This is a genomic window from bacterium (assembly GCA_022763185.1).
Classification (GTDB): Bacteria; Bdellovibrionota_G; JALEGL01; order JALEGL01; family JALEGL01; genus JALEGL01.
The window spans coordinates 115,343-173,013 of record JALEGL010000005.1; the positions used below are offsets into that span (position 1 = coordinate 115,343).

Sequence of the window (57,671 nt, forward strand, 5' to 3'; positions counted from 1 at the left end):
CTGTTCAAGTTTATAGTAGTCCATAAAATCTAAGTCAATCGATCTTAATTGATTTTGTAACCTTCCTGTTCTTGACCATGATCTTTGAATAAATGGATTTAATGTTGCTTCATTTGGCCAAGCTAAATTAAAGCGTCTTAGAATCATTGTGTTAGAATTTGTAATAGTATCACCATATGCTCTTTGAAACACTTTAAAGTCAAAAGAGGTTCTTAACGTTAAGTGTTCTTGTTCCATTTTAACAATAATTTTATCTAAATTATATGTTGGCACATAACGTTCAACCCACTCTAAAAATTTTTCTTTATCACTACTTTGAGAAGCTGTATTATCAAGAATTCTTTTAAAACGACTTAACTGTTGTTTTCTTACCGGATCAATTTTTAAAACGTTGTCTCTAAATACAATCTTATAGTCAAATGCGTTTCGTCTTTCATACTCAATAATTTTTCTATGCAAACTTTGTATATTTATCCTTCCTTGCCGATAGAGCTGATTAATAAAATTAAGCATCTTTTCCAATTCAACAGCGTCATCAGAAAAATAAATTAGTTTCTCTATAAACCAGCCATTCCTTGAATTCACAGGAAGGGTTAAGACATAATCAAGCAACTTATTTCTTACTCTATGCGAAAAATATCTAATATCATGTGAAAAAAATTGATTTACTCTTAAATCGGCTTCACCAACTATCCTTCTTAAAGGATCTCTTCTAATACTATTAATATCAATGCCACTGTGTTTTTGGATGATTTGTCTTGCTCTAGCTTCAAATTGATCTTCAGGTATATCCTTAAGCTCGTGATACATTTTTCTAAAACGAAAAAAATCACCATCATATAGCTTTGGGTCAGAAAGTATTGTAATTGTATTTATATCCAATACAGCTTCAACATTTTGATTTCTTTTAATTAAAGCTTGCAAGGTTACAAATGCATTTCTTTTAAAATCTCTATAGGCTGGATTAAATATTAACTCATGTATATGTTGAGCATAGGGCTTAAGGTCTTGAATCACTCTCAATAAAGCAGCTCCATCAAACATCAATGCCAAAGCCAAAGAAATTTTTGCATCTAAAAACATGCCTTTATATTCGGCATAAACAGCATGACTATCAACTGCATTTTTGTGATTGGCAATAAAACTTTTTCTACTATTTTGTACTGCTTGATGATAACGATCTTTTGCATTAATAAAAAGCATCGTTTCTAAAGAACCTACTACAAAAAGAGCTGAAATTTTAGTGAACAAAGCATGAGATCCAACTCCTCGAGTAAAAATTGCAACTAAAACGCCTGAACCAACCAAAGCAATGTTTTGAGCCGTTCTATAAAAAACGTCTCTTTTATACTGTTTATCTAGAAGTATCTCACTGACATAATATCCCATTTCCGCTGACGCAATAACTGAATCATCATCAAATAAATTCTCACCAATTAATGCGTCTACTAAAGCAAGAGGGTAAATTAAAACATAATCATCGAGCCTTTCAGAAAGCTCATAATATCTTCCGCCATTAATAATTTCAAAGTCACTCTTTAAATCATCAAACATTTGAATAAGTGTTGAAAAATAAGTGTTCTCGATTTCATTAAGAGAAAAGACTTTTCTTTCTTCAAGAAGTTTCATTGCCCAATGAACTTTAGGTACATCCGATGATTTTAAGTACATTTTTAACGGGTGTGAAAAATTTTCTGACCAAAGAGTATCTTGAGGCTTGGCAAAAATATAGCCCATATTTACACATCTATTTTTTAGTTCTTCACTGTTGTTACTATAATATATACTGGATAAAAACTGATCTTGACCAAAAAGAAAGTACCATTTTCGTTGTTTAAAAAAAGCAAAAAATGGGTCAAGTACTTCATAATGAAAGTTACTAGAATTTCTATATTTACTATTGCTACCCCTGTTCATCCAGCATTTTTGATTAAGGGATGAAATAAACTGTTCAATAGCGTAAACATCTTGTTCAGTATATGCCCATTCTTTTTCATCTGTAGCGTTGTCTAAAATTAGCGTACATTTTTTTTCTTCTTCAGTATAGCTTTGCGCTTCATATTCTGTTAAACTATTATCAAGATCACATTGTTCCAGATCCTCAAAAGCATAAACAATACCAATTTCTAAACTAACTTGCATGTGATCCTGTTCACAAATTGACTGTGCTTTTTCACCACTCTGGTAGCAAACAACTTGTCTCGCCCAACGATTAAATCTATCCCAACTATTTTTAATCTGGATAAGTTTGTTTCTGGGCATTCTCCTTAAGTCGTATGCTAATCGCTCTTTTATAACTCTTTTGAGTTGATTTTTGGCTGCACTTTGAAAAAGACTAGTCGCATAAAGCTCAATATTTTGATTTACATTATCAATTATTATTTCCTGTTGGTTATTTTCATTTGTATTTATAACTTTATGATAGTTAGAGTTTGGATTTAACACTAAACGATCTTTATATTCATTAAAATACATAGTATTTATATCATTTGCTTTTTCAAAAAAATCATCTTGTGAATGTTGATAGTCTGAGAACCTATAACTGCGATAACCTGGGCTTAAATACATACGAGCAAACATTTGTTTTTTTCTTAATGCATCAAAATGATGATGATTTGCAAACTCTTCCTCTATTTTAGCTAGCATAAAGCCAACATTTTTTTTCAGCTTTGCATTGCTCAATTTCTCAGTTTCATTAAAAAACATTTGCTTTAAATCTTGAGAATAACCTTTCATCTCAGATTGCGTATCGTTGGATAAGTTTTCCGAACTGTATAGAGGTGCTAAAAAAGCACAATACCAATAAAGAGACTTTTCTTGTGTTGGTCTTAAAAAATCATGACATTTGACGCCATTTTCACAGTTATCTAAATAGTTCTTATACTCACCACTTTGAATTGTAGCCGTTAAGTTTTGAATTGCTACTTGAGCAAAGTCTAAAAAATCTTGCTTACATCCACCCTCAACAATTGAATAACCTAGTAAATCACTATTATAAACAGATGTACCTAACTTTTCCTTGAAAATATTGGCACACATATTAGGGACGTTGACACTTACACTCGAAAAAACGCTAAAAGAAAAACAAAAAGTTACTCCTAAAAAACACCATTTTAACTTTTGAAATGATTTATAGTGTAACTTATCTAAAATCATTTTTAATCCTTTCACAGAGTATTTTATATGCTTGAAAGGATTGTTGTTTCTGGTTTTTATCACTAATTTTTTCTATCCCACTCAACACATTCAAAGTTTTAAAAATGGTATATGGAATATCTATTTCCATAAGATAGAGACTATTGTTTTCCTGAGCAAGCGAAACATTCATATGTGATTGACTCTGTTCATTCTGTTTATTAAAAATTAATATTGGCTCATGAATCGGCAACAATTCTATGAGTTCTTTTTTACTAGGATAGTATGTTAGGCTTGTCCTGACATAGCGATAAGGAATCCACTTTTTATACTGTTTAACTGAATAATATTGTACTCTTTGATGTAGCTCACCTATCAAAGCATATTGCATTTTTCTTGAATAACCTTCTTCTTGAATAGAATTATTAACTAGATAATCTTCACTCAAGTAACTTAAAGACAGATCTTCTAATTCATTAACGCTCAGAGCATCTTTAAAACGAAAAAATTCAATTGAATTGGAAAAATGATTATTGAGAAAAAAATCACACTGATTTGTTAACCATTTATATTCATCGTTATCAAAGCTAATGCTAGCAGGAATTCCATACTTTTGTACAACCGACAACGCAGCTTCTAAAGTTTTTGATTCTTGATTGTTGACTATTAAAAAATACAATAGTTTTTCTAAGCTTTTATATTTTCTATATCCGTAACTATTTTCAACTGAATATCCGGGATAAGCTATTAATCCAAAAGCAGAAGGAGATGATAATTTTATTCTAGGAACTGTATGCATTAATTCAAATGCTCTTGAAAGCAAAACTGAAGATTTGTAAGTTGGATCATCACTAATAAGTGATTGTTCAGAATATTTAGAGTTAAAAACCCAAATCATTCTGCCTTCTTGAGAAAAAGCAACTGAAAGACAAATAAATAACGTAACGCAATAAAAAAACCTTAGTTTATACTGATATTTCAAAATAACCCCCAAAAAAAATTCAACTACTGGTTATAGTAGTCAAAAAAATTATCTCTAAAAGATGTCTGATTAGACCCAGCAACACCTGTAATATTGAAATTAATATCATGGTGCAACGCAAAATACTGCAACAAGCTATTATATTTTTGCATTAATTCTTGTCTTGACTGAAGGCTCTTTGCCTTAAAAGTTACACTTTCACAGCTTTTAATTTCTTTAGAACAATTTTGAGCATAATCACTTAAATTGAATAAAATTTGTAATGGACATAATCGATTACGATTTTCAGTTCTTGTAGGTCCAAAATGTCTTAATTGTGTGCTTTGGTTTTCATGATTCAACTCATTTATATCAAGATCACTAAAGTAATTTACAGCACGATCAACAATTTCAAAAAAATCCTCTAAACTAAATTGAGCTATATGAAGCTCAACTTGATTGTTGACCATAATTGATTGATTTTGATGTTCTTGTGGCCATTCAAGTTGAACAAATAATTTTGTTGCATAAGAAATACAGCCGTATTTTACCAGTAATCTTTTATTTTGATTGAGCTGAAAAAACTTATGCTCATACTCGCTATCAAACTGGGCTTTCAATACTCCAACCCACATAAAACTTATAATAATTACTTTGCTTAACGTATATTTATATCCCCGCATTATGGTTAGAGTTTATAACCAATGAAAATTAAGAAATAATTAATTTTTTATATTTTTGTTGGCTTATTGCTATTTTTTACAATTTCAAAACTGGCTCAATAGCTTTACATACGATATAAGTAACCAGTGCGTGGAAATAAAACTACAAAACTGCAAACTCAGAAAATCTTGGTAGCCAATAGGGGTGAGATAGCCCTGCGGGTGATACGAACCTGTAAAGCTATGGGGCTAAAAACAGTGGCGGTTTACTCTGAGCCTGACATTGAAAGCCTGCATGTTCGCCATGCCGATGAAGCCTATTGTCTAGGTCCAGCTGCCAGCAGCGAAAGCTACCTTAATATAGATAAAATTTTAGCATGTGCAAAAGATGCCAAGGCAACCATGATTCATCCTGGCTATGGCTTTTTATCTGAAAACGCCACTTTTGCCGATGCTTGTAGCCAGAACAATCTCATTTTTGTAGGTCCTTCCAGCGCCGTGATGAATCAAATGGGAGATAAAATTCAAGCCAGAATTGCTGCCAAGAAAGCTCAACTTCCTCTTATTGAAGGCAGCGAAGACTTAAAAGATGGTTCACATGCCTTTGAGATTGCTCAGAGTGTCGGTTTTCCTGTTTTGCTTAAAGCCAAAGCTGGCGGTGGCGGCAAAGGCATGCGCTTGGTTGAAACTGAACAAGACTTAAATTCTGCCTTTGATATGGCTCAATCTGAAGCGCAAAAAGCGTTTGGCAATGGAACCATGTACATAGAAAAGTACTTGGACAAACCCAGACACATCGAAGTTCAGGTTTTTGGCTTGTCCAACGGTGAAACCCTGATTTTTGGTTTGCGTGACTGCTCAGTGCAACGCCGGCACCAAAAAATTGTTGAAGAGGCTGGAGACCTTGGTCTTCAAACAAAAACTCAAGAAAATCTACACACAATGGCCAAAGAACTGTGCCAATCTCTTGATTATCAGGGAGCGGGCACCTTAGAGTTCTTGGTGGATGCTCAAGAAAACATTTATTTTTTGGAAATGAATACCCGCTTGCAAGTTGAACACCCGGTTACAGAGTGGGTTTATGGGGTAGACTTGGTCCGCATGCAGATTTTAAATGCTTTAAAAATGGATCAAGACTTTAAAGTTCCACCAGCTCGTGGCCATGCCATTGAAGTGAGAATTTATGCTGAAAAGCCCACACAAAACTTTTTACCCAGCCCTGGAAACATTGATTTTATCCAGTGGCCCAGTGGTGCCAATGTCAGAATTGACAGTGCAATTGAAAGCGGCCACAGCATCACATCTTATTATGATCCGATGATTGCTAAAATATCCTGTTATGGCCAAGATCGAGTTCAAGCCATCCAACAAAGTTTACTGGCCCTCAATGAGTTGAAAATAGCTGGTATCGATAGCAATACACAGTTTTTAAAACAAATTTTAGCGCACCCTGATTTTATAAGTAACCAAGTACACACTCAGTTTATCAACGATGCATTGTTACAAAACTTTAACCAAAACAATCAAACCGCCAGCTCAGTTGAACTGGCTTTGAGTGCTGCATTGAATTGTCAAACACAAACAGAAATACTAAATCCAACAACACCGGATCATACGCCAATATCCAACTGGTGGCAGAGCGGATTGGAAAGCAACTAATGCAACGAATACTCAACTATCAAAATCAACAATGGTCCATTCAACTTCATTTTGATGACGCTCAAAAAACCTGCAATATTGACATTGATGGGACTGAACTTAACAATATTCAAGTTCAAAAACTTCAACATGGCTGTATGTTTATTCATCAAAACAACGTTTATACGCTGTATTTAATCAAACAATCCCAACAAAACTTTGAACTGGATATCAACGGCAACACTGTTCACTGCACGCTTTACAATCCCAAACAACAAATAAACCAACACCAAGCCAACGGCCATGATCATGATACCAAACTCATGGCAGACATGCCCGGAAGAGTCGTAAAAATTCTGGTAGAAGAAGGACAAGAGGTAGATCTTGGTGATCCTTTGCTGGTGTTGGAAGCCATGAAAATGGAGAACGAACTTAAAAGTTCTACAAAAGTCACCATCCTTAAAATTCATGTTCAGGAGGGAGACTCTATTGATAGTGGGCAAACCCTCATTGAATTTGAGAAAGCATCCTAATATGAGCATCAGCAGCAAACGATCCGATCATAGTCAAAGAGATGCCCTGTATACCCAAGAGCATGTGAATATTGATCCTGGTTTTCCAGGCCAATTCCCTTTTACCCGTGGTGTGCAACCCAATATGTACCGCGGTAGGCTGTGGACCATGCGCCAATATGCAGGCTTTGGTTCTGCAGAGCAAACCAATCAACGCTTTTTAGATCTACTTGATGCTGGCCAAACCGGTTTATCCATGGCCTTTGATTTGCCCACGCAAATGGGCTATGACCCAGACGATGCCATGAGCCAAGGAGAAGTGGGACGTGTGGGCGTTTCCATAGCAAGCATTGACGATATGGCGACTGTTCTCAAGAACATCCCTTTGGATCAGGTATCTTCTTCCATGACCATCAATGCTACCGCCCCTATTTTGCTTTGCTTTTACATTGCTGTTGCGCAAAACAATGGCATTGACCCCAAACTGCTTAAAGGCACCGTGCAAAATGATATTCTAAAAGAATACATTGCGCGCGGGACTTATATTTTTCCTCCAAAAGCCTCTATGCGTTTGTGTGCAGACCTTATTGAATATTGCTCCAACCATGTGCCTTTATGGAATCCTATTTCCATTTCTGGTTATCACATCCGTGAAGCGGGTTCAGATGCTGTTCAAGAGCTTGCCTTTACTTTATCCAATGCGGTGGCGTATGCTCAAACCGTGGTTGACCGTAACATAGACTTTGATCACTTTGCTGCCCGCTTGTCTTTTTTCTTTGCTTCCCACAATGACCTTATTGAAGAAATCGCCAAGTTCCGGGCTGCCCGAACCTTATGGGCCCTCATCACCAAAGAGGTCTTCAAGGCTAAAAAAACCAAATCCATGCTCTTACGCTTTCATGCGCAAACAGGTGGCAGCACTTTAACCGCACAACAAGTCGATAACAATATTGTCAGAACCACACTACAAGCTCTAGCAGCGATTTTGGGCGGTTGCCAAAGCTTACATACCAATTCCAAAGATGAAGCGCTGGCCCTTCCCACCAAAGAATCTGCCATGCTGGCCTTACGTACGCAGCAACTCTTGGCCTATGAATCTGGAGTTGCCCATACTGTCGATCCTCTTGCTGGAAGTTTTGCTATTGAACATGAAACGCAACGGATGATTGAAAAAGTTCAGGCTGAGATGGAAAAAATTGAGAGCATGGGCGGCAGTCAAAAAGCCATTGAGAATAATTACTATCAAAAAGCCATTGCCGAACGCGCCTATCAATTTCAAAAAGACCTCGACCAAGGACAACAAAAAATTGTGGGTGTTAATTGCTATCAATCTGAAGAAGCGCCGGTCAGTAACTTATTAAAGCTTGATGTTGATCTTGAAAAAAACCTCAAACAAAACATCACGCAATTTAAAAACACTCGAGATCAAACTAAAACTCATGAAGCTTTAACGCAACTTCAAGCCAAAGCCAAAAGCCAGGATAATTTATTGCCTTACATATTAAAGGCTGTGCAAGCAAAAGCAACTTTAGGTGAAATCACTCAAACCCTCAAAGATATTTTTGGCCGTTATCAAGCACAATAGGCCTTACCTAATATCCTTATGCTTTTTGAAAAAGTGACAACATCTTAAAATCATTATACACTCAGTAAAATCATGTTTATTTTGAAGCGATTTTTGCTGGTTTTAATGTTGTTTATGGCTCATCTTCCTGCATTTGCACTTGATGTTCAACGATTTACACCTAAAACCGATCAATATGAAGGTTTTACCAACTTTGGCACGAGCACACTTAAGGCTGGAGCATTTCATATTGCTTTGTTTGCCAATCGTGTTGATGACCCTTTGGAGTTTAATCGTATTGGTTCCAATACACAAGTTGCACCCATTGTTGCACAGTTTTACACGTTAAATTTTACACCACAAATTGGTATCTTAGATTGGCTTAGTCTTGGCGCCAGTATCCCGTTTAATTTAACGACATCCGTTCGTAGTGACATTCCCAACTTTAGTCAGCAAGATGATTATTCTCTGGGAGATGCTCAGCTGTATTTAAAGTTTCGTATACTGGATAACAAAACCAGCCCCGTTGGCTTGGCTTTTATACCCAGAGCCAGCGTGCCTCTGGATAACAATGTACAAGATCATTTTAATAACCTTGATTACCGACTAGGCGGAAGTTTGGCTACAGACATGTGGCTTAACTCTAGGAACTACATTGCCTTAAATGTTGGTGGTTTTTATCGCCAGCAAGATGAAGATGTGCTGAGTATTCTTCAGGTTAGCCATGACCTTGATTTTGGCTTGAGTTATGTCCATCATTTTTCTGAAGAAAAAACAATGGATGTGTTTGCTGAAGTAACCGGTAGAACCGAGCTCACTGATCCTTTTACTTCTGGGCAAAAATCTCCAGTAGAAGCTCTGTTGGGTCTTAGATATAGAATGTTTAACAACAAACTAACAACTTTTTTAGGAGGGGGCCGCGGTATCACCAACGGCTTTTCTTCTCCAGACTATCGCATTTTTGCCGGCATTCAATTCTCACACAGAAAAGATCAAGAAAAACCCGAGCCTGAGCCTGTTGTAGAAGAAAAGCCCAAAGAAATCCCAAATATTGCGCAAATCTACATTAGAGTTTTTGATGAAAACAAAGACCCACTTCCTGCAACCATTCTTGTGCGTGATGCTAATGGAGATCTGGTGGCCAGAGCCGATGACCAAGAGCTGCGTAAAAATTTAAAGCCGGCAGACTATGATGTCTACGTTGAAAAAACCGGCTATACCTACTCTCAAAAAACAGTCACTTTAAATAAGGGCAAACGTGCCAATCAAAGCATTATCCTAGGCAAGGTTAAGAAAAAAGGACAAAAAATAGAGTATTTGGGCAAGATCTTATTTGATTTTAACAAAGCCAGCCTACAACAACAGTCTTACGATATTTTGGATAATGTGGTTGATGTTTTACAAAGACATGAAGAAGTCAATAAAGTTAGAGTAGAAGCGCATACCGACAGTAAGGGCAGTGAAGTCTATAACTTAAATTTATCCAAAGCCCGTGCGAAGTCCGTAATGGACTATTTGGTTTCTGCCGGTATTGATCCAGAACGTTTAATTTCAGTTGGATTGGGTGAAAGCCAACCCATAGATACCAATGACACTGAAGAAGGCCGCGCCAACAATAGACGTGTAGAGTTTACGATACTCGAATCTAAAAACAATGTTGTGCGTGTGAAACGCTAGTAAACCGTTTAAGCCCGTAACTTTAAAACCGGTCCATCTTTGCATATGAGTTTACGTTCCCCTATTGGCAAAGCACTGGTTTCAGTGACACAGCTTAGGCACACACCCATACCACAGGCCATTTTGGCTTCAGCCGATGCATAAACCTCTATACCTTGATCTTTGACTTGATCATAAATGGCTTTCATCATGATGTTGGGTCCACAGGTGTATACTTTTTGTGGAGCATAGCCCTGCTTTAAATCCTCAAAAAAAGCATGCACAATTAAGCCTTGGGGGTAACGGTCATTTTTTTCATCTGTCCAAATCACAAGGTCAACGCCCAAATCATCAAACATTTTTTGTAAAGGTTTTGCCTCAGCATCATTTCTAAAACCAAAATACACTCTAATCTTGGCTAAAAACTCTGGTTTTTGTCTTTTTAGCCATAGCAAAAAGGGTGCGGCACCAATACCACCTGCTACAATGGCAATATTTTCTCCTGTAGCTTGCTCAAATTGGTTACCCAAAGCTCCCAGCAAGGATATTTCTTGCGCTAGATCTTGTTGACTTAACCACGCTGTTCCTTGCCCAACTACTTGGTATAAAACACTGATATGGTGGAGATCTTTTTGATCAAACACTGCCATGGGACGGCGCAAAACATGACCCTGCTCATAGCCGGTACTGAGCATCAGAAATTCACCTCCCAAACATTGATCAAATGGCTGCTCTAACTTTAAATCCAGCTGATAATAGCGGCCACCCAAATGCTTATTGCCAACAATCTGTGCTACATGTTCTTTCATTATATTTTCAAATACTACCAAACAACCCCAACAGTCAAACCATGGGTATTTTTACGGTCAATCTCAGTCAAGTCAGACTTCTAAGCAGTTGAGTTTAAGTTTTCTTGTATTTCTGTCACTGATTTATTCTAGGGAGCGCTGCATGACGATGGCATCTTCACCATCTGAATAATAGTTTTTTCTACAGCTTAGATCAGCAAAACCCTGTTTTTGATAAAGTCTATACGCCTTTTTATTGCTTTGTCTGAGTTCTAAAAAAATTTTTTTTACCTCTTTAAACTGACAAAAATTTATGACCTCTATTAAAATAGCTTGTGCATAACCCTTTCGCCTAAATTGATCTAAAACATATACCTGCAAAATTTCTGCTTCTTCAAATAAAACACTTAACAGCGCATATGCTATAGGTTTGTTTTTTTGATTGACTGAAAAACAATGCATATGTTCTTGCTCTATAAGTTGTTGATCCTGATTATTTTTTAAAAAACCACTCTTTATCAACAGATTTAAAATATCTTTTTTGATTGGATCAAGCTCATTTTCTTTAAATTGAACATGAAGAACAGAATTTTTCATCACAACTTATTCCAATGAAAACAAGTATATTTTCTTACGTGCCAATTGCCGGCTCAACCATTCTTTATATTCTGCAGCGAGTTCAGATTTTTTTAAAGCTTGTTCAATTTTTATCAAAGCATCTTCTTTATTTTGCTCTACAAAATCTTGTTGATGCTCTTGATAGTATTTTTCAGCTTCTTCTCGACCCACCTTTACTTTAAAGGCAATGTTATCTTTAATAAATTTTTCTTTATCATATTCCTGAAAAAATACTTTTTTCAATATTTCCTGACTTTGCCCTTGTTTGGTTAGCAATTGTTCAACTTTTTCAGTCACCATTGTTTGAAACTTTTTTTCCAGCTTTAGATTTCTTCTTGAATTTTGAGTATCAACCTTATTAAGATAATCTTGAACAATAAAATTTTGAACCATACCATCAATCGCTTTCTGATAGGCTTGTTGGTCAAAAACTATATCTTCTTTTTTATCCAAAAGTTGTTGCACAATCAAATACGGCTTAACATCATACAAAGTGTACAAAGTATTCTCATAAATAAACGCACTTTGATCAACGCGAGTATTTGCATTTATAGGTAAATAGCCACCACATAAAAATAAGGCAAAGAGCATTACCTTACTGCTGATATTCAAAACTTTTTCCATCGTAATAAATTCTGGTTTCTTTTTCACTGACTACCGTTAACAAAGATATAGGCTTCTCCCAACAGAAAAATATATTTTTTAAGGTTTCTTTGGCCCAATCTTGCTTTAAATCTATACCTTCATGTTGATGCTCTAACACAAGTTCTTTACTTTTATCATTTTGATCAACAATATAAATCGGTGGTCCGTGCATGCTGCTTAACTGAACAACAAATTGTTTTTTAAATTTATCAAAAGCTTCTTTAAGTTCAGCATAACTTTTATCTTCATGCACTTCTGCAAACATAAATAATTTGTGCTGCTTGCAAAATTCCATGGTCATAAAATTTTCTATAAAATTAACATCGTTGTGAACTCTTCGTACTTCAAAAATTTTGTCTCTACCCTGACCTAAATTCTTATTCCAATTATTTTTTTCCTGCAAGGAATCACATTCTTCATAATCCTTACCAAACTTGCCTTTATTCCATCTATCTTCAATATCTCTAAACAGCTCAATTCCTAATTTATAAGGGTTCATTTGTCCTTTTGCTGCGGCCATGGTCCCAGCATGGTGATCTGCATACTCTATCACTTCTGCATCTTTTAAAATATGCTGAGTCATCATTTTTGAATGCCAGTAGCTGGCCCAGCCTTCATTCATGATTTTGGTTTGTGCTTGTGGTGCAAAATAATAAGCTTCTTCCCTTAACATCATCATGATTTCACTTTGCCAGTCTTTAAGACTACCATTTAAAGCAAGATAGCCCATGATGTCTCTTTGCTTATAGACTCCATCATCTTTTTTGTTTCTTTTGAGATGCTCTCTTGGCAATTTAAAGTTTGCACTGCCCTGATTTTTAAAAGGCAAATGAATATCAATAAGATTATCCAATGATTTACATACATCAATAAATTGCTCTACCTCATCAAAGCCATATTTATCAATGTAACGTCTGATTCTAGTGGCATGATTGGCCATTTCATCAACCATTTTTCTATTGGTTTTACTGAACCATTGGTTGTTTTTAAAAAAATCTGCATGACCATATACGTGTGCCATCACCAATTTTTGATCAAGCAATGAATTGGATTTCATCAAATATGCAATGCAGGGATCATTGTTAATGACCAATTCATATATTTTAGAGACCCCATAACTGTAGCCTTTGGATAATTCTTCATAAGTCATACCAAAAGACCAATGTGGATAACGGACTGGAAAGCCTCCATAAGAAGCCACTTGATTAAGCTGATCATAGTCAAGCATCTGAAAAATAGTTTTGCAAAAATCCAAGCCATAGGATTTTGCTAAGGCTTCAATGTTTTCTTTAATTTTGGTCAACTCAACATTTAGATTGGCCATACTTATTTTCCTTTACCTAAAAAAGTCTTAATTGACTTCATGATGGCATCTTTATTGGGAATTTGAGAGCTGAGCAAATTATCAAAGTCTTTAATTTGTCGTAAATCTTTAATAAACTGGCCTGATCCATACTGTGAATCCACTTGACCATAACAAAAAAGATTCACCATAGGTAAAAGGCTTTGCTTTAGCTTATCCATGCATTTTTGTGTATCTTCACTGGACCAGTTGTCACCGTCAGAAAAATGAAACACATAAATATTCCATTCAAACGGTGAGTAATCTTGTAAAATCAGTTGTTCACATAAATTATAAGCCGAAGAAATGATTGTACCGCCCGATTCACGAGTATGATAAAACGTATGCTCATCGACTTCTTTGGCTTTGGCATCATGAATGATGTATTTTTTTTCTAAATCTTTGTATTGCGTTCCCAACCATGTATCAATCCAAAAGCTTTCTGTTCTGACAATATCTTTTTGATCTTGTCCCATCGAGCCAGAAACATCCATGATGTAAATAATTAAAGCATTGGTGCTGGGGATGACTTTTTCTTTCCAGCTTTTATATCTAAAATCTTCTTTAATAGGCACAATTAACGGACTATTTTTCTCATACGTCCCCGCTGCAATTTGTCGTTTTAATGCTTCTTTGTATGTTCGTTTAAAATGCTTAAGTGAATTGGGCCCATTTTTATTGATGCTGGCATAATTATGCTTCAATGTTTCTATGCGTTTTTTGGCGCCTTTTTCATCAATATTGGGCAACTCTAATTCTTCCGATAAAATTTGTGCCAGCTCATCAATGCTGATGTCCACTTCTAAGATATGTTCTCCTGCTGTTTCTCCTGCTTTTTGACCTTGACCTTTTTGCTTTTGACCACCTTGTTGACCTGAAGATCCTGCTTTTCCTTGCCCCTCTCCCTGACCTTGTCCCTGCTGTTGATTGGGGTCATGAATAAATCTTGGAATATTGATTTTTGGAATAGGAATAGAAATCATATCTTTACCTTTTCTGCCAATCATCTCACCTTTAGCAATATATTGCTTGAGGTTTTGTTTGATTTTACCTCTAATAATTTCTTTGAAGCGGTTGTGATCAGAATGAATCTTCAGCGCCATTATCGAACCTGCTTTATCTCTTGGAAAACGGAGATTTTTTCGAGCCTCTTCGTTGCAAGGAGCTCACAATCCTCGACGTAGCAAAAGTACGCCTGCGGTTTTTCACTTCCTTGCGCCTCGATTCTCAAAAAACTTTCCGTTTCTTTTATAGTTTCAGTGTGGCAGTCCATATTCATTGCTTAGACTTCACATCTCCTCTGGCAAAAATGGATGCGACAAATTGTAAAACGTCACTGGCACTGTCTTCATTGTAACCGTAATGATTGATTAAACGTTTCTTAACCACATCAATTTTTTTCTGCGTTTCTTCATCAACAACGGAAGAAACCAGGCTGGTTAACTTAATGCTATCTTTTTGATCTTCAAATAACTTTAGCTCCAAAGCTTTGTTCAATCGATCATTGGTTTTGTAATCAAACTTCTTACCATCTAAAGATAAAGCACCAATATAATTCATGATTTCTCGCCTAAAGTCATCTTTGCGAGATTCTGCAATATCTATTTTTTCTTCAATAGAGCGCATCAAACGTTCATCTGGCTCACCTCTTGAACCGGTGTAACTGTTTTTTACTTTTTCATTTTGTGTGTAAGCTTTAACGTGATCTATATAATTAGCACATAGTTTTGATAAAGCGCCATCATCGGTACTAAGAGCCCTTTGCACTTCTGCTTTAACAATATCGGCATATTCTTCTTTAACCACATTAATCAATTCACTGTAGTGCTTTCTGTCTTCTTCATTGGAAATTAATGAGTGCCGCTTGAGGCCACTTTCTAATTCTTTTAAAACCATAAATGGATTGATGTAGTTTTTTTCATCGTCATTGACCAAAGTATTGGATATTTTATCTTGAACATATCTTGGCGATACGCCATCCAAACCCTCTCTTACCGCTTCCTTTCTTAACTCCCTGATATTGTCTTCTGTATAACCAGGAATTGCCCGCCCATCATACAGCTTAAGTTTTTGTAACAAACTCAAATTTGACTTCTTAGGTTGTTCCAAGCGAGTTAATATGGCCCACATGGCGGCCATCTCAAGTGTATGAGGTGCTATATGCTTGTCTTTTAAGCTTTTTTGATTGTAGTCTTTTTGATAAATTTTCATTTCTTCAGACAACTTGGTGATGTAAGGAATGTCTATTTTAATGGTTCTATCACGCAAAGCTTCCATAAATTCATTGCTTTGTAGTTTTCTATACTCAGGCTCATTGGTATGACCAATAATCACTTCATCAATATCGGTTTGTGGAAATTTCTTGGGTTTAATGGTGTGCTCTTGCGATGCCCCCAATAAATCATACAAGAAAGCAACATCTAATTTTAAGACTTCAACAAACTCAACAATGCCTCGATTGGCCACGTTAAATTCACCATCAAAATTAAATGCTCTGGGGTCAGAATCTGAACCATATTTTGCAATCAGTCTATAGTTTATGTCTCCGGTTAACTCTGTTGAATCCTGATTTTTTTCGTCTTTAGGTTGAAAGGTTCCTATACCCACTCTATCTTTTTCAGATAAAATCAAACGTTTGACCACTACGTGTTGCATAACCTTGGCCCAGTCACCGTCATAATAACTCATCAATTCTTGATACACTTGCCGTGAAGCGGGACAAACATCACCCTTGATTTGTATGGCGTCATGATCTGGATGTTTTTCTGCTATTTTCTCAAAAACCTGTGACCTAAATTCTTGTGGTATCAAAAGCAAAGGATCTGCATGCATCGGATCCAACATGGTATCAGTATCCGCCAATACATTGGGAATTTCATTGGGATCTATTTTCCATGCAAAGGTATACAAAGCTCCTTCTGCTGTTTTACTGTAAGCTTCTAGACCTTTTTTAATCATTCTGACGATGGTTGATTTGGATGAACCCACAGGCCCATGTAAGAGCAACACTCTTTTTTCTGGTCCCAAACCCAGTGCTGCACTTTTAAAAACATTGACCAGCTTCATCAAAGAAATATCCAGGCCAAAGACAGCATCTTTGCCATCGTCTATGGGGTCAGAAAAAAAGTGATACTTGGTGATTTTTTTCTTACCATCGATATAGGTTTCATAACCATACGATAAAATCATATCGTAAATCCGTTGATAGGCTGTGCGACTCAACTTAGGATTATCCTCAACCATGTTCAAGTATTGAGCAAAACTTCCTTGCCAATGCTCCTGATGGAATTTATCGATATCATGATGATCATCAATCCATTGTAAAAGATCTGAATAAGGTTGATCTTGCATTGAGACTTTCCTTCCGCTGAGTGTTTATAGTCTGATCTTACTATAATAGTATACGGCTTTTTCAATCCATCAGCAACATTCTATTGAATCTTTATTTGTAAAAAATAAATATTTATCATTTTACTCTGCAATTTTTAACATCTTATACAGCAACTTAAGTTTACACTAACGAGGGATACAAAAGTTGCCGTGAAAAAGCTATCTATTTTCAGACACTTACTTCTAAAAAGCTTTAGGCACGGCTCTTGCTTCTTAAATAAAGCATGAGAAGCCAAACAATACACACAAGATTAAACCTAAATTACTTTAAACATTTTTGCATAGCACTATTCTTAGCAGTCAATGTTGCCTCAATCATGCTTCCCAACCCTGCCTATTCTCAATGGGGTTGCAGCAGCAACCCAAATGCAGATAACGATGGTGATGGCTTGATCAACTCTGAAGAAACTTTATGTGGTACCAATGCATGCCAGAGCGACACTGACGGTGATGGCTTGTTGGATGGTTTTGAAGCTGATGTTATCAATGGCGTATGTGAACATGTTGTTTCTGACCCCACCAATCCCGATACCGATGGTGATAACCTAGATGATAATGAGGAGGTTAACACTCACTTTACAGACCCGCAAAACCCTGACACAGACGGCGATGGCCTAAACGATGCTGAAGAGCTTTTTTCTCACAACACCGACCCACTCAACCCTGACACAGATAACGACGGTCTAAACGATGGGTCTGAAGTGGCTCAGGGATGCAACCCTGTTAACGATCCTGATACGGATGATGATGGCTTATCTGATTTTGATGAAGACATGCATGGAACATCCTGCACCAATCCTGATACCGATGGTGATGGCTTAAATGACAATGAAGAAGCTGATATGAATCAAACAGATGACACTGATCCCCTTAATCCTGATACGGATGGTGATGGCCTCAATGATGGCGATGATCAAAGCAATGGCTGCTTAGCAGCTGCAGGAAATGTTGACACTGATGGTGACAGATTAACAGACTTTGAAGAAGTGATTACCCATGGAACAAACTGTGCAGACACGGACACCGATGATGGTGGCGTTGACGATGGTACAGAAGTCTTGACTGATTTAACCAACCCTTTGGATGGCAGCGATGACATGAATCCATCTTCTGGAAGCGATGATGACGATGGCGATGGCTTAACCAATGATGATGAAGAAACTTTAGGCACCGATCCTCTTGACCCAGATACAGATGATGATGGTTTAACAGATGGCGAAGAAGCAGGTCCAGGCGGTACTGGTACTGACCCTCTTGATCCAGACACAGACGGTGACGGCCTAACAGACGGTGATGAAGAAAACGATGTAGGAACAGACCCTCTTGATCCGGATACAGACAACGGTGGCGTTGATGATGGTACGGAGCACACACAAGATGGAACTGACCCTTTAGATGGAAACGACGATCAAGTTGGTAGCGGCAATGATTCTGATGGCGATGGCTTAAGCGATAACACTGAAAACTTAATGTGTACGGATCCAAACAATGCTGATACCGACGGTGATGGCGTCAATGACTTCATAGAAAATGCCTTGGGCGTTGACCCTTGTGACGCCGGCCAAAGTTTGACCATTGAAGGAAGTACAGGCCTTGCAAGTGAAGGAAGATCAGGCAAAGGCGCCGACTGTTCATCCAATACAAGTTCACCTACTGGCTTCATTCTCTTAATATTGATTATCATGGGTCAGATTTTACAAAGAAAGAAACAAAGATTTAACGCTTAACTCAACGACACGACCTGCACCAAAAAAGAGATATTCTAAAAAGAATATCTCTTTTTTAGTTTCATCTTCATCAACAATACCCTCAAATAAAAATAAGAAAAGCAACATTCTCAACTATTGATTGAGTTGAAAAACCTTATCACAGGTGCGTTTAACATTTTTTTTACTCTTTGCTCCGCCCATAAAGCATTGATACCTTAGAATACTTTTTGGTTTAGCCTTCTCATCAACCAATAATCTTTGCAGATAGTCATCATCATCAACGTGTACTCGACCATCATCATCACCCTTTCTTGCAAAAACTTTCTGCAAACCTTCCTTGTCCTCTTTTTTACTTTCAGGATGTGCAGCATACAACCGTCTCACATAAACCGAAGGCAAAGCGTCTTTTTTTTGGTTAACAGAAATCACTGCTATTTGTTCTTGTTTTAAATTTAATGCATGAGAGTTACCTATCTCTATTATTGTTTCTTGGTCTAAAGCATAAGGTAGATTCAACCTTAACTTTGAATTTCCTTGTGTATCATCAATACTTGCAGGTTTTTTAGCGTTGATTTTGAGTTTGCTGATTGATTGTGGCAAAAACTTCTTGGGCAAAGCCAAAAACTCTGTCCAAGCATCTAAGTCACCATGATAGCCCAACACCAACTTAGGTGCTTTTATTTTATAATAAAACAACTCTAAATCTGAAAGCCAGTATGGATTTGATCTAATTTCACAAGCTACACCCTTGGGTGTTGGTAAACAGTGGGTATAAATCACTGCTTCAAAAGGCTCAACTAAAAACGCAGACGATGTCCAATGCCTACCATAAGCATCTTGCCATTGGTCAACTTTGCTTGGATTACCCAAACTTACAAAATGCAACTTTTGCTCTGCAACCGTAATATAAGGTTGCAGTGCTTTTAAAACCAAATCAAAATACAGTTTGGGTTTCTTGATAAACTGTTGAAGACTGTATTGATCCGGCTTATCAATATAAACTTCACCTCTAATATCCTGAAAACTGTTACCCGCCACTTTGAAAGTAATATTTTTATCTTTGCTGTATTCAATGGATTCAAAATCTTTATAGTCAGCAACAATCCAGTCTTTGGCGGCTGTCTTTTTTAGCTCCAAAAACCATGTGCCCGTTCTTTGAGCATGCAAACGTGGCAGAATTGATCGGTCATGCGGAAAAATATCATTCTTAAACTTTTTCTCAAACACTTTTCTTCTTGCAACAATCCCATCCAAATACGCTTGACTTGCCTGATCTGCAAAAGTTAAAAATGCCTGCGGTAGTTTTTCTTTATGTTCCCAAACGCTGAAAAATTCCTCAGCGTCGTCACTCTCTACAAGCTTCCTATCATAAAATTGTGCCATTTTATTTTTATCTTTTTTTAATAGTTTAATCGGTACTGAATAATTTAAATTCTCATTGGCAGACTTGCCAATAACAATGCCAATAACCTTAGCATTTAAATCAACTAAGGGACCGCCACTGTTTCCAGGCGATGCAGGTGCTGTAAAACGAATGTACTTAAAATCACCTTTGTATTCTTCATCGGTGTATGAGGTAACCCTACCTTTTCTCTCTACCACACCCTGGCCTAAAGCATTACCAATTGAAAAAACAGTTTGACCCACTTTGCTTGCTTCAGAAACATCCAAAAACTGCATATCTTTGGGATACGATTTTAAATTAAAAACAATATAGTCTCTACGTTGATCATAGTGCAATACTTGATCAATCTCATATAAATTATCATCTTTATCACGCAGCTTGATGTCTTTTAAGTATGTTTTTTTTAGATGCAAATCAAATACATGCGCTGCGGATACAATGGTCTTGTTATCTATAGCAAATGCAGTTCCAAAACTTTCATACTTCTTTGTTCTAATCGCATACGGCAATTGATTGTAATTAATTTTTTTATCGTACTCAATATTCTTAAATTCAAGTGTAAATGGCTTCACCACCTCAAACACTGCTTTTCGTATTTTTAAAAAATCCTTTTCCTTAAGATCTTGTGAAAACAAGCCAGGAACCGCTAACAAAAGAAAAGTTAACACCCATCTAAACATTGCCCGATGCTAATTCAGATCCTATATTTTGTAAAGCCCACTTTTAGCCCTGCTTGAGTTTTCTATTGACAAAGCCATACAATTAAAATTTGCCATGATTATTTTTTAACTGGAAACAAGAGTAAACAAACACAACTCATCAAAAGGTAAATAATATACAAAGGTACGGCCATCAGAATCATTGAACTCACATCTGCCGGGGTTAGCAAGGCTGATAAAACCAGCACTATAATCAAAACGCCTTTCCAGCTTCTCAGTAAATCTTTAGAAGAAATTAATCCAATTGCAACCAAAAAAAACACCAATAACGGCAGTTCAAAGGCCAAACCAAAACCCAGCAAGAGCATGGATGCAAATTTAAAATAATCCTGCATGCGTATATTTTGCGCAATCAGCTCGCCCTTTGTTACACTCAGTAAAAACTCAAAACTTTTTGGAAACACAAACCAGTAACCAAAAACAGCTCCCCCAATAAAAAAAAGACTGGCCAAAGCTATGCCTGGGTACAAAAACTTTTTTTCTTCTGGTTTTAATGCCGGCAATACAAAACCTAAGATCTGATACAAAATAAATGGAAAAGAAAAAAACACCCCCGACAAAAAAGCAACTTTAAGATAAACCATAAAACCTTCTATCAAGGTAATATTTTGCAAGTTGGGCATTGTGCCGTAGACATTCATATAGGCTTGATCAAATGGTATCCGTAAATATCTAAACAAAGGTTTTGAAAAAATATATGCAATAAGCATGGACACCAACAAAAAAAGAGCGCTTTTGATTAATCGGACACGCAGTTCAGCTAAATGTTCAAAAAACGTCATAGAAACTTTTTTACTCACGTTTCTTCCTTTTTGACATCTTGATTACCCTGATCCGAATAGCTTACACTATTTTTTACTGAATCAACTTCACTTTTTACTTCATCCAGCATTTGTGTCGATTCAGAGCGCATATCTTCAATCTGCTGCTTCATTTCTTTAAGCTGCGTCTCTCTCTCAATTTGAGCAAACTCTTTTTGAACAACGGTTTTTACCTCATGGGTCATTTTTTTAAAGTGCTTAAAAATATAGGCTACTTTTCTTGCTATCGCTGGCAATTGTTCTGGCCCATAAAACATCAAGGCAAAAAGTAAAATACACAGAACTTCCCATGTCCCTATACCAAACATTGCTGTCCCTTTTTTACTGTATAAAGAGCTTTGCCATAATCAATCATTCAATTTACTGAGATACCCTAAAAAAAAAGGACACGCAACATGTTGCGTATCCTAAAAAGCTAAACCCTCAACTTAAATCTGCTCCTAACTAAACTGAAGTCACCTTTGGGTCAATGACTAAGCATTGGCTGAAGCTGTTCTAGACCGTGTTGTTTTACGTTTTGTAGAAGATGTTTTTTTCTTTGAAGAAGATTTTGCTAAAACTTTCTTTCCTTTTTTTTGGGATGTTGTAGATTTTTTAGCTGTTGCTTTTTTACTGGTTTTCGCTACTTTTTTCTTCTTACTTGTCTTGACACTTTTTTCTTCTGCATCAGAATCTTCTTTTAAGGTCATGAATTTTTCTACAGCCTTACGTAGCTTTAAACTTTTAGGATCTTTTCTCAACTCTGTCAGTAAATCCATTTTCTTTTTAGGATCACTTTCATCATAAAGCATGCCATCCTGAGTCAACAAAAGCTGTGGGAACAACCTTGATTTTTCTTGAAAAGCTTTGCTTACAAAAGAAATTTTTCCCATAGCATTTTTAAAAATAAATGTTGGCACAGGGTCTTCATTTTGTAGTGGACTGATTGGAGTAAGAATCTGGTAAGAATCAATCATTTTTTTTGCCTCAATGATACCCAGTTTATTCTCTCTCTCTTTATAGGCATCACCTTCACTGGTAATAGGCAAGTACTCCATAAAGCATACATGTATTTTTCTATCTTTGATTAACCTTGCAAACTGAACAATTTCATCGTTATTAATACCGTCAAACAAGGTAATATTGATTCTAATATCTGTAAAGTTCAGTTTCTCTACTTTTTCAATACCATCTAAAACACGGTACAAGGAATCGCTGCCTGTAATTTTTTGAAATTTTGCAAAGTGCATGCTGTCTAAATTGAGCGTTACTTTACGCAAGCCATATTTTCTTAAAGCATCACCAAAGGCTTTCAAAAACGTTCCATTGGTAAACAGTCGAACATCTTCTATAGCCTTATGGGCAAAGGCTGACTTAACAAAATTAGCAGCATCTTTGCGTAAAAGGGGTTCACCGCCTTTAATCAAAACTTTACGAACGCCTAAATCGCCCACCATTTTCACAATCTTGCTGACGTCTGATGGAGTTATTTTTTGTTTGTTGTGTGTGAGATCTAAATTTTTTCCTGTAGCCTTACAATAAAAACAATTTAAATTGCAAGAACCCGTAATGGATAGTCTTAGGGTGTCAATGACAGTAGGTGAGGAATTAAAAATACTTGCAGGCATAAACAGCGAACACTCCTTCTCAGTTTTTATTACTCAGAGATAATACAATCATGTCAAGAATGCATCATCTTTTCTTTGTGTCTAATCTAAACTGAAGCTATGAATCAAGCTCCACCTTAAAACACTTGCTGTTGATCATGACATAAAACATTAAAAAATATTTTATGCCTATAATTTGGGCTTATGACCAACGATGCGTTGTATAATTGATTTTAAGACAGCTTGTCAAGTGAATGATTTTAACCTTTATTTAAAAGGGTTTTAGAGCCATACTTTGATTGGTTAAAAAAATATTGCTTTTAAGGTTTTGAGTCGCAAAAATAAAAACTCTATTTCACATTTTTCATATAGACCAAATGATACTGCAACGACAAGTCAACCATCACCTCCAACAAGCCAGCAAAAAGCCTGAATAAAATTTACTGACTTCCATAAAAATTCAGCTTAAAAGCTATAATTCTGATATAAACGTCAACGTGTTTTCAGAATATTACAAACAGCTTTCACTTAAAATCAAAATACCTCTTTTTATTATTACACTATCCTTCAGTGTAGGCTTACTTTTTTTAAGTTATATTTCTTGGAACCTTCCATCTGTAAAATCTTTAAAAAATTATCAACCCTATGTTGGTTCAGAAGTTTTTACACGTGACCAAGTTAAAATAGGTGAATTTTATAGTCAGCGTCGAGTTTTTCTGCCCATAGAAAAGATTGAAAAAAAGGTCATTGATGCATTTTTAGCAGGTGAAGACGCTAATTTTTACAGCCACTCTGGTATATCTTTCATGGGCATTATGCGTGCGGCCATTAAAAATTTTGTTGCTGGTAGTTACAAACAAGGAGGAAGCACCATAACCCAACAGGTTGCTAAAATTTTACTGCTTTCTTCTGAAAAAAAACTGATTAGAAAGTTAAGAGAAATTTTATTGGCCTTTAAGATTGAACGCAGTTTGAGTAAAGATGAAATCCTAGAGATTTATCTCAATGAAATCTATCTTGGCGATAGTGCCTATGGCGTTCAGGCTGCTGCTCAAACTTATTTTGGTAAAAACTCTTCAGAGCTTAACCTTGCACAAATTGCTATGATTGCTGGTTTAACCCGTGCTCCTAGTAGAGATAACCCACGAAAAAGCCTTGAAAATGCACAAAACAAAAAGAACTATATTTTAGGCCGTATGCATGATGAAGGTTACATTGATAAGAACACTTTACAGCTAGCCTTAAATGAGCCTTTACAGCTTGAATCTGCATTGGATTTAAACTTAAGGTACGCTCCTTACTTTGTTGAACATGTTCGCAGAGAAGTGATGGCAAAGTATGGTGCAGATGAAGTACTTAAAAAAGGCTTAAAAATTTACACCACAATTCATTCCAAAGCTGCAATAGCTGCGCATGAAGCCATTAAAAAAAGCGTTGTCCAAATAGATAAACATCAAGGTTATCGTGGGCCTATTGCCAACATCGAAGAGTCAAACATAGAAGAACTCTTAGCAAAACTAGAACAAGACAACCCGGCACAACTCAACAATGATCATATTTATCAAGCCTTGGTCACGGATGTTGATGATAAGAAAAAAACTGTCAGCATTGACCTTGCTTTTACGCAGGGTACGATTGACTTAGAAAATATGGATTGGGCAAGAAAACCCAATGAAAATGTTTATTGGGCCTATCATAAAATCAAAAAACCCTCTCAAGCTTTAAAGAAAAATGACCATATTTATGTACAGTGGCTTAAAGAACAAAGCTTTACTCTCTATCAAAAGCCTGAGGTACAAGCTGCTCTTATCGCTGTTAATCCTTTTAATGGCATGATTGAAGCTATGGTTGGCGGCAATGATTTTGAACGTAGTGAATTTAACCGTGCCATACAAGCAAAACGTCAGCCTGGCTCCGCATTCAAGCCTATTGTTTTTGCCTCCGCTTTGGAAAAAGGCTACACGCCGGCATCTGTTATTGTAGACTCCCCCATTGTTTATGATGATCCAGCGCTACAGACCATTTGGAAACCTAAAAATTATGCCGGGGAATTTCATGGTAATACCATTTTTAGAGATTGTTTGATTCGCTCACGCAACATTCCCAGCATTAAAATCTTACAAGATGTTGGTATTCCACATTTAAGTAATTTTGCCAAAAGAATGGGCATCAACACGCCTTTAGAAGAAAACCTATCTCTAGCTTTAGGCGCTTCAGCTATAAGCCCACTAGAATTGGTCACTGCTTACAGCGTTTTTGCTTCTGGAGGGCAAAAACTAAAGCCAACACAAAGCATTATTAAAGTTGTCAATGCCCAAGGTGATGTTCTTGAGCAAAACTACTCAGACGAAGTGCTTGAACAAAAGATTCCTTACCCTGACCCCTACACCAACAATACCATTGATCCTGAACGCTATGAGCAAGCGCTTAATTCTATTATAGAAGAAGACACTGATTTGCCTGATGACTATGCCATGTCGCCACAGCACGCATATATCATGACCCATCTCCTCAAAGAAGTGATCAGTGTGGGTACTGGTGCAAGAGCAAGAGACATTGATAGACCTGCTGCAGGCAAAACTGGAACCACCAACGACAACCATGATGCCTGGTTTATAGGTTTTACACCGCAAATGGTTAGTGCCGTATGGTTTGGTTACGATGATGCCTCATTAAGTCTAGGTGTACTTGAAGATGGAGGTAGGATTGCCAGCCCCGTTTGGTTAGATTTCATGAAAAATACTTTAGAGGGTAGCCCAAGTGTTAATTTTACAAAACCAGAAGGCTTAACTTATGTTGAAATTGATAGTAAGACTGGTTTACTTGCATCCCAAGCCAGTGAAAAAACCGTTAAAGAGTACTTTGTTGAAGGCACTGAACCTACACTCAGCAATGAAGAAAAGCCCGAACAAAGCACCTCTTCTCAAGATTTCTTTATGGATGAATAATGCTAAAACGTCGTTGGCAACTTACCCTTTTTCTCCCTTTAACTGTTGTTTTTTTTCTCAACAGCTGTATTCATGTTCAGCAAAAGCCAAGTCTGATCAATCTAAAAGAAAATAGCTTTCATGATGAAGAAAAACTGCATGATCTGTATCAAAGTTTTTGGTTTCCGCCATTATCGGACAATGCTGCGCTCAATGTAGGTATTTCAACCCAAAAAAATAGCATTGAATTTAAAACGCTTGATCATAGCAAATTCCTCATTCTCATTAACAATAAACCTTATATGATTCAGTCACCCAAAAACACACATTGGATTGTAGACTCTGTTCAAACTGTTCGACCGGCGTTAATCAGCTACTACCCAAGCGTTGCTACACAAACATTATGGCAAGCTTCGCCAACAGCTAAAATGCAAAAAAAACTTGGCCTGTGGAAACAAAGAGGTTTTCCACAAAGCCGTTGGATCCGTCAAAAAAATTCTCATGCCCACATGAGCCAAAAGAGTGCAAAGCAAGTTTTAAGTTTAGGCCAATACTCAAGCTATGAGTCTGCAAAAAATATATGTATTATGGTTAGACGGAAATACCCAAACCATTATTGCCGGGTCATTCAAAGAACCGATATTCCAGCCATTGGTAAAGCCAGAATAAGAACAGCCAACAATGATTTTAGCACTGACTTTGATGGAATGATCAGCATTGATGTCAATACCAATACAACGCTAAAAGTGTTTAACTCCGATGTTGATACTGCAGTCAAAGACAAAGCCATGCAAGATCAGGACTACAGAGGCCATTTTTACATTGTCAGCAACAATCAGTCTAAGCTAGATCTTATACAAAAAACCACCTTGGGCAATTACCTTAAACATGTTGTTCCAGCTGAAATTTTTCCCAGTGCCCCACTTGAAGCTCTAAAAGCACAAAGTGTTATTGCCAGAACTTATACCTTAAAACATTTTGAACCCTTAACTGGACAGGCACCCTATACCATCTGTGGCGACACCCGCTGCCAAGTCTACAGAGGCTTTGCATTTGAATCTGAAAAAAGCAACCAAGCAATTAAACAAACAGACTCTATATTTTTAATGTATCAAGACAGCTTTGCAGAAACTTTTTATCACAGTATGTGCGGTGGCCATACTGAAGATAAAAAAAATATTTGGGGCAACCCCACAATTCCATACTTAACAGGCATCAACGATACCATCAATAACCCCAAACCCTTAAATTTACAACATTATGTCAACACCAAACATTTACTTGAACAAGACAATAAAGCTTTATTTTTTTGTGGTCATACGCCTTATAGCCCAGATAAAAATTGGTCTTGGCAAAAAAGTTTTAGCAGTCAATATCTTATGCAACAACTTCACACGCAAAACACCATTCGTCATATAGAGATTGTTAAACGGGGTCAATCCGGTAGAGTTTTAAGCTTAAATATTGTTTTTCATAATGGTCAAAAACATTTGCTCAAAGGCGAGCTCAACATCAGACGTTTTTTTTCTGGGCTCAAGTCTTCCTTATTCACCATTAAACGTTATTGGCATAAGGGCCAGGCTCACTACCTTTTTACCGGTAGAGGTTTTGGGCATGGTGTAGGCATGTGTCAAACCGGTGCCATTGGCAGGGCTGAACATGGACACAGCTATCAACAAATTTTAAGCGCTTACTATCCAGGAACACAAATTTATACTCCTAGCCAAGAGAAATAAAAGTTTGGTGGTTTTTTATACTCTTTTTAATCCAAATACCGATTAACTTTGAGAAACTTTTAAAATAAAAGTGTTTTTGATAAAATAAAATAGTGGCAAGTTCTGATGAAAAACTGGAACAACGATTCGACAAACTTAATTTAGAGCTGATTTATTTAGGACAAAGTTTTGAACGTTATTTCTGCGGTAAAGACCCGGTACCGCCGGTGGTTAAGCTTAAAAACTATAAAACTAAAATTAAAGTACTGACCCAAGAAAAATTCAGGGACAATGCCCTAAAATTTAAAGTTAATAATTTATTTCAAAAGCTTCTTGCCTATGAAGCAAACTGGAAAAAGAAATTGCATTTAATTGAGTTGGGGTTAACTTCAACAGGTAAGAAAATAAAAACCAAAGATGAAAAGCCTTACTTAAGAAAAGCTCAAGAAGATCAGCTTTATAAAGATTTTTTAGCCAGCCAAAAAAAAGTCTCGGGCAAAGCCATTGATAAAGATCAATTTCTCAGCCATATCAAAGCACAGAAGAAAAAATTAGAGGAGCAAAACAACATTGATGATGTATGGTTTAAAATCACCATAAAAGATGGCAAAACTACGATCAAAGCCTATCGTAAAAATGCTGAATAAAATTATTTATTCAGCAATATAATCTAAAATATCTCCTGGCTTACAGTCCAAAACTTCACATATTTTTTCTAAGGTAGAAAAACGTATGGCCTTGGCCTTGCCAGTCTTTAAAATAGACAGATTTTGTATGCTGATCCCAACTTTTTCTGACAGCTCATTCAAAGACATTTTCTTAATGGCCATTTGTACATCTAGATTGACTTGAATTGGCATATTATATGACCAACTCACTTTCTTTTTCTAGTTTTTTATTTTGAAGATGAATTTTATTCTTATGTTCGTAAAGAACTTTAAAAACACTAAATAAGATATAAAGTATAAGTACCGATGTAAAGTTAAGATGAAAAAGGTCTAGAATATTGTTGTACCACGCATCCCTATTCAAACTTGCATCTTCATTGTAAAATATTTTTCTAATTTCCTCCATATAGAGTACTTCAATCAATAGAGAAAGAACCGCAATTAAAATTTTAAGTATCAAGGTATTTTCTAGTAAATAAATTATGCGCACTAAACTATTGCCTAAACAATATTCATCACTATAACTGGTTTCAAAAGAATATATATCTTTGAGTGCTTCATTCAAACTTTCAAAAAATTTACTTATTAGGTTTATTTCTACGGTAACAAAGAAGAATGCAACTAAAAGTCCTACAGCAAAAAGTGGCGTGTGATAAATATAGCTTTCCACAATTTCAATAAGCTCTTTGAAATCCATTGTTGGTTTTACTCCTGTAATAAAAATTTTTAATATAAAAACTGATGTTACAAAAGTAAGTACAAGCATTATAAAAAATAAAAGCCTATTGATTTTTGATGCTAACCAAAATAAAAGCGATGAGCCTTTGATAACTCTACTCGGGGAAAGAAAGTTTCCTAAACTAAATCTATTCATATCAATCAACAATCACACAATTCAATAATAAGCAACAAATATTTAATGAATAACATTAAATATTTAATAAGTATCATTTTCACACAAACCATGTTTAAAGCGTGAAGGCCTTGAGGGCGCAAGCCCGATCAGCCGAGCGCTTAAACATGGTTTGTCTAGCCCTTAATAAAAAAGGGGACACGCACCTACGGTTCATGTCCCCTTCTTACTCTTTTCTGTTAGTTAAATTACAATTTTAACAAAGCTTCCAGCCAATCTCGCTCTTGATATAACCCTTCACGCTCATCTGGCCTTTTAAGGGAAAATCACTTTTCCCTCACCAACAAAAAACGTCGTTTTTGTTGCTTCACCCTTTGTGCAGAACTTTATATAAAATAAAGTTCTGACTTCAGAGTTTTAACAAAGCTTCCAGCCAATCTCGCTCTTGATATAACCCTTCACGCTCTTCTATGCCCACTTTTTCTGAAACCAGTTTGGCTTCTATGTCTTTGTGCTCTGCTTGAACTTGATCAAGGTCAATGTCTTTTTTGAATTTGGCGTCATCGGCCAACAAGCGAATGTGATTTTGGTTCACTTGCAAAAAACCAGCTTTCACCGCAACTTTATGAATTTGGCCTGCATGTTGATACTGTACCAAACCAGTTAAAAGTGTACTCAACAGCTCTGTATGGCTTTCTAAGACTTCCAGTTCACCTTTGTGACCGGGAATACTCACTTTTACACAGCGAGTATTCACCAAACTCTCAGCCGGTGTTACAATTTCAAGGGCTATTGCTTCTTCATGTGCCATTGTGCTTATGCAGCCTCTTCTTGCGCCATTTCTTTAGCTTTGGCCAACACGTCTTCAATGGTACCTTGCAAATAAAATGCTTGCTCAGGAATATCATCATACTGACCGGCAACAATTTCTTTAAAACCTTTGATGGTATCTGCTAACTTTACATATTTACCTTTCATACCGGTAAACTGTTCAGCAACAAAGAACGGCTGAGATAAGAAACGTTGGACTTTACGAGCACGCGCCACCAACAACTTATCATCTTCAGACAATTCATCCATACCCAAAATAGCAATGATGTCTTGCAAGTCTTTGTAGCGTTGCAATACTTTTTGCACACTCATGGCCACTTCATAATGCTCAAGACCAACCACTTGTGGGTCTAAAATTCTTGAGGTTGAATCCAGTGGATCCACCGCAGGATAAATGCCCAACTCAGCAATTTGTCTAGACAATACTGTAGTTGCATCCAAGTGTGAGAAGGTTGTAGCCGGCGCTGGATCTGTTAAGTCATCCGCAGGCACATAAATCGCTTGCACGGAGGTAATAGAGCCATTCTTGGTTGTGGTAATCCGTTCTTGCAAACCACCCAAGTCTGTAGCCAAGGTTGGCTGGTATCCTACCGCTGATGGAATACGTCCCAATAACGCAGATACTTCTGAGTTGGCTTGGGTAAAACGGAAAATATTATCAATAAACAACAATACGTCCTGACCTTCTTCATCTCTAAAATACTCAGCAACGGTCAAAGCTGTTAAACCGACACGGGCTCTGGCTCCTGGAGGCTCATTCATTTGACCATAAACCAGAGAGGTTTTTTCCAAAACGCCAGACTCTTTCATCTCTAGCCATAAGTCATTGCCTTCACGGGTTCTTTCACCCACGCCGCCAAACACAGAATAACCACCGTGTTGAGTTGCAATGTTGTTGATCAACTCCATGATCAACACAGTTTTACCCACACCGGCACCACCAAACAAACCAATTTTACCGCCTCTAGAGTACGGCGCCAAAAGGTCAACCACTTTAATACCAGTTTCAAAAGCTTCAACGCTGGTATCTTGTTCTTCATAAGTAGGAGCAGATCTGTGAATGGGTAAAGTTTTATCGGTTTTAATTTCACCCGCAGCATCAATAGGCTGACCAATCACGTTTAAAATTCTTCCTAAAGTTTCTTTACCTACAGGCACTGAAATGGGGGCGCCTGTGTTTTTTACTTCCATGCCCCGGACCAAACCTTCTGTTGAATCCATGGCAATGGTTCTCACGGTACCTTCACCAATATGTTGGGCAACTTCCAAAACCAGGTTATCTGCTTTGTCATCAATGCCGGGATTGGTGGTGGTTAATGCTGTTTGTACTTGTGGCATATGTCCTTTTGGAAACTCCACATCCACAACAGCTCCGATGACCTGTTTTATTTTTCCGTTTTCTTTCACTTTTTCAGCCATTGTCATTGTCTCCTTTTATGTTCTACCCTAAAGCTTCTGCACCACTGATAATTTCAACAAGTTCACGGGTAATATTGGCTTGTCTTACTCTGTTCATGGTTAAGGTTAAGTCATCTATCATTTCACCAGCATTTCTGGTTGCTGAATCCATGGCTGCCATTCTAGCACCAAATTCACTGGCCAAAGAATGCAAACATGGGCGGTACACTTTAACGTCCAAAGCTCTTGGAATTAAGCTTTCTAGAATTTTTTCCTTACCCGGTTCAAACAAGTAAGGTTTTTCTGCTTGTTCTTGATCTCCAACAGCGCCTTCATCTTTTTGTGTTGCCACCAAAGGTAACACGGTTTCTACCTGAACTTCTTGAGTCATCACTGAAATAAACTCATTGTAAATAAAAACGATTTCATCAAATGTTTGCTCTACATAAAGTTTTGATAACTCTTTGCTTAAGTTTTGTGCAGACTCAACACTAAAGCCTTCCCAAAAACTTGCGTCACTTTTGTAAATTCTATCTTTGTATTTTCTTGCAAAAAAACCGTCGGCTTTTTTACCAAAGGTATAAAGTTGGACACTGTCCTCTTGCAACAACTCTAAAGCTTTTTTAAATGAGCTTGAATTGAATGATCCGCACAACCCCCGATCCGATGAAAACACCAAAACCAACTTTTGTTTTACATCTCTTTTGTTAAACAAAGGGTGTTTTTGTAAGCTTTCATCTGATGATAAATCTGCAAAAAGCTCTGTAATCACCTTACTGTAAGGATTGGATTTTTCTGCTGCTTCTTGGGCTTTACGCAAACGAGCAGCCGCCACCATCTTCATGGCTTTGGTGATCTTTTGCGTTGATTTAACGCTTTTAATGCGTTTTCTTAAATCTCTAACAGATGCCATGACGTTTTATTTTTTCACCTCAGGTTTAAATCTGTCTTTGAATGCATCCAAGGTTTTTTGAATTGAAGCCTTGGCATCATCGCTTAAGTTCTTTTCTTCCCTTAACAACCGTAAAGTTTCTGGCTGCTCATCTCTTGCAAAAGCAATCAATTCTTTTTCATATTGTGGCAATGCCCATAGCTCATAGTCATCGACATAACCGTTAATGGCGGCATAAATTACCAGAACCTGCTCTTCTACAGGATAAGGTGCATATTGACCTTGCTTTAGCATTTCAACCAAACGCGCACCTCTGGCCAATTGCTTTTGTGTAGAAGCATCCAGATCAGAACTGAACTGCGCAAAAGCAGCCAATTCACGGTACTGGGCTAACTCTAGCCTCAAGGTACCGGCCACTTTTTTCATGGCTTTAATTTGTGCATTACCACCCACACGAGATACCGATAAACCTACGTTAATCGCTGGTCTTACCCCGGAATAAAACAAATCAGACTCAAGGTAAATTTGTCCATCAGTAATAGAAATCACGTTGGTGGGTACATACGCCGATACGTCACCGGCTTGCGTTTCAATGATTGGTAGAGCGGTTAATGAACCACCACCCAAGTCATCATGCATTTTAGCTGCTCTTTCCAACAATCTTGAGTGCACATAAAACACATCCCCTGGATAAGCTTCACGTCCTGGAGGTCTTCTCAACAACAAGGATAATTGTCTGTAGGCAACCGCATGTTTTGAAAGATCATCATAAATGATCAAGGCATGTTGACCGTTATCTCTAAAATACTCACCCATTGCAACGCCAGCGTAAGGTGCCAAAAATTGTAGTGGCGCAGAGTCAGATGCGTTGGCACACACCACTGTGGTATATTCCATAGCACCTTCTTTTTCCAACTTATCCACCACTTGTGCAACCGTTGATTGCTTTTGACCAATAGCCACATAGATACATTTAACATCTTGACCTTTTTGATTGATGATGGTGTCAATGGCTACGGCGGTTTTACCGGTTTGACGGTCACCAATAATCAATTCACGCTGACCTCTTCCAATAGGAACCATAGAGTCAATGGCTTTTAAACCGGTTTGCATGGGCTCTGTCACTGGTTGACGGCTAACAATACCAGGTGCCTTTACTTCAGCTCTTCTGGTTTCACTGGTTTTTAAATCACCTTTACCGTCAATGGGTTGTCCAAGAGCATTTAAAACCCTTCCTAAAACTTCCGGTCCAACAGGCACTTCAGTAATCTTTCCTGTTCTTTCAACGGTATCTCCTTCACGAACATGGGTATCATCCCCTAAAATCGCGGCACCAACGTTATGTTCTTCTAAGTTCAAAGCCAAGCCATAAACACCATTTGAAAAAGACAACAACTCACCAGCCATTGCTTTTTCTAAGCCGTGAATTCTTGCAATACCATCACCCACTGAAAGGACTGTTCCAGTTTCAGACACAGATACGCGCTTGTCGTAGTCTCTGACATGTGATTTTATAACTTGAGAAATTTCTTCCACACGAATACTCATGATTTCATCTCCTTTTGTAGGCTATTGAGTTTGCCTTTGATTGATGCATCGTAAATAACTCCATCTACTTCTGCCTTTAAACCGCCAATAAGTGCAGGGTTCACCTGAACATTCAATAAAACATCTTTGCCTAGTTTTTTAGACAATGCATATAAAACTCTTCCTTTTTGATCATCACTAAGATCAAATGCACTGGTCACATTCACCGATACCTTTTGCTCACTTTTTAAAATGGCTTCGCGGTATGATTTGACAATCCCAGAGTACAAATCAAAATGCCCCTGGTCCACCAACACACATAAAAAGCGATAAAAAGGTTCTTCCAAATTAAGCTTATTTTTAAGTTCTTTTAAAACTTCATGCTTTTCATTGGTCTCAAACGCAGGGCTGGACAAAAAATTCTTTAACTCTAATGAAGATTCAATCACCTGCTCAAAATCTGCAAAGTTTTTATCTGCTGCATTGATCAAATTTTTATCGTCCATTTCAAACAAAGACTCAAACAATGCAATACCATAACCTTGGGCAAAACTGGCTCTATTATCTGCCATGCTTCATACTCTCCATTTCTTGTACAAAACCCTCTACAAAGAAATCCTGATCATCTTGGGTCACTTTTTCTTTGAGTGTTGTTTCAGCTTGCAGCAACGCTTTGGCTAAAGCATCGCTTTGCAAAGCTTTCTTGGTTTTTTCTAACTCTTGATCAGCCATAATTTTAGCTTGGGCAATAATTTTTTCAGCATTCTTTTTGGCACGCTCTTCCATATTTGCTTTGTATTGTTCGCCTTTGGCTTTGGCATCGGCAATGATTCTTTCAACCTCTTGGTCTAAGCTTGCCAACTTGCTCTGATATTCATCAAACATCGCTTGGGTTTGCTCTCTTAGCACTTCGGCTTCTTCAATATTTTTTTTCCAACTGTCATGCTTTTCATTGAGCATGGCCTTAACAGGCTTTTTACTGAGCATAACCAAGCCAACCATTAAAATGGCAAAGTTAACAACGACTGAAATTGCTGGTAAATGTTCCATCAGCTCACCGCCTTACGCATTGCTTTTTTCAAAATACCACCTTTACGCTCCGAGCGGACAAACTTGCCGACAATTTCTTCAGATAAACTGGAAATCTCTTTATTCAGCCCAGCACGTGCTTTTTGCGCTTGCAGAGTGATTTTTTCTTTTTCTTGTTCTAAACTGTCTTTTGCTGTCTGTCGAGCTTGAAAAACAATGTTTTTTTCTATTTCTTCACCCTCAAGCAATAAAGCATCACGGTGACTTGCTGCCTTAATTCTAGCTTCCTCAATACTTTGTGTATATTGTTCTAAAAGTCGATCGGATTCTAAACGCATCTGCTCCACTCTATTACGTTTTCCCGTGGTTGCTTCTTCACGTTCTTGAAAAATCTTAATGTAAGGAGCAAACAAAAAATTCTTTAAAATAAAATAAAAGGCAAAAAATAAAACCCCTTGAAAAACCAAACCATGTGGAGCTTCTAAGCCCATCAAGCCCCAAAGGTTAATTTTTTCAAACAATTTAGCAAACAGCAAAAACAATGCTAGCAATGCAATAATATGCCTATTTTCTTTGATCACGCGTGCCCCTCATCTTGTTGGCTGAGTTTATCCTCTTTGTTCTCTTCTTGAGCCAAACCATTAAGCTCAGTTTTTTTTGACATGCTCATTTTTCCATCAAAAATCGCTCCATCTTCTACAACAACACTGCTGGCAAAGATATTGCCTTTGACATGCGCTGTAGACTGCAGCTCAACTCTGGTTTTGGCTACAATATCACCTTCAACTTGACCCGATATGGTTACAACATCAACATTGATGCTGGCCACCACCTTACCTGTAGGACCCACAACCAAGTGCGCTGGAGCAAACACTTCGCCTTTAAACAAGCCATCAATGCGCACAACGCCTTCAAAACTCAACTTACCTTCAAACTCACTGCCCTGATCTAGGATTGCGTTAAAACCGCCGCTTGAGAGCCCAGCGCTTCCCTGAGCGTTGCTGACCGTTGACTTGCTATCGTTTTTTAAAAATCCCATGGCTTTGTTCTCCAGGCTGTATTGCCCCCAACATCAAAGTTTAGGTGCCTAATACGAAGATAGCGCCCACATGTCAAGAAAGAATATGATTCAAAAAACAAAAAGGTTTGTATAGTAAATTCAAATATTTAGCTTTAAGTTTTACGCTTAAATTCACAGGCCACCTAAACCTCAATTTTTACTCTAAATATATCTGAATCTACAGCGCCTAGAACAGACTTATCCGCTTGCTCATAAAGTAAACTGTTGCTTTTAAATACTGAGAGACCGTTTCAATTTGCATTTCAAGATCATTCAGGTATTTTCACTACAATAGATTACTTGAGGTGATTGGTGCCTTCATGGCTTTTAAAAAGCTTAATCAATCACACAAAACCTTAAAATGATTGGAGAAAATTATGTTTTCATTACCTGACTTACCTTACAACATGGAGGCTCTTGCCCCACATGTATCAAAAGAAACTTTAGAGTTTCATCATGGCAAACACCATGCTGGCTATGTTACAAAACTCAACAATGCCATTGAAGGAACAGACTATGCTGGAAAAAGTCTAGAAGAAATTGTTGTTGCCAGTCGTGAAAAAAATGACATGGGCGTATTTAACAACGCGGCTCAACACTGGAATCACAGCTTTTATTGGAACTCTTTAACAGGCGAGTCCTCTTTTGACAGCAACTCAAGCTTAGGCCAAGCCATAGAAAAAAAATGGGGCAGCTTGGATGCCTTTAAAGAAGCCTTTAATGGCAAAGCCGCGGGCAATTTTGGTTCAGGCTGGACCTGGTTGGTTAAAACAGCTTCTGGAGATTTAGATATTGTGAACACCAGCAATGCTGAAAACACTCTAGGTACCGATAACACAGCCCTTCTAACCTGCGATGTTTGGGAACATGCCTATTACATTGACCACCGCAATGCCCGCCCAGCTTACCTCAAAGGTTTTTGGGAAATTACCAACTGGGACTTTGCTCAAAAGAACTTTGGCTAAATAAGCTCAACTTCCCTCTAGGTACGGCCTTACCTGGAGGGAAATTTAAATTAAGGGGACAACTACCCAATTAAATCGATAAAAGGTCGTTGTCCCCTTAATACAATGCCTTTTTAATGGCCTTATCTTTTGCATTATCTTATAATACCTGGGTATGTCTGAGATATCTTCTCCAACACCCAACAATACATCACATGTTCAATTCATTGAAGGTGCACAAATACAAGCCTTACCTGCCCCTATTGTTAAGCGTATGCTCGCTTATTGCTGTGATATTGGCATGGTCAGCGTTCTTCTCTATGGGGCTTATATTGTATTGGCTTTTATTCTTGCTGTCAGTGTGGGGGTCTTTGCCGCTACAGGTCTTTTTGATAGCCTTAAAAGCTGGACACAAAGCAGTCTTGAAAGCGGGAACCTAGGACAAATGATTGTTCTTTCTGTTATTGGTTTTTTACTCCTTGTTCTGATTTACGCTATATTGATTGGTCCATTTCATGCTTACTTTATCTATTACGAGCATAAACAGCAAACCACACCGGGCAAGAAAGTATTTGGATTGCGGGTTATTGCCCTGGATCGACCCAAAATGAGTATGAAAGATATTATTTTGCGTGAAATGATGCGCCACTTTGAAGCAAGCTTGATCTTACCGGCCTTGATTTCCATGTTACTTACAAAAAAGTCACAGCGACTGGGAGATCTGATGACAGGCACCATGGTGGTTCATACACCAAAGGATGAGCGTAAAAGTGACTTTTTGTACTTAGATGAAGATTCCTTTAGATCCTTAAACGATCTATTATCATCTAAACAAATACTTGAGCCTGTTGACTGCAAAGCTTTTCTTAAACAGGTGTTTCCTGTTTTTATATCCAAGCTGGCGGATGAGTATCAAAAGCAGGAACTTCTTGCTCGAGCGCAAAGTATATTTAACCAATACTATCAAGCCGATGAAAACTTCACGTTAAATACAATTTCAGACAAAGAAAAATTTTTACGTTTTCATGCCCAACGTTGCTTTGACTATGTGAACGCGCTATAGTTTTGTAAATGTAGGCCAACAATGGCTAAGCATATATAAACTTTTCTAAAGAAAGTAGGACAAATGTCTTTTATTCCTAAAAATAACGGTGCAAGCCGACGCTTTGCTGCAGCCATTGTTGATAACGTGATTACAAGCTTACTGACCATACCATTGAGTATTATCTCTGGGTTAGTCATTGCATTATTCAATTTACAGGCCATGGGTGAGTCTGTTGTTGCTTTGGTCACTTATCTTTTAACCTATGGTATTCTTGTTTTCTATTTTGGTTGGTTTTACAAAAATAAAGGCGCTACGCCTGGCAAACTTCTAATGAAGCTACAAGTGATCAATCTGGAAACGGGTGGACGCATTGGTTACGGCAGAACATTTTTAAGAGAAATTATTGGTAAATTTTTCGCTGCTGTCATTTTGGGCATAGGCTTTTTTATGATCATCTTTAGAAAAGATCGTCGCGGTTTACATGACCTTATTGCCAATACGCAAGTGGTCTACACCGGTCCAGAAGCTGAAAAAGGCATCTAAGTCGTTCATTAATCATATGCTGCCGTCTTCCATCAAACATCATCAAAATTATTCGTTGTTCTGGAAGACCGCGGCAGATATGCAAAAAATTTTGCAAGGTTCTACTACCCTTTCACTGCAAAACACCCAACATATCTGCCAACTGCACGATCAACTCAGTCTCTATATTCATCAACTTCGTCGTGATTTTTCTACATCGGAACTTCAGGATTTTGAAGATACCTACTTCCAACTCAGCCAAAGCGTTCTAAGCTTACAAGACCATCATCAACGCAATCAGTCTTATTTTAGACTGCGTTATCGAGCGATTTGGAAAAAACATTTTGACTTATTTATCATAAGCTTACAGCTGTTTACCCTGGCGTTTTTCGTGGGTTTATTTATGGGCTGGCACAAGCCTGAATACGCCCAACTGTTCCTGTCTCAAGGCATGGCAGAGCGAATCATGAATCATCAAGACTGGTTTGATGGTTTAAGACAATCACCTTTAAGTGGCGGCTTTGCCATTGCCTGGAACAACATTCAAGTCTGTATCAATGTTTTTCTTATGAGCGCACTTGTTGCTGTTGGTGGTATTTTTCTTTTGGTATTCAACGGTTTCCATGTGGGTTTTATCATTGCGTTTTGTGCACGCTACGGTTTCTCTGACGCTTTAATCCAATTTATTACAACGCATGGTATTCTTGAACTAACACTCATTGTGGCCAGTTGTTTTTCAGGTTTAATCATGGGCCAAGAGTTTTTTAAACGTCGTCAAAAACTCAGCTTTGCCACACGATTCAAACAAAGCAGTAAAGATGGCTTCACTGTTTTATTAGGCTTACTGCCATGGATTGCCTTGGCAGCGGTATTTGAAGCCTTTGCCTCACCCTTTACGTATTTAAGCATGACACAAAAAATATTCATTGGCTGTTTTATCACCGCATGCTTTTGGCTCTATACTTTTTTACCTGCACCCAAAAAATCATAACTTGTTTTTTTCGATGTCTACTTTAAACGCGTAATTGCTTATACACCTCTCGCAACAAACCTACAGCGTGCTGTGTGGGTAAGTCAACCATACTAACATTGCTGCGACTTAACTTGGCCATAAGGTCTTGCTTTCTTTCCTGCAAGTTTAGAGCATACAACAATTGCCTACGATCGTCATGATTGATCTTGTCAATTTGCTCTGCTTGCTTTTGTACCAAACTTTGAACATTGTACTTTTCTTCAATCACATGCAAAACAATGATTTTATGTTTAGGATCAAGCTGCGGTAAAAGCTTGATGATGGCGGCATGCATCGATGGCTTTAACATGTCCAATAAAAGAAAAACGACACTGGGTTTATTAAGTTTTTTAATATGTTTCACTGCTTGCTCAAGTTGAGCGTCATACGGACTTACGTCAATTTTTTGATTGCGATAAACACGGATAAAATCTTCAGATTTTCTGCTGTTATAAACATATTGATGCAATTGATCATTTAAACATGCAAAAGAAAACGTATCTCCCAAGCTGCAAGTGTATCGAATCAACTGATAGGCCAACAAGCTATAAAAATCTACTTTTTGACTGTTCTCAATTTCACCCAACATAGAGCGCCCCACATCCAAAATAACTTCAAGATGTTGCGCTTCATCTTGTTCAAACACTTTAACCATGGCTTTATCTAAACGCCCGGTTTTTTTAGCATCAATTAATTTTAAGGGGTCCCCAGGCCGGTATTCTCTTGCACCAACAACCAAGTCACTTTTCCTAGCCACGTTATGCTGGTTTTTCCAAACCATGGCATAAGGATCTGCTTTTAATATTTGTAATACTTCATGCATATTCTGGCTCTGACTATTGGGCAAGACTTCAAAACTCTCGTCGCTGTTTAAAACAATCTCTTTATAAAATAAACCCGAAGAATCTTTAAGTTGAATATTAAGCTTAGGCACCCTAAAGCGTCCTAATTTTTTTGCCTCTACCTTCACTGTTTGAATCATCTGCCCGGAAGAAAAACAATAATTTTGTTGCTGCCACAATAAGGCCTGATGCCGATCAAAATATAAGACAAGCTCTACAGAATACAGTTGATAGTGCTTTAACTCTATTGCAAAAGTTGTGGTTGCATTGAGCTCTAATTGCTCTTTGTAACGAATGATGACTTTTTTTACATTGTTGTTTTTAAATGTTTTCCAACATCTCCATAGATAGAGAAAGTACAAAACCATCATGGCCAATGCAAAATAAAAGATAAGGCTGTTGTACACGCCAAACAATAAAAAAAACTGCAGGAAGCCTAACATGAGCCAAAACTTTTGACTCATGTATACGCTTGGCTTAGCTTGGGAACGGTAGTTCCATAAGTATGGCATTGATACATGCATCCTTGGACATATTTTGAAAAATAGCTTGTGATGATAAAGCAATACGATGACTCAACACAGGTTTTGCCAATAGCTTAATATCATCAGGGATTACCGTATTCCTACCATCAAGATACGCTAAAGCTTGTGCACACTTGACCAAAGCTAAACCCGCACGCAAACTTGCACCACAGGCAATAAGTTCATGCTTTCTAGTTTTAGCAATGAGCTCAGTGATATAATTTAATAAACTTTGATCCACGCTAACTTTAATAATCTCTTTGTATACCTGCTCTAAATCCAATGTTTCTTTTTTTATTATTGAAAAATCGATAGGAATTTTTTGTTCTAAATGCAACTGCAATAACTTTTGCTCGGTTTCCAAGTCTGCATGCTCCGTGTGAATACACAATAAAAAGCGATCCAATTGTACTTCTGGCAGTGGAAAGGTTCCTTCATGATCCTGCGGGTTTTGTGTAGCAATCACAAAAAAATGCTCCCCTAACTCATGCGTTTTTCCATCAATACTGACTTGCTGTTCTTCCATGGCTTCAAGCAAAGCTGACTGAGCTCTGGGTGATGCTCTATTGAGCTCATCCACCAACAAAAAGTCTGAAAAAACAGGCCCCGAAACAAACTCCAATTTTTCGCCACGCAAAATAGAATAGCCGGTTATATCTTGCGGTAAAAGATCGGAAGTGCATTGAATTCTGGAAAAAGATTTGCTGAGCAAAACACTCATCATTTTTGCTAACGATGTTTTTCCTGTACCTGGTGGGCCTTCAATCAAAACATGCCCTTTAACCAAATACGACGCCATCAACATTGGCGTGATATTTTGATGATCGCAATAGTAACTTTTGATTTCATTGATAATTTTTTGACACTGTTCTTGATACTTCACTTAAAAAAACCTCATTCATTATTTAAATTCTTCCGCTAAAGCCAGGACGCTTTTGTTCCAATTTAAAATAAACTCTTTTTCATCCATTTTTCCTGTTTTTATCAATTTATCTTGTTTTAGCCCATAAAGCTCCCCTGTTTTTTGATGAAAAAATGCATAAGCATCCTCTCTACCCTTATCGTTTTTAAATAATGCAGAAAACAAACTCTCATAAAACCCATGATAGGTCGGAATGAACTCATCTGACTCTTCTTGCTCATGAATCACTTTTTTTGGCACCATAGAAAAGTAAAACAAAATAAATAAAACAAAACCTAAAATAGGCACAAGTACCTGTACATCTTTAAGTAAGTCTTGGATGCCCGCCTGTTTTACATAGTGATGATAAACATCCCACAAAATAGTTGGGTGTTTTACTTTTAAGCTTTTTAAAAAGTCTTGGTTTTCCTTAAATTGCAGCATGGCGTTGGCATACGGCGGAACACCAAGTAAAACAGTAACCTTACCCTGACCCAAAGACCATTGCATGAGATACTCTGGATCATGGACCAAGTGAACAAGGTCTTGATCTGAGCTCTTATTCTTTTCTACCTTGGTTTTTGTATTTTTTCTTTCAAGGACTTCAACCCAATGAATGGCGGAGTAGTGTTGAATAGTATTCATCTTGGGCCATTGAATCGTTTTTGTTTGACCATTTTTAAAAGATGCATCTTTGGCTGCTTTCACCCATGCATCACCCTCTTTTTTTTCCATTTTTTTAGCTGTCAAGGGCGTAAAATTATAAACATTCAGCCGCTCATAATCTGCCTCTGTCATTGCTGTCAGTAAAAGGCTGCCCCCTTGGTAAACATAGCTTCTAAGCGTTTCTTGTTCATAAGAAGATAAAGGAAATTTTGGCGAATGAATGGCCACCATGTCATAGGCTTTTAAATCCAGGTAATCATGAAAAGCCTTTTTATTTAAGTGCAGTTGATCTGCAAGATATTCTTTTGCAATACTTAAACCCAGAGCATTTTTACTGCTGGCCAGAACACCTTCTTGCGATTTTCTCTGGTTGAGCTTGATTTGTGCCAAAAAATAAAGTCCTGTCAAAACCACCAGTGCAATCAGAGCAATCTGTTTATTTTTCATGATTGCTCCCACTTAGCATTGCTTCAAAGCGTTGAAGGTCTTTTTTTTGGGCAGGAGGTAAAAACATCAAGCTGTAAATGTTTTTTACTTCATTTTTGCGACCAAAATACTCCATTGGCGTTGTGGATAGGACAATCTTGTTTTGCTGCAAAAACCATTTCCACATAAGCCGAGCAGCCAAGGCATAGTTTTTTTGATTTTTTGCCAAGACATACATCTGATACAGACTCGATTTTTCTGAATTATCGTTCGCTAAACTGACGTTAGATATAGCATTGGCTTTTTTATTAAGAAAATACCGAATCACTAACAATATGCCCACCACAAATAGCATGCACACAATTGTAAGAATGATGGTTTTCCATGGCCATTGATAGTGATTGTTGATTTTATTCAGTCCATTAAACCATGTTCGAAGCCAACTTAAAACTGGCTCCACCCATGTTTGAAATAACTGGCTCATTTTTTCTTGCCAGGGTGAAGGCTCAATCACCAGGTCAGGCAAAGCTTGCTGCTCATGTTGCTTAAGCAACTGATCTAAACTTTTCTCTTGAGCATTCACCTGTCCATCATAATCTTAGATCCCCCACATGACAATATCTAAATCATTTGACAAAATACATAGAGTTTATTAATTATGCGACGCATAATTTAATTCTAACCAACAGGGGAACATTCAATGTATAAAAACATACTATCTTTAATGCTATTTTCAAGCTTAGCACTACAGACTGTTTATGGCCAAGACATAAGCCAAACAGAAGAAACACAAAGTTATAAACCACAAATCTTGTACATTGGTTCCTGGACCTCTGCCACTCCTTATTTAGAGCCAGTAGAAAATCGTTTGCCAGGACAATTATCAGCTGCCTTGAAACAAGAGGGCTTTGATCATGAAATGATTGATGTTTCTCAACCTTATTTTCAAATTGAATTACATATGCAGGACTACGTATACAAAGCCTTGGGCATGGGCAGCAGAGGTCTTTATTACACAAGTCCAGACTGGGAATCCAAATACGTAGACCAAGCCTTTTTAGATAAAGTAAAAGATGGCAGTATCAATCCAGATTGGATTTTTATTGAAGGCGGAGCTCGTGACTTAAACCTGGGTCACTTCAGTGAAACCATTGCTGATATGTTATTAAGAAATATTCCAGAAGCTAAAAACAAAAATGTTAACGTTGTGTTTCTGGGCGTTGCACCTCCTAAAAATGTTGCAGACGCAACCGTTGAATCAGTAAGAATCATGTCTAAAACAGTGTATGTTTCTAAAAGCCGTATCCAAGATGTTGAAGATGCCATTGCAGAATTAGATGCCTACTTTGCCACACTTACTCCAAAATACACCTATACAGATGACTCTGATGTAGCAATTGAAGACAGAAGAACCACCTTTGTTTCCACAACCTTAAATGGTTTAGACCCTGAGTCTGACTTTCAACTACCGGGTGAAGAAGCTTTAAGATTGGTCATGGAAGATGATTTTTATGAAGACACTCAGAAAAAAATTGAAAAGTTCAGAAACAATAAAAAAGTTTTAGAAGCTCAAAAAGCCTTAGAAAGTGCTCCCTTTGTTTTATCTCCATCTGGCATAGAAAAAGCGGTCAGCAACATTATGCGCAGCTTAACCGAACAAAGGTTTTTTGAGGTGGCACAATACTACCTAGAAGTTAATCAAAAAGACTAAATTAAACCTATACTCATTTTCTTAAAGCGCACGTCAATATAACGTGCGCTTTTTTTATTCTTATTGAATTTTTTAAGACTTAAGCTTTTATTGCAATTGCACAACTTACACGTATAGTTGAATCATGATCAGTTTATTGTTTGCGGGTATTTTAGGCCTTATTCTTTTATTGATTTCTAGAGCAACCATTGCAGCAAGGCGCAAATATAGAGTGAGTTTGGGCTATGGCGAGAAAAAAGACCCTTTATTTAATTATGTTAGTGCGCACGCCAACTTTTGTGCCTATACACCACTTTTCTTAATTCTTTTGTTTCTTTTGGAAAGTACTCAAAGCCTTCCAAATAGTTCTTTAATCATCATGGCCAGCTGCTTTACCTTTGGCAGGATCATTCACTTTTTTGCACTGACTAAAATGGAACTTAAGACGCCTCCTAATTTTAAGTTTAGGGTTTTAGGCATGGTCTTAACCTTGGGAAGCCTTGGCGTTTTATCCATTGGAGCTATTTTTAAAAGTCTTTACCTTATTCTATAGTGCTACAATGAACTGTAGCGCATGCTCAAAGTTTTAGGCTCAGGTAATTTTAAGCAAACGATTGCGTTGGCCATCAATATTGGGCATGATGACATATTGTTTTTTGGGTTGCTTAATATGAGAAACTTCTTTAAGCGTTCTAAAACCATCCATTTGCGTTACCTGGTTTAAAATAGACTGAAAAATAGTTAAATTGAGTCTCTCTTTTGGCCCAACACCAAAAAAACAAATGCTGCCAATCCCTTTAAATTTTTTAGGGATGTACCAAAGGTATTCTGTCAAATGCCCGGTAAAACGTTTACTTCTTAAGGCTTGGCCTAAAAAATGATTGATGTTGTTATCCAAAATCATGGCCAAAGGATGCTGTGCTTTTTCTCCTGCATATACGGGAACATACAAAACATCACATTTTAATTCCTCAAAAACTTGTCCATAATGCTTAACAATTTTTTTATGATTTTGTCGTTGACGAAACTTTTCAAACATTATCGTTGATACTCCTTGGCAATTCTATCCAACACTCCGTTGACAAAACTGGAGGTTTTTTCATCACCATATTTTTTTCCCAATTCTACTGCTTCATTAATGGCAACTGCAGATGCAATTTTTTCTACTGCAAATACCATTTCATAAACCCCTATTCTTAAAATGCTTTTATCAATTTTTCCTAGTCGATACAATTTCCAATGTTCTAGTGCTTTCTCTAAAATTTCATCAATGGCTTTTTGGTGATCTTCAACACCATAAATGATGGTTTGCATGTAATTGGCATCGGCATTTTTGACTTCAAAATGTCCTTGAAAAAGATGCCGTGCTTCATGCGCTTCCACATCAGCGTAGTCCATAAAGTATAAGATTTGCAAAGCTTGCTCTCTTGAACGCCGTCGCTTAATCATTGTGAAACCTTTATCTCTCTGAATTTTTGAGCCAACAGTATGGCTGCGTGGCAGGCTTCTTCACCTTTACGCCCATGCTCGCCATTCACTCTTGCTTGTGCTTGTGCCATATTTTCTACACTGAGGATGGCATTTCCAACCGGCAAAGCGTACTCTCTAGCAACTTGATCAATTGCAGGAAAAACAGTGTCACAAATATGATCGTAATGAGAGGTTTCTCCTCGAATGACACAACCGGTCACCACAACGGCATCATAGTGTTTATGTCTGGCAATAAACGCTAACATCTGCGGAATCTCTAAAGTGCCAGTAACCTCGTACTCATCAACAAAAGACGCCGCATGCAAAGCTTTTGTAGTTTTTTTTACTTGCTCACTGACCTGTTTAAGTAAATCTTGATGCCAAGAGGCTTTAATCAATGCTACTGCATAAGGGCTTTGTTTTTTATCCAAAGCAGCACTATATTTATCTTGAGTTTTCATGGCCAATTACAGCGTTATTTAATGCTTAACAAATGCCCCATTTTTTCTTGCTTGGTTTTTAAATAGTTTTCATTCACTTTATTAGAGGGTGTTTCTAGTGCAACTCTATCAACAACTTCTAAACCATAGCCTTCTAAGCCAACAATTTTTCTTGGGTTGTTGGTCAAGAGCTTCATTTTTTCTACGCCAAGCGTACTTAAAATTTGTGCGCCAACACCATACTCTCTTAAGTCTGACTTAAAACCAAGTTTTTCGTTGGCTGCAATGGTATCATGCCCTTGGTCTTGCAAGGCATAGGCCTTTATTTTATTGACCAAACCAATGCCACGTCCCTCTTGACGCAAATACAACAGAACGCCTTGCTCTGCTTGGCCAATCATTTCCAACGCTTTATGCAACTGACCTTGGCAATCACAACGAAGCGAACCCAAAACATCCCCAGTAAAACATTCTGAATGCACTCTAACCAAAGTAGGTTTTTCAGGATCTATTTTTCCTTTAACCAAAGCCACATGTTGATACTGATCAATTTTGCTTTCAAACAACCTTAACTCAAAGCCATCAGAAAAAGTGTTGGGCAATGGTGCTCTTGCCACTTCTTGCACCAAAGATTCATATTTTAAACGATACGCCGTAATATCGGCTACACTAACAATTGGAATATCATGCTTGGCAGAAAATTTTTCCAAGTCTGGTCTGCGCGCCATGGTTCCATCTTCTTTCATAATCTCACAAATTACTGCTGCTGGCTCTAAACCTGTCATCCGAGCCAAATCAACTGAGCCTTCAGTTTGCCCGGTACGCACCAAAACCCCACCTTTTCTGGCACGTAGGGGAAAGATATGCCCAGGTCTGGCTAAATCATCTGCTTTGGCATTGGGGTTAACCGCAGTTAAAATAGTATGTGCACGATCATGTGCCGATATACCGGTTGTAACACCCTCTTTGGCTTCAATGGATACGGTAAAAGCTGTGGTAAAACGTGAAGTATTGTCTTGCACCATCATGGGCAAATTCAAAGCGTCGCATTTTTCCTCAGTCATCGCCAAACAAATCAATCCTCGTCCATGCATGCTCATAAAATTAATGCTTTCAGCTGTCACCTTTTCAGCAACCACCACCAAGTCACCTTCGTTTTCTCTGTCCTCATCATCCACCAAGATGATCATCTTGCCCATTTTTAATCGCTCTAAGGCTTCTTGTATTTCTTTGTATTTCATTGTTTAATCCTCAATTTTTTATATTCCAAATAAAATTGACTTACATGAGCGGCTTTGAGCTCAGCTTTGCTGAGCGATGCTAAGCGACTGTAAATCAATTTTTATTTTTTTAAATCTTTCCTTTCAGTTGCTCCAAGTACGGCTGTATGCTTTTCACAATATACTTACCTACCATATCAAACTCTATGTTAATTGGTGTGCCTTTGTTTAGGTCATTGAGATTGGTCATTTCTAAGGTTTTTGGAATCAGCATCACATCAAACTCACTTTGATTGACATGATTAACTGTTAGGCTGACCCCATTAAGTGTGACAGAGCCTTTACTGACCAACATATTATCCTCTAATAATTCTTTGGGCACTGTAAAGCTGACTTGTTTATACTCCTGGTCAACTGCTTTTATATCTAGAATCTGACACTGCCCATCAACGTGACCACTGACCATATGCCCATCTAAGGTTGCATTGGCTGACATGGCCATTTCTAAATTAACGGCAATGTTTTTTTCTGAACAATATTTGAGATTGGTTTTGTGTATGCTCTCTTGAGAAACTTGAAATGCAATGTGGTCTTTTGAAAAATCGACTAGCGTCAAACAACAGCCGTTAACCGCAATACTTTGACCCAACCACAACTTTTCTAGAGGCCAGGGATTGTCCAAAACCAATTGATCTTGCTTAAGTGCCTGAACAAAAACTTTTTTTTGTACAATTCCGGTAAACATGTCTTCAAAGAACCTCTTGGACCATACACACGGTTAGGCACCAAACAACTTATTTTTTAAGACACCCGTGCGTGTCCGTTGTACCACTGAATGTGGTCTTCTGATGTGTTTATAACAAAACATGGCCTTTGCTGTAAAGCCTTAATTTTTGGGCCCTTGATCAAACCTTGCCCCTTTAAGACCTTGTTTTTACTCTGATAAACACAGTACTCTTGGATATCGCCTTGCGCATCCAAATACTCAATCAAACGGGCTCCACCTTCAACCAAAACTCTATGAACACCTTGTTTATATAAATCTTGCCAAAAATCATCCAGATTTAAGCCCGCTTGAGCATTCCGCTTTGTAGCATACAAATGAACACCCATGCGCTTCAACTGGTTTTTTTTATCTGGCTGTGCCTGGGCCTCATCATAAATCACTGTAACCTTTTCTGGGTGTTTGAGTATTTGGCGGTCTAAACTTATTTTAAGCGCAGGATCAACAACGCCAATGGCCATACTGTAATCTCTATTTAAACCTCTGACATTAAGTTTTGGGTTGTCAATATTCACCGTATTCACGCCGACCATGATAAGCTTGCTTAAAGCCCGTAATTTCATAGTTCTTCTTTGACAGGACCAGCCAGAAATTTTTTCTTGTTTATTCAAGCTCCCCATATAACCATTGCTCGACAATGCAAACTTTGCCGTCACATAAGGCTTGTGTTCTTCAATGGCGTAAAAGAAGGCCCTATTAAACCATAAGCATTGTTCTTCTAAAACCGGGCCAATAACCTTAACCCCATGCTGTTTTAAAAAAGCCAAGCCTTGACCGGCAACTTTAGGATTGGGATCCTGACAGCCATAAACCACGGTTTCAATTTTTTTTTCAACAATGCGTTGTGCGCAAGGCCCTGTTTTACCATGATGCGCGCAAGGCTCTAAATTAACATATAAAGTGGCGTGTGGATGTTTGTCTGAGGAAAAGTTCTTTAAAGCATTGGCTTCAGCATGCGCTTGGCCATGTCGTTCATGGTAGCCTTGATGAATCAATTTTCCTTGATCAACAATCACACACCCTACCATGGGATTGGGTTGCGTCTGTTTCATGGCTTTTTGTGCAAGCACCAAGCAGCGCTTCATCCAGTATTCATGGCTATGCTTGAGTTCTTGCCCCATCAATCATACAAAGGAAACTGCTGACACAGTTGCTTAACCTCACCTTTCAACTGAGTGTAAATCGTTTCATCATCCATATGGTTCAATGCACGATCTATCATACCCGCAATCTGCTGCATTTCTTTTTCTTGCATGCCACGGCTGCTTAAAGCCGGTGTTCCTATGCGAATTCCACTGGTGACAAACGGTGACTGTGCATCAAACGGCACCATATTTTTATTCACCGCTATACCAACAGACTCTAGAACTTCCTCAGCTTGTTTACCGGTTAAATTACGTTGCGTTAAATCCACTAAAACCAAATGGTTGTCCGTTCCACCACTGACCAAGTGATAGCCTTTAGCCAACAGGGCATCTGCCAATGCCTTGGCATTCTTTATCACCTGTTGGGTATAAGTTTTAAACTCTGGCTTTAAAGCTTGCCCAAAAGCAATTGCTTTTGCCAATATGGTATGCATCATGGGTCCACCCTGCATCCCCGGGAAAACAGCGCTGTTGACTTTTTTGGCTAAAGCTTCATCTTGGGTTAAAATCAACCCACCTCTGGGACCTCTTAAACTTTTTTGTGTCGTTGACGTTACAAAATGACAATGTGGCACAGGACTGGGATGTTCCCCACTGGCCACCAAGCCAGAAATATGAGCCATATCGCACAACAAGTAAGCATCTACTTTTTTAGCAATTTGTGCAAAACGTTCAAAGTCAATGATTCTAGAATAAGCACTGGCACCACACACGATCATCTTGGGTTGATGCTTTATAGCCAAAGCTTCCACCTCATCGTAGTCAATCAACTGTTCCTCTTGACTGACTCCATAGGGAATAACCTGATAAATTTTTCCAGAGAAATTCACTGGGCTACCATGGGTTAAATGACCCCCATGCGCCAAGTTCATGGCCAAGATTGTATCTCCTGGTTTGAGCACAGAAAAATACACCGCCATATTGGCTTGCGCTCCAGAATGGGGCTGAACATTGGCGTATTTGCTCCCAAACAATTGTTGAGCTCTATCAATGGCTAAAGTCTCTGCCTGGTCAACCACTTCACAACCGCTGTAATAGCGCTTTCCAGGATAGCCCTCAGCATATTTATTGGTCAGAGTTGACCCCATGGCTTGCATCACAGCTTTACTGGTGAAGTTTTCTGAGGCAATCATTTCAAGGTGATCTTCTTGCCTTTGGGTTTCTGCTTGCATCAACTCCCAAGCAACCGGGTCACTGGTTTTAATATCTTCATTCAACATTTATTTCCTTTCTTAAGGGGAAATATTGGCCCCTTCTTTGATCAAGACGTCGGTCTTGATCAAATTTAAAGCTATACTTGTGAAGAGCAAGGCTTTGCCTTGCGATGACCTAGTATAACTTATGCCGCTTTTAGCGGCCAGCACACCCAGGTCGAATTCGGCACAAGGCCTCTCCTCCACCTTTCTCTTAACACCCACTTAAACTGTGAATCTTCTCCACGCGTCCTGCCTTCTTCAAGGGGGGATCTTCCCCCCTTCTTTGATCAAGACGCGGTCTTGATCAAATTCATCCCACCCAGGTCGAATTCGGCACAAGGCCTCTCCTCCACCTTTCTCTTAACACCCACTTAAACTGTGAATCTTCTCCACGCGTCTTTGGTGTCTGCCGCCTTCAAAGTCGGTGTTTAAAAATATTTTGAGCAGGTTTTTTGCGGTTGCTTGATCGATCACTCTTGATCCAAAACACACTACATTGGCGTCATTGTGTTGACGGCTCATCTGGGTTTCAAACTCAGACTGAACCAATGCTGCGCGAATACCTTTGTACTTGTTTGCCGCAATACTTATTCCAATGCCTGTGCCACAAAGCAATACACCAACATGTTGAGGGTTTTTGATCACTTCTTTACACACTTTTTGAGCATAATCAGGGTAATCCACAGAACTTTCATCATGGGTCCCCATATCCACTAGCTGATCTGGTGCGTAGTGCAAGTCATGCTTAAGATAGTCAATAAGCCCTTTTTTTAATTCAAAGGCCGCATGATCACCGCCAATATAAATTTTTTTAGGCTGTATTTTCATAGACATCAAGAAAACTTTTTAAAAATCAAACAACCGTTGGTTCCACCAAAACCAAAAGAATTACTCAACACGGCTTCAACTTTATGCTGTTGTGCTTCATTAGGAACATAATCCAAATCACACGCTGGATCTGGTGTTGTGTAATTGATGGTTGGAGGCACAAATTGATGATGAATACTTAACACACTGTACACAGCCTCTACACCACCTGCTGCACCCAACAAGTGACCTGTCATAGACTTGGTTGAGCTTACTTTAAGTTGCTTGGCATGATCTTTAAATAAGGCCTTAATAGCCGCGGTTTCTCCAGCATCATTGAGTTGGGTTGAGGTTCCATGGGCATTGATATAATCTAAATCATCCGTATTCATCTGTGCATCAGTCAATGCTGCTTGCATACAGCGAATTGCGCCTTCTCCATCAGGGGAAGGCGCGGTCATATGGTGTGCATCTGCACTCATGCCATAGCCCGCAAGTTCTGCATAAATCCTTGCACCTCTTTTTTGAGCGTGCTCTAAGCTTTCTAAAACAACAATACCTGCACCTTCACCCATAACAAAACCATCTCTGTCTAAATCAAATGGACGACTGGCAAGTTCTGGTTCATCGTTACGTTTAGATAATGCGCGCATGGCACCAAAACCGCCAACTGCTAAAGGCGATATGGTTGATTCTGTACCACCAGCAATCATCACATCGGCGTCACCACGTTCTATTATTTTTGCAGCATCGCCAATATTATGGGTGCCCGTTGTACATGCTGTTACGGTACAAGCATTGGGGCCCTTTGCACCCAAAGCAATAGAAATCTGACCTGGAGCCAAGTTGGCAATAATTTTTGGAATAAAAAATGGAGAAACTCTCCTAGGTCCTTTTTCCAAAATGGTTTTATGGGTTTCTTCAATGGTGCCGATACCCCCTAAACCTGCTCCAACCATAACACCCACACGCTCTGCATTAGCATCATTAATCTCTAGGCCAGAGTCTTGATGAGCCATCAAAGCTGCTGTTAATGAATACTGAATAAACAGATCCATTTGCTTGATGCTTTTTGGATCTATACTTTGCGTTGGATCATAACCTTTAACTTCAGCTGCAATTTGGGTGGTGTATTGCTCACAGTCAAAGCGAGTAATTTTTCCAACACCACTTTTACCCGATTGAATGGCTAACAGGTTCTCTTCAACATTTAAGCCCAGAGGGGTAATCGTACCCAGACCTGTTACAACGACTCTTTTTTTCATATTCTCTCTCCAAGCTGCATAAATCTTACACCGAAACCAAATAAAAAAATCATTGGAATACAACAATTGCGGTGCTGTTAAAGTATAACAACACCATCAACAATAGCTGAAAACAATTGAAAAAGAATTAAGCTGCTTGGTTTTTTTCGATGTAATCAATAACATCGCCAACTTTTAAAATATTCTCTGCTTCCTCATCAGGAATTTCCATTTCAAAAGCTTCTTCCATAGCCATCACCAACTCTACAACATCCAATGAATCAGCACCCAAGTCATCAATGAAAGATTTTTCATTGGCAATATCATCTGCATCAACGTTAAGTTGCTCAACAATGATTTCATATACTTTGCTTTGGATTTCTTCTTTTGTCATTTCATTCTCCTCTGTTTGTTATTGGGAAAAAATGCTTTTCCCTCTTATCGGGCCTTGCAAAAGATATTCTCACTCATTCCTCACAAGAACATCTAAAAACTTGGTTTCCGATAATTTACTCTTTTGCAGTCGGAGTCGGCACAAAACCTCTCCTCTAGCAACCTTTTATAGACCTAGTCTACATTTCTCAAAAATAAATTTTTTCTACACTCTCTTTATAATATATTTGAAACGATTCAAATTTTTTACCCATTAATCATGGAATCTTTTTTAGATATACAAACCCCCATTGATGGACAATGTGTGACCCGTAATATAGCCTGCTTCCCTAGAAGCCAAGTATTTTACTGCACCGGCTATTTCTTCAGGCTCAGCCCAACGATTTAAAGGAATATCTTTTAAAAATCTTTCTCTCTGCTCATCTGTTAAAGCCATGGTCATCTCTGTTCTAACATAGCCCGGAGCCACTGCATTGACTGTAATGTTTCTTGAAGCAAGTTCTTTAGCCAAAGACTTCATCAAGCCCAACATACCCGCTTTAGAGGCTGCATACATGCTTTGACCTGGGTTACCCATTTCACCAACCACAGAGCTAACATAAATGATGCGTCCATTATTTTTTCTGCGCATCATTGACTTAACCGCAAATTTGCTGCACAAAAATGCCCCGGTAAGATTGGTTTGCATGACTTTATCCCAATCTTCATACTTAGCACGTAATATCAACTGATCAACAGAAACACCGGCATTGTTCACCAAAACATCAACACCACCAAACTCTTTGGTGATCTGTGCTATGGCTTGCTCAACTTGCGCTGCATCAGCAACATCAAAACCAATGGCTTGAGCATTTCCACCTTGCTCAATAATACCATCAACCACTGCTTGCGCTTGATTTTTATTGCTCCGATAATTAACTAAAACTGTGTGCTGACCATCAGCAAAAGCATTAGCAATAGCGCTGCCAATACCTTTGGACGCTCCAGTAACCAGTACAATTCTTGAATCTGTCATATCTGCCAGATCTTAAACAATCGCTTGCAATCAACCTAGTCTAAAGCAATTTGTACAGCTTCTTTGCCTTTGTAAAAGCCACATTCAGCGCACACATGATGCAACTGAACAGGCTCATTGCATTGTGGGCAATTGTGAATATTGCTAGGAACAGTTAGCGCATGATGAGAACGACGCATGTTGCGCTTGGATTTAGATGTTTTTTTCTTAGGTACCGCCATGGTTTTTTACCTCTTTAAAATTTAAACGTTCAGGCTTGTCTTTAAAACTTTACCTTGTAACAAATGATTTAAAGCGCATAAATACCCATAATTGTTTTATTTTTCAAGTTTATTTTTATGAATTTAAGGCTATAGACCATTATTCACAAAACGGCTATTTTACCTCTAAGACCTTGATTTTATTTCTTTTTATCAACTTTACTGTTCTTTTTGCAACGATGCTCATCTTCAATTTTTTCACCACAATCACCACACAAACCTTTACACAGCTCTGAACAAACATAGCGCATGGGTAAATTTAATAAAATCTGCTCGCGTATAATATGCGCCAGATCAATTTCTTCATTTGAAAAAAAAACCAAACCTTCTTGTGCTTGCTCAAAATCATCGTCTTGCGGGACTGCATTACTCTGGCGAGCTCGCTTTTTTTTACTTACGCCACTGGCTTTTCTTGCTTGCTCTTGTCGGCGGGCACACATGATAAAAAAATGTTCTTGATAAGGATAATCAAAATGTTGCCCACAACGCGAACACAAGGCTTCAATTAAACAATCAACACTCCCCTGTAACTCAACATCATCCAAACGATGTTTTTGTCTCAACTCAGCATGGCAATGTGCCGGATGAATGAAATTCTCATCAGCTACAAACTGACTACTTTGATATCCTTCACCATGTAAAACGTCAGGACTGATATCAAAATCTAGAATCAAAGGTTTGTTATGGGGAATCATTCTTAATTTAATCAACATAGTATGCGCTCTAGCTTTAAACGCACGCTTCGTCAAGCCCATAAAAAAAGCCAGAAGCTCTTAAAGCTCTGGCTTTTCCCCGATAAAATTTAACTTTATTATTTATGCATCTTTTTTCTTAGCCGAAACCACAACTTTAGATGTTGCATCAGATGTTGCAAAAACACAATAATTACCTCCGGCATCATCAAGAACGGGTGAAGCGTATAAGTATCCACGCTGAACAACCATATTGTATTCTCCAGGAGCCACGCCCTCTAACTGAAAAGCAACGCCAACTTGACCTTCATCCAATACATGGTAACGAACAGGGTTCAGTTTATCTTCTTTATTGGCATGCTCTAAGGTTACAGTAATATAAGCTGTTTTTGTTTCAGGCGGTAAATCACCGCGTTGACCAATACCAAACTCAAGCACTTTGCCCTCTTCTACATTCATCACCGTTGCCAATGTAGCTTCTTTACTTTCTACATCTGCTGGAACCATATAAAGACCATAAAAGCCTTTTTTACCAAAAGTGAAGTGTGTAAAGTCACCAACACCAAAACCACTGGTTTCTTCACCATAAACAACAGCTCTTCCTTGACTGTTCCGTTGACCAAAGCCAATAACTTGCTTGTCTTTCTCAGGAATATTTCCCAAATAATAATTCTTTAAACGCTCACCTTCACCTCTGACTAAATCAAGAGAATAGGTTTGATCCAAGTTTAATGACTCCACTGGATCAGCTTCTTTAGCAACAGCTTCTTCCTCGCCTTCGTCAGCTTCTTCTTCCTCTTCACCTTCGTCAGCCTCTTCTGGCACCGCTTCTTTTTCAGCTTCAGTCATTGTACTTCTATTTGCTTGATCCAAAATAGCCCTCAAGCCTAAGGCTTTAGCTTGCTCTAAAGGCTCTCCCTCAGAAATCATATTTTTTGCTGCTTTATTACCATTGAAAAACTTTGCCACCACAACCGTTTCTTTGGCTGCAAAAGGAATGTCTGGCTTAGCATTCTTAGGAAATGTCTCTTCACCTTTATCAAAGCCTAAAACGTGGAAGGGATTTACCTCTTCATAGTCCCATGCCTCGCTGGTAAAGTACGCTTTTCCAGAAGCAAAAATCGCGCCCTGATGTTTAGCTATACCACTGACATCATTGACCACGTCAATTTCTGCTACACCTCGTTCACAGCCTCCTGCTGCTGAAAGTTTGGCTGAAAAGCCTTCACTTCCAGGAATCACAATAGGCTTAGCTTTTTTCAAGTTTTTCATTTCACTTGTTCCGGGGGTTTGTACCAATGTACAACTGCTTAAAAACAGCCCTGTTACACAAGCGCCCATCAACAATTTTATCTGTATTTTATTCATATTCCTACACCCTCTTTGATCAATTAAAATGTATAACTTAGGTTCATGTTAAATAAGTTGCCTTTGGTTGTACTGGTGACATAGTTATCTTTATTGCTGCTATCGGTTTGTATTCTGTATGCCACACTTGCTGACATAGAATCATTGATTTTTTGAGTAAATCCTAGCATATGTCTAAACCTTCTATTGGCTTTAAATTTATTACCTTCTAAAGCGTGATCATACGTTCTCTGACGGATACGAAGCTCATAAGACACTTTTCCACCTTCCCACCAAGGTAAAATTTGTGTTACTTTAGGTCTTAAAAAATGCCCTTTCCATTCCGAATTTGGATTGTTTGAAAACACTTTAAAGGCATAACGGTAGTTCAACCTTAAAGAAGTGGACTCATTGGGACTCCAATCCGCAGTAAAGCCTAACTTATTTTCTATCCAAGCAAGATCCGCTGTAGGGTTGGCCAAACCAAAATTACCCAAGTCGTCGGTATTGGCGCCAAATACTGAATCTGAAAGCGCTCCTCCACCAAAGTCATCAACATCAAAATCACCACCAATGCTGTCTATTAAAGAAACATCGGCATTCAACATTTGGAAGTAATCGAAGTAATAGGTTAGTGACAATGTAGTTTTGTCATCCAACTTCATTTTTGCTGTAGGTGAAGACAACAAGACTAAATAATTGTCAGCGCCGCTATCTTCTCCAGACAATAAAAACCACTCACCGTACATCCCAAAGTTGTAGCTCCATTGTTCATTAATTTTGCCATCAAATCCTAAATTAACAACATTGGTAAAACCGCGCTGAGCAGGATCTTCTTTATCTAAATATTCTTGCCAGGCAAACTCATAACTTAAACTCATGTTTAGCGCTTTTTTAGAATCGGTAACCAGCTTGGTGCTTAAATTAACATTGGGTGAAACTTGAAAATACTCTCTTTTATGACCATTGAGATAACCAAAACCAATGGGCGTTAATTTTACACCCGCACCAAAATTAAGACCATTAATGGCGCCC

Annotated in this window: 56 protein-coding genes (2 of these 56 running past the window's edge); 14 read left to right on the top strand and 42 right to left on the bottom strand. The window is 38.1% G+C overall.

Features of this window, described 5'->3' with window-relative positions:
- The 3 genes in view from MRY82_02100 to MRY82_02110 are tightly spaced (at most 23 nt apart) and all read right to left on the bottom strand, a layout consistent with a single transcriptional unit that may run on beyond the window.
- Nucleotides 1–3,156, bottom strand: partial view of a hypothetical protein gene (locus tag MRY82_02100; GenBank protein ID MCI5071720.1) — the 5' portion only. It extends 1,179 nt beyond the left edge of the window; only the first 3,156 of its 4,335 coding nucleotides appear in the window; the start codon lies at nt 3,154–3,156; its stop codon lies off the left edge, out of view.
- The gene (locus MRY82_02105) at nt 3,143–4,117 is read right to left on the bottom strand and encodes a hypothetical protein (protein ID MCI5071721.1); all 975 of its coding nucleotides are present in this window, start codon (nt 4,115–4,117) and stop codon (nt 3,143–3,145) included. The genes MRY82_02100 and MRY82_02105 overlap by 14 nt, the downstream gene beginning before the upstream one ends.
- A gap of 23 nt (nt 4,118–4,140) precedes the next feature.
- The gene (locus tag MRY82_02110; protein ID MCI5071722.1) at nt 4,141–4,731 is read right to left on the bottom strand and encodes a hypothetical protein; all 591 of its coding nucleotides are present in this window, start codon (nt 4,729–4,731) and stop codon (nt 4,141–4,143) included.
- A gap of 174 nt (nt 4,732–4,905) precedes the next feature.
- Here MRY82_02110 and MRY82_02115 point away from each other — a divergent pair, with 174 nt between their 5' ends.
- The 4 genes from MRY82_02115 to MRY82_02130 all read left to right on the top strand — a co-directional run bounded on the left by MRY82_02115 (nt 4,906) and on the right by MRY82_02130 (nt 10,149).
- Nucleotides 4,906–6,417: an ATP-grasp domain-containing protein gene (locus tag MRY82_02115; protein MCI5071723.1), complete on the top strand. Its 1,512-nt coding sequence runs from the start codon at nt 4,906–4,908 to the stop codon at nt 6,415–6,417.
- Entirely contained in the window at nt 6,417–6,929 is a 513-nt protein-coding gene (locus MRY82_02120) for an acetyl-CoA carboxylase biotin carboxyl carrier protein subunit (protein ID MCI5071724.1), read from the top strand. The genes MRY82_02115 and MRY82_02120 overlap by 1 nt, the downstream gene beginning before the upstream one ends.
- 1 nt (nt 6,930) lies before the next feature.
- A complete protein-coding gene (locus MRY82_02125) occupies nt 6,931–8,493 on the top strand; it encodes a methylmalonyl-CoA mutase family protein (protein ID MCI5071725.1) in 1,563 nt (520 codons plus the stop codon).
- 72 nt (nt 8,494–8,565) lie between these two features.
- A complete protein-coding gene (locus MRY82_02130; protein MCI5071726.1) occupies nt 8,566–10,149 on the top strand; it encodes an OmpA family protein in 1,584 nt (527 codons plus the stop codon).
- 8 nt (nt 10,150–10,157) lie between these two features.
- Here the strand turns inward: MRY82_02130 and MRY82_02135 are convergent, their stop codons facing one another.
- The 6 genes from MRY82_02135 to MRY82_02160 form a co-directional block, all read right to left on the bottom strand.
- Nucleotides 10,158–10,937 (bottom strand): hypothetical protein, encoded by a 780-nt coding sequence (locus MRY82_02135; protein ID MCI5071727.1) that lies wholly within the window; start codon nt 10,935–10,937, stop codon nt 10,158–10,160.
- Between the two features lie 123 nt (nt 10,938–11,060).
- Nucleotides 11,061–11,513 carry a ribosomal protein S18-alanine N-acetyltransferase gene (gene rimI, locus MRY82_02140; protein MCI5071728.1) on the bottom strand — a complete coding sequence of 151 codons (453 nt, stop codon included), beginning with the start codon at nt 11,511–11,513 and terminating at the stop codon, nt 11,061–11,063.
- A gap of 6 nt (nt 11,514–11,519) precedes the next feature.
- Nucleotides 11,520–12,158, bottom strand: coding sequence for a hypothetical protein (locus tag MRY82_02145; GenBank protein ID MCI5071729.1), 639 nt, complete (start codon nt 12,156–12,158; stop codon nt 11,520–11,522).
- Complete coding sequence (locus MRY82_02150) at nt 12,130–13,503, bottom strand: SpoVR family protein (GenBank protein MCI5071730.1); 1,374 nt, start codon at nt 13,501–13,503, stop codon at nt 12,130–12,132. Before MRY82_02150 ends, MRY82_02145 begins: the two co-directional genes overlap by 29 nt.
- A gap of 2 nt (nt 13,504–13,505) precedes the next feature.
- Nucleotides 13,506–14,624: a DUF444 family protein gene (locus MRY82_02155; GenBank protein ID MCI5071731.1), complete on the bottom strand. Its 1,119-nt coding sequence runs from the start codon at nt 14,622–14,624 to the stop codon at nt 13,506–13,508.
- Nucleotides 14,625–14,796: 172 nt separating this feature from the next.
- Nucleotides 14,797–16,872, bottom strand: coding sequence for a serine protein kinase (locus MRY82_02160; GenBank protein MCI5071732.1), 2,076 nt, complete (start codon nt 16,870–16,872; stop codon nt 14,797–14,799).
- Between the two features lie 263 nt (nt 16,873–17,135).
- Between MRY82_02160 and MRY82_02165 the strand changes: the two genes are divergently transcribed.
- On the top strand, nt 17,136–18,638 hold the full coding sequence (locus tag MRY82_02165; protein MCI5071733.1) for a hypothetical protein: 1,503 nt from the start codon (nt 17,136–17,138) through the stop codon (nt 18,636–18,638).
- Between the two features lie 114 nt (nt 18,639–18,752).
- Here MRY82_02165 and MRY82_02170 read toward each other — a convergent pair whose 3' ends face one another.
- From MRY82_02170 to MRY82_02185, 4 genes are all read right to left on the bottom strand, one after another.
- The gene (locus tag MRY82_02170) at nt 18,753–20,705 is read right to left on the bottom strand and encodes a serine protease (GenBank protein MCI5071734.1); all 1,953 of its coding nucleotides are present in this window, start codon (nt 20,703–20,705) and stop codon (nt 18,753–18,755) included.
- 98 nt (nt 20,706–20,803) lie between these two features.
- Nucleotides 20,804–21,544: a twin-arginine translocase subunit TatC gene (gene tatC, locus MRY82_02175; GenBank protein ID MCI5071735.1), complete on the bottom strand. Its 741-nt coding sequence runs from the start codon at nt 21,542–21,544 to the stop codon at nt 20,804–20,806.
- Nucleotides 21,541–21,873: a twin-arginine translocase TatA/TatE family subunit gene (locus tag MRY82_02180; GenBank protein ID MCI5071736.1), complete on the bottom strand. Its 333-nt coding sequence runs from the start codon at nt 21,871–21,873 to the stop codon at nt 21,541–21,543. Before MRY82_02180 ends, tatC begins: the two co-directional genes overlap by 4 nt.
- A gap of 165 nt (nt 21,874–22,038) precedes the next feature.
- Nucleotides 22,039–23,172 carry a radical SAM protein gene (locus MRY82_02185; protein ID MCI5071737.1) on the bottom strand — a complete coding sequence of 378 codons (1,134 nt, stop codon included), beginning with the start codon at nt 23,170–23,172 and terminating at the stop codon, nt 22,039–22,041.
- Between the two features lie 476 nt (nt 23,173–23,648).
- Here MRY82_02185 and MRY82_02190 point away from each other — a divergent pair, with 476 nt between their 5' ends.
- The 3 genes from MRY82_02190 (at nt 23,649) to MRY82_02200 (ending at nt 28,440) form a co-directional block, all read left to right on the top strand.
- Entirely contained in the window at nt 23,649–26,099 is a 2,451-nt protein-coding gene (locus MRY82_02190) for a PBP1A family penicillin-binding protein (protein MCI5071738.1), read from the top strand.
- Entirely contained in the window at nt 26,099–27,814 is a 1,716-nt protein-coding gene (locus tag MRY82_02195; GenBank protein MCI5071739.1) for a SpoIID/LytB domain-containing protein, read from the top strand. Before MRY82_02190 ends, MRY82_02195 begins: the two co-directional genes overlap by 1 nt.
- Nucleotides 27,815–27,906: 92 nt before the next feature.
- The gene (locus MRY82_02200; protein MCI5071740.1) at nt 27,907–28,440 is read left to right on the top strand and encodes a hypothetical protein; all 534 of its coding nucleotides are present in this window, start codon (nt 27,907–27,909) and stop codon (nt 28,438–28,440) included.
- 6 nt (nt 28,441–28,446) lie between these two features.
- Here the strand turns inward: MRY82_02200 and MRY82_02205 are convergent, their stop codons facing one another.
- From MRY82_02205 to MRY82_02250, 10 genes are all read right to left on the bottom strand, one after another.
- Nucleotides 28,447–28,653, bottom strand: coding sequence for a helix-turn-helix transcriptional regulator (locus MRY82_02205; protein MCI5071741.1), 207 nt, complete (start codon nt 28,651–28,653; stop codon nt 28,447–28,449).
- Nucleotide 28,654: 1 nt separating this feature from the next.
- Nucleotides 28,655–29,335, bottom strand: a complete 681-nt coding sequence (locus MRY82_02210; GenBank protein ID MCI5071742.1) for a hypothetical protein — start codon at nt 29,333–29,335, stop codon at nt 28,655–28,657.
- 388 nt (nt 29,336–29,723) lie between these two features.
- Nucleotides 29,724–30,125: an ATP synthase F1 subunit epsilon gene (atpC, locus tag MRY82_02215; protein ID MCI5071743.1), complete on the bottom strand. Its 402-nt coding sequence runs from the start codon at nt 30,123–30,125 to the stop codon at nt 29,724–29,726.
- A 5-nt stretch (nt 30,126–30,130) separates the two neighbouring features.
- Nucleotides 30,131–31,552: a F0F1 ATP synthase subunit beta gene (atpD, locus tag MRY82_02220; GenBank protein MCI5071744.1), complete on the bottom strand. Its 1,422-nt coding sequence runs from the start codon at nt 31,550–31,552 to the stop codon at nt 30,131–30,133.
- A 34-nt stretch (nt 31,553–31,586) separates the two neighbouring features.
- Nucleotides 31,587–32,456 carry an ATP synthase F1 subunit gamma gene (gene atpG / locus MRY82_02225; GenBank protein ID MCI5071745.1) on the bottom strand — a complete coding sequence of 290 codons (870 nt, stop codon included), beginning with the start codon at nt 32,454–32,456 and terminating at the stop codon, nt 31,587–31,589.
- 6 nt (nt 32,457–32,462) lie between these two features.
- Nucleotides 32,463–33,983: a F0F1 ATP synthase subunit alpha gene (gene atpA / locus MRY82_02230; protein ID MCI5071746.1), complete on the bottom strand. Its 1,521-nt coding sequence runs from the start codon at nt 33,981–33,983 to the stop codon at nt 32,463–32,465.
- A complete protein-coding gene (gene atpH / locus MRY82_02235; protein MCI5071747.1) occupies nt 33,980–34,534 on the bottom strand; it encodes an ATP synthase F1 subunit delta in 555 nt (184 codons plus the stop codon). Before atpH ends, atpA begins: the two co-directional genes overlap by 4 nt.
- Nucleotides 34,524–35,012 (bottom strand): ATP synthase F0 subunit B, encoded by a 489-nt coding sequence (locus MRY82_02240; protein ID MCI5071748.1) that lies wholly within the window; start codon nt 35,010–35,012, stop codon nt 34,524–34,526. Before MRY82_02240 ends, atpH begins: the two co-directional genes overlap by 11 nt.
- Nucleotides 35,012–35,572: an ATP synthase F0 subunit B gene (locus MRY82_02245; GenBank protein ID MCI5071749.1), complete on the bottom strand. Its 561-nt coding sequence runs from the start codon at nt 35,570–35,572 to the stop codon at nt 35,012–35,014. Before MRY82_02245 ends, MRY82_02240 begins: the two co-directional genes overlap by 1 nt.
- Entirely contained in the window at nt 35,569–36,030 is a 462-nt protein-coding gene (locus tag MRY82_02250) for a polymer-forming cytoskeletal protein (protein MCI5071750.1), read from the bottom strand. Before MRY82_02250 ends, MRY82_02245 begins: the two co-directional genes overlap by 4 nt.
- Before the next feature lie 395 nt (nt 36,031–36,425).
- Between MRY82_02250 and MRY82_02255 the strand changes: the two genes are divergently transcribed.
- From MRY82_02255 to MRY82_02270, 4 genes are all read left to right on the top strand, one after another.
- A complete protein-coding gene (locus tag MRY82_02255; GenBank protein ID MCI5071751.1) occupies nt 36,426–37,016 on the top strand; it encodes a superoxide dismutase in 591 nt (196 codons plus the stop codon).
- Between the two features lie 154 nt (nt 37,017–37,170).
- Nucleotides 37,171–38,058 (top strand): RDD family protein, encoded by an 888-nt coding sequence (locus MRY82_02260; protein MCI5071752.1) that lies wholly within the window; start codon nt 37,171–37,173, stop codon nt 38,056–38,058.
- Nucleotides 38,059–38,121: 63 nt separating this feature from the next.
- On the top strand, nt 38,122–38,583 hold the full coding sequence (locus MRY82_02265) for an RDD family protein (protein ID MCI5071753.1): 462 nt from the start codon (nt 38,122–38,124) through the stop codon (nt 38,581–38,583).
- Between the two features lie 79 nt (nt 38,584–38,662).
- Entirely contained in the window at nt 38,663–39,553 is an 891-nt protein-coding gene (locus MRY82_02270; GenBank protein ID MCI5071754.1) for a stage II sporulation protein M, read from the top strand.
- Between the two features lie 22 nt (nt 39,554–39,575).
- Here the strand turns inward: MRY82_02270 and MRY82_02275 are convergent, their stop codons facing one another.
- Genes MRY82_02275 through MRY82_02290 form a run of 4 tightly spaced genes read right to left on the bottom strand, consistent with a single transcriptional unit; the run spans nt 39,576 to nt 43,516 of the window.
- Nucleotides 39,576–40,880: a DUF58 domain-containing protein gene (locus tag MRY82_02275; protein MCI5071755.1), complete on the bottom strand. Its 1,305-nt coding sequence runs from the start codon at nt 40,878–40,880 to the stop codon at nt 39,576–39,578.
- Between the two features lie 13 nt (nt 40,881–40,893).
- Nucleotides 40,894–41,823 (bottom strand): MoxR family ATPase, encoded by a 930-nt coding sequence (locus MRY82_02280; GenBank protein MCI5071756.1) that lies wholly within the window; start codon nt 41,821–41,823, stop codon nt 40,894–40,896.
- 18 nt (nt 41,824–41,841) lie between these two features.
- On the bottom strand, nt 41,842–42,954 hold the full coding sequence (locus MRY82_02285) for a hypothetical protein (GenBank protein ID MCI5071757.1): 1,113 nt from the start codon (nt 42,952–42,954) through the stop codon (nt 41,842–41,844).
- Entirely contained in the window at nt 42,944–43,516 is a 573-nt protein-coding gene (locus tag MRY82_02290) for a hypothetical protein (protein MCI5071758.1), read from the bottom strand. The genes MRY82_02285 and MRY82_02290 overlap by 11 nt, the downstream gene beginning before the upstream one ends.
- A 117-nt stretch (nt 43,517–43,633) precedes the next feature.
- Between MRY82_02290 and MRY82_02295 the strand changes: the two genes are divergently transcribed.
- Both MRY82_02295 and MRY82_02300 read left to right on the top strand, forming a co-directional pair.
- Nucleotides 43,634–44,644 carry a hypothetical protein gene (locus tag MRY82_02295; GenBank protein ID MCI5071759.1) on the top strand — a complete coding sequence of 337 codons (1,011 nt, stop codon included), beginning with the start codon at nt 43,634–43,636 and terminating at the stop codon, nt 44,642–44,644.
- 124 nt (nt 44,645–44,768) lie between these two features.
- On the top strand, nt 44,769–45,176 hold the full coding sequence (locus tag MRY82_02300) for an MAPEG family protein (GenBank protein MCI5071760.1): 408 nt from the start codon (nt 44,769–44,771) through the stop codon (nt 45,174–45,176).
- Between the two features lie 39 nt (nt 45,177–45,215).
- On the opposite strand, the gene MRY82_02305 is transcribed toward MRY82_02300, so the two are convergent.
- The 15 genes from MRY82_02305 to MRY82_02375 all read right to left on the bottom strand — a co-directional run.
- Nucleotides 45,216–45,662: a hypothetical protein gene (locus MRY82_02305; GenBank protein ID MCI5071761.1), complete on the bottom strand. Its 447-nt coding sequence runs from the start codon at nt 45,660–45,662 to the stop codon at nt 45,216–45,218.
- Nucleotides 45,662–46,072: a transcription antitermination factor NusB gene (gene nusB / locus MRY82_02310; protein ID MCI5071762.1), complete on the bottom strand. Its 411-nt coding sequence runs from the start codon at nt 46,070–46,072 to the stop codon at nt 45,662–45,664. The genes MRY82_02305 and nusB overlap by 1 nt, the downstream gene beginning before the upstream one ends.
- A complete protein-coding gene (ribH, locus tag MRY82_02315; protein ID MCI5071763.1) occupies nt 46,069–46,554 on the bottom strand; it encodes a 6,7-dimethyl-8-ribityllumazine synthase in 486 nt (161 codons plus the stop codon). Before ribH ends, nusB begins: the two co-directional genes overlap by 4 nt.
- A gap of 14 nt (nt 46,555–46,568) precedes the next feature.
- Complete coding sequence (locus MRY82_02320) at nt 46,569–47,774, bottom strand: bifunctional 3,4-dihydroxy-2-butanone-4-phosphate synthase/GTP cyclohydrolase II (GenBank protein MCI5071764.1); 1,206 nt, start codon at nt 47,772–47,774, stop codon at nt 46,569–46,571.
- A 109-nt stretch (nt 47,775–47,883) separates the two neighbouring features.
- Nucleotides 47,884–48,498: a riboflavin synthase gene (locus tag MRY82_02325; protein MCI5071765.1), complete on the bottom strand. Its 615-nt coding sequence runs from the start codon at nt 48,496–48,498 to the stop codon at nt 47,884–47,886.
- Between the two features lie 56 nt (nt 48,499–48,554).
- Nucleotides 48,555–49,589, bottom strand: coding sequence for a bifunctional diaminohydroxyphosphoribosylaminopyrimidine deaminase/5-amino-6-(5-phosphoribosylamino)uracil reductase RibD (gene ribD / locus MRY82_02330; GenBank protein ID MCI5071766.1), 1,035 nt, complete (start codon nt 49,587–49,589; stop codon nt 48,555–48,557).
- 68 nt (nt 49,590–49,657) lie between these two features.
- The gene (locus MRY82_02335; GenBank protein ID MCI5071767.1) at nt 49,658–50,902 is read right to left on the bottom strand and encodes a serine hydroxymethyltransferase; all 1,245 of its coding nucleotides are present in this window, start codon (nt 50,900–50,902) and stop codon (nt 49,658–49,660) included.
- Nucleotides 50,903–51,238: 336 nt separating this feature from the next.
- On the bottom strand, nt 51,239–51,712 hold the full coding sequence (gene rpiB, locus MRY82_02340; protein MCI5071768.1) for a ribose 5-phosphate isomerase B: 474 nt from the start codon (nt 51,710–51,712) through the stop codon (nt 51,239–51,241).
- A complete protein-coding gene (gene fabF / locus MRY82_02345) occupies nt 51,712–52,950 on the bottom strand; it encodes a beta-ketoacyl-ACP synthase II (GenBank protein ID MCI5071769.1) in 1,239 nt (412 codons plus the stop codon). Before fabF ends, rpiB begins: the two co-directional genes overlap by 1 nt.
- A gap of 127 nt (nt 52,951–53,077) precedes the next feature.
- Nucleotides 53,078–53,323 (bottom strand): acyl carrier protein, encoded by a 246-nt coding sequence (gene acpP, locus MRY82_02350; GenBank protein MCI5071770.1) that lies wholly within the window; start codon nt 53,321–53,323, stop codon nt 53,078–53,080.
- Between the two features lie 270 nt (nt 53,324–53,593).
- Nucleotides 53,594–54,337 (bottom strand): 3-oxoacyl-[acyl-carrier-protein] reductase, encoded by a 744-nt coding sequence (gene fabG, locus MRY82_02355; GenBank protein MCI5071771.1) that lies wholly within the window; start codon nt 54,335–54,337, stop codon nt 53,594–53,596.
- 35 nt (nt 54,338–54,372) lie between these two features.
- Complete coding sequence (gene rpmF, locus MRY82_02360; GenBank protein MCI5071772.1) at nt 54,373–54,558, bottom strand: 50S ribosomal protein L32; 186 nt, start codon at nt 54,556–54,558, stop codon at nt 54,373–54,375.
- A gap of 179 nt (nt 54,559–54,737) precedes the next feature.
- The gene (locus MRY82_02365; GenBank protein MCI5071773.1) at nt 54,738–55,310 is read right to left on the bottom strand and encodes a DUF177 domain-containing protein; all 573 of its coding nucleotides are present in this window, start codon (nt 55,308–55,310) and stop codon (nt 54,738–54,740) included.
- A 102-nt stretch (nt 55,311–55,412) separates the two neighbouring features.
- Nucleotides 55,413–56,657, bottom strand: coding sequence for a hypothetical protein (locus MRY82_02370; protein ID MCI5071774.1), 1,245 nt, complete (start codon nt 56,655–56,657; stop codon nt 55,413–55,415).
- A gap of 23 nt (nt 56,658–56,680) precedes the next feature.
- Nucleotides 56,681–57,671, bottom strand: the 3' portion of a protein-coding gene (locus tag MRY82_02375) for a hypothetical protein (protein MCI5071775.1). The gene runs 314 nt beyond the window's last position; 991 of the gene's 1,305 nt are visible here — the last part of the coding sequence; its start codon lies off the right edge, out of view — the gene reads right to left on this strand; it ends in the stop codon at nt 56,681–56,683.

Excerpts from the sequence above, each read along its gene's own strand:
- MRY82_02110 (MCI5071722.1), bottom strand. The coding sequence starts at position 4,731 with ATGTGGGTTGGAGTATTGAAAGCCCAGTTTGATAGCGAGTATGAGCAT.
- MRY82_02120 (MCI5071724.1), top strand. The coding sequence starts at position 6,417 with ATGCAACGAATACTCAACTATCAAAATCAACAATGGTCCATTCAACTT.
- MRY82_02125 (MCI5071725.1), top strand. The coding sequence starts at position 6,931 with ATGAGCATCAGCAGCAAACGATCCGATCATAGTCAAAGAGATGCCCTG.
- MRY82_02130 (MCI5071726.1), top strand. The coding sequence starts at position 8,566 with ATGTTTATTTTGAAGCGATTTTTGCTGGTTTTAATGTTGTTTATGGCT.
- MRY82_02135 (MCI5071727.1), bottom strand. The coding sequence starts at position 10,937 with ATGAAAGAACATGTAGCACAGATTGTTGGCAATAAGCATTTGGGTGGC.
- rimI (MCI5071728.1), bottom strand. The coding sequence starts at position 11,513 with ATGAAAAATTCTGTTCTTCATGTTCAATTTAAAGAAAATGAGCTTGAT.
- MRY82_02145 (MCI5071729.1), bottom strand. The coding sequence starts at position 12,158 with ATGGAAAAAGTTTTGAATATCAGCAGTAAGGTAATGCTCTTTGCCTTA.
- MRY82_02150 (MCI5071730.1), bottom strand. The coding sequence starts at position 13,503 with ATGGCCAATCTAAATGTTGAGTTGACCAAAATTAAAGAAAACATTGAA.
- MRY82_02155 (MCI5071731.1), bottom strand. The coding sequence starts at position 14,624 with ATGGCGCTGAAGATTCATTCTGATCACAACCGCTTCAAAGAAATTATT.
- MRY82_02160 (MCI5071732.1), bottom strand. The coding sequence starts at position 16,872 with ATGCAAGATCAACCTTATTCAGATCTTTTACAATGGATTGATGATCAT.
- MRY82_02165 (MCI5071733.1), top strand. The coding sequence starts at position 17,136 with ATGAGAAGCCAAACAATACACACAAGATTAAACCTAAATTACTTTAAA.
- MRY82_02170 (MCI5071734.1), bottom strand. The coding sequence starts at position 20,705 with ATGTTTAGATGGGTGTTAACTTTTCTTTTGTTAGCGGTTCCTGGCTTG.
- MRY82_02180 (MCI5071736.1), bottom strand. The coding sequence starts at position 21,873 with ATGTTTGGTATAGGGACATGGGAAGTTCTGTGTATTTTACTTTTTGCC.
- MRY82_02185 (MCI5071737.1), bottom strand. The coding sequence starts at position 23,172 with ATGCCTGCAAGTATTTTTAATTCCTCACCTACTGTCATTGACACCCTA.
- MRY82_02195 (MCI5071739.1), top strand. The coding sequence starts at position 26,099 with ATGCTAAAACGTCGTTGGCAACTTACCCTTTTTCTCCCTTTAACTGTT.
- MRY82_02205 (MCI5071741.1), bottom strand. The coding sequence starts at position 28,653 with ATGCCAATTCAAGTCAATCTAGATGTACAAATGGCCATTAAGAAAATG.
- MRY82_02210 (MCI5071742.1), bottom strand. The coding sequence starts at position 29,335 with ATGAATAGATTTAGTTTAGGAAACTTTCTTTCCCCGAGTAGAGTTATC.
- atpC (MCI5071743.1), bottom strand. The coding sequence starts at position 30,125 with ATGGCACATGAAGAAGCAATAGCCCTTGAAATTGTAACACCGGCTGAG.
- atpG (MCI5071745.1), bottom strand. The coding sequence starts at position 32,456 with ATGGCATCTGTTAGAGATTTAAGAAAACGCATTAAAAGCGTTAAATCA.
- atpA (MCI5071746.1), bottom strand. The coding sequence starts at position 33,983 with ATGAGTATTCGTGTGGAAGAAATTTCTCAAGTTATAAAATCACATGTC.
- atpH (MCI5071747.1), bottom strand. The coding sequence starts at position 34,534 with ATGGCAGATAATAGAGCCAGTTTTGCCCAAGGTTATGGTATTGCATTG.
- MRY82_02240 (MCI5071748.1), bottom strand. The coding sequence starts at position 35,012 with ATGGAACATTTACCAGCAATTTCAGTCGTTGTTAACTTTGCCATTTTA.
- MRY82_02250 (MCI5071750.1), bottom strand. The coding sequence starts at position 36,030 with ATGGGATTTTTAAAAAACGATAGCAAGTCAACGGTCAGCAACGCTCAG.
- MRY82_02260 (MCI5071752.1), top strand. The coding sequence starts at position 37,171 with ATGTCTGAGATATCTTCTCCAACACCCAACAATACATCACATGTTCAA.
- MRY82_02265 (MCI5071753.1), top strand. The coding sequence starts at position 38,122 with ATGTCTTTTATTCCTAAAAATAACGGTGCAAGCCGACGCTTTGCTGCA.
- MRY82_02270 (MCI5071754.1), top strand. The coding sequence starts at position 38,663 with ATGCAAAAAATTTTGCAAGGTTCTACTACCCTTTCACTGCAAAACACC.
- MRY82_02275 (MCI5071755.1), bottom strand. The coding sequence starts at position 40,880 with ATGAGTCAAAAGTTTTGGCTCATGTTAGGCTTCCTGCAGTTTTTTTTA.
- MRY82_02285 (MCI5071757.1), bottom strand. The coding sequence starts at position 42,954 with ATGAAAAATAAACAGATTGCTCTGATTGCACTGGTGGTTTTGACAGGA.
- MRY82_02295 (MCI5071759.1), top strand. The coding sequence starts at position 43,634 with ATGTATAAAAACATACTATCTTTAATGCTATTTTCAAGCTTAGCACTA.
- MRY82_02300 (MCI5071760.1), top strand. The coding sequence starts at position 44,769 with ATGATCAGTTTATTGTTTGCGGGTATTTTAGGCCTTATTCTTTTATTG.
- MRY82_02305 (MCI5071761.1), bottom strand. The coding sequence starts at position 45,662 with ATGTTTGAAAAGTTTCGTCAACGACAAAATCATAAAAAAATTGTTAAG.
- nusB (MCI5071762.1), bottom strand. The coding sequence starts at position 46,072 with ATGATTAAGCGACGGCGTTCAAGAGAGCAAGCTTTGCAAATCTTATAC.
- ribH (MCI5071763.1), bottom strand. The coding sequence starts at position 46,554 with ATGAAAACTCAAGATAAATATAGTGCTGCTTTGGATAAAAAACAAAGC.
- MRY82_02320 (MCI5071764.1), bottom strand. The coding sequence starts at position 47,774 with ATGAAATACAAAGAAATACAAGAAGCCTTAGAGCGATTAAAAATGGGC.
- MRY82_02325 (MCI5071765.1), bottom strand. The coding sequence starts at position 48,498 with ATGTTTACCGGAATTGTACAAAAAAAAGTTTTTGTTCAGGCACTTAAG.
- ribD (MCI5071766.1), bottom strand. The coding sequence starts at position 49,589 with ATGAAACAGACGCAACCCAATCCCATGGTAGGGTGTGTGATTGTTGAT.
- MRY82_02335 (MCI5071767.1), bottom strand. The coding sequence starts at position 50,902 with ATGTTGAATGAAGATATTAAAACCAGTGACCCGGTTGCTTGGGAGTTG.
- rpiB (MCI5071768.1), bottom strand. The coding sequence starts at position 51,712 with ATGTCTATGAAAATACAGCCTAAAAAAATTTATATTGGCGGTGATCAT.
- fabF (MCI5071769.1), bottom strand. The coding sequence starts at position 52,950 with ATGAAAAAAAGAGTCGTTGTAACAGGTCTGGGTACGATTACCCCTCTG.
- acpP (MCI5071770.1), bottom strand. The coding sequence starts at position 53,323 with ATGACAAAAGAAGAAATCCAAAGCAAAGTATATGAAATCATTGTTGAG.
- fabG (MCI5071771.1), bottom strand. The coding sequence starts at position 54,337 with ATGACAGATTCAAGAATTGTACTGGTTACTGGAGCGTCCAAAGGTATT.
- rpmF (MCI5071772.1), bottom strand. The coding sequence starts at position 54,558 with ATGGCGGTACCTAAGAAAAAAACATCTAAATCCAAGCGCAACATGCGT.
- MRY82_02365 (MCI5071773.1), bottom strand. The coding sequence starts at position 55,310 with ATGTTGATTAAATTAAGAATGATTCCCCATAACAAACCTTTGATTCTA.
- MRY82_02370 (MCI5071774.1), bottom strand. The coding sequence starts at position 56,657 with ATGAATAAAATACAGATAAAATTGTTGATGGGCGCTTGTGTAACAGGG.